Source organism: Albidovulum aestuarii (genome assembly GCF_029961185.1).
Taxonomy (GTDB): domain Bacteria; phylum Pseudomonadota; class Alphaproteobacteria; order Rhodobacterales; family Rhodobacteraceae; genus Albidovulum; species Albidovulum aestuarii.
In genome coordinates, this window is record NZ_JASBQQ010000001.1 from 1 (window position 1) to 57671 (window position 57671).

Below are 57671 nucleotides of genomic sequence, written 5' to 3' on the forward strand. Positions count from 1 at the left end.
TGCTGTCGCCCGTTGATTTCGAGATCAGGCAGCAGAAACTGACCAAGGCGGGTGTCTAGAAAACTAGGGGCACCTCATCAAGAGGTCGATACGTAAGTTCAACCTTGCGATAAGGGCTTGATCGATCGATACGCCGGATGCGGCGGGAGACGCGTATGCTGCGTCGATCCAAAGCCTCTCTAGCTCTGCCCTTTGGGCTTGTGTCGCAATCTCCTCCACAACAATTCCTCCTCGAATGCAATTCATTGTAAGCAGTTCACAAGAGTTTCGACCACACCGCAAGAGGTCTCGACGTCGATGCCACGCGTGCGAGTGCGTGGCTTGGGGCCGCCGGTTCCGGGTACTGTGCATCATCCACAACTTCAGTCGGGTGTGCTTGGGTGCCGTCGTCGACACATCGATCTCCGGCCATCTTGTTGTGCGAGTCACGGGAACTGGATCGGATCGCCGGACAGCGGGGTTACCCTTGTATGATGGTCTCCGAAAACGGGACGGAGCTTGCTGACCTCAGCGTGAGGAGGTTCCAGGGGAGCAGGTCAGCTGCCCCGAACGCAAACTACACACGCTTCTCACAGGGGCTCGGCAAACGTTGATGTGGCGTTGATGTGGATTGCGCATAAGCAAAAAGCCCCGCGGGATGCGGGGCGTAAGGCTTTGGTATTGCGTGGTTTTGTTGGTTGCGGGGGCCTGACACCACCGAGATCTGACTTCTGCCGTAGGATCGTTGGCAATCGTCAAAGTCGGCCCATAGCTGCCGTTGGCTGTAACAGTCCAATGCTGCGCTTGCAGCCCGCTTTCCGGCCATTCGCTGCGAGCGCAAAGCTTGGCCCTGATCGAATTAACGGTTCGCGGACAAATCGGTCGTCCGCTACAGTGCAATATTCTACGTACAGAACCCTTCCGGCTTCTCTCGCTTTCCAGCCATTCTCTGTTCCTCCAAGTGAAGGGACAAATCGATGCCAGTTGGTGGACCACTTCAATGGGAGCAGTTCAAGTCTGCCGCCGAGGGTTCCCCGTCACTGTGTCTCGCCGTGGCCCTGCAGTCGAGTGACTACTTCGATGGTAACCGGCTCGGTCAGCATCTGCCCTTTGAGATAGGGTATATCCACCGATCCATCCGCTGGCTTCCCGTGGATGGTCCGCACCACTTCCATGCCCTCAATCACGCGTCCGAAAGCGGCGAATCCGAGGCCATCATCATTTCGGCCCGAGCCGTAATCGAGCCCCGGCTGATCCCCAACGGCTATGAAAAACTCCGACGAGGCAGTTCCCGCCTCGGCGCGCGCCATCGAGAGTGTCCCGTCCGTGTGGCGTAGCCCCGTGTCGCGCGTTGATTCATGCGCGATCGGCGGAAACGGGGGCTCGCCGCCCGCCATGCCGCCCTGGATGACCTCGATCACTGGGGTGCCCGTATCGTTTTCCGAGTTAACGGTCCGGTAGAAGCTGCCACCGTCGAAATACCCGCCCTCCACGTATCGCAGGAAATTGGCCACGGTAACCGGTGCCTTTTCGGCATACAGTTCCACACGGATATCCCCCTCGGTCGTTCGGAACATCACCTCAACGGTAGATGCATCCTGAGCGTGGCTGTACTGACCGGGAAGCAGGACGAGCATCAGGAGCGCGTAAAGTATGCAGTGAAACGAGGTTCGCATGCGATTGGTCATGGGTGTCTTCATGGTCGGCTCCTTCACTATTTGCAGGGCTCTCGGCCGGCTTACTTGACAGTATTCTTGTAGATCACGCCGTCTTTCATGATCAGGTCGATGTTCCTTTCTGCGTCCATCAGGAGCTTGATATCCGTGGTCGGGTCGCCGTTGACCAGGATGATATCGGCATAGGCGCCGGATTGGATGACACCGAGCGGAGCGTCGGGATATGGGTTCTTCAGTCCGGACAGCGCCAAGACTTCGGCGTTGTTGCCGGTGACTTGCTTCATTTGCTCGATGGGTGACCAGAACTCGTCGCGAAAGGCGAATTCTTGGGTGAAGTTCTTGAAAATCTCGTCGCCGCCAAACACGTCGGTCCCCCAAAGGATCTTCAGATCGTATTTCCTTGCCAGATCAAACGCATTGCGCGTTCCTTCGGCGACCATCGCCAACTTCGCTTGCTGGATCGGAGCTTGGAATTGCGGGTTGCCAGACACGTCCTGAAGCGGAAGGAAGGCCTGCGGCGAATAGAAGACGCCCAGTTCCTTCATGCGCTTCACGGTATCTTCTTCCAGAACAAGCCCGTGCTCGATAACCCTGACACCTGAATCGAGGGCGCCGACAACACTGTTATTCAGTTGCGCGTGCACCGTTACGTAGGTTCCATAGCGGGTCGCCTCTTCCACGGCAGCTTTCAGCTCTTCTTGCGTGTACTGGGCGGCCTGCAGCGGGTCGGTGAAGCTGGTCACACCGCCGCCGGCATGGATTTTTATGTGCGACGCGCCGCGAAACAGCATTTCGCGAACACTGCGACGGACATCATCGGCGCCGTCAGCGATAAGCGTATGCTTGTATCGGTTGGCCGTGCCACCGAACTCGGGTCCGTCAAGAACCGGATGCCCATCGAACGGCATACGGAAATCGCCGTGACCCGAGGTCTGCCCGATGCCTGCGCCACCGCAATAAATCCGTGGACCGCTGAAGACACCCGCGTCGATTGCTTTCTTGACGCCAAAACAATTGCCACCCAAGTCGCGCACGGTCGTAAACCCGGACATCAGGTAATCGTTGGCCCGCTTGGCCGCGCGGACACCTTGTTCAAAAGCATCCTGGCTGATCAGCAGTTGAACTGGATCGGTGTGCAGCATGATATGGGCATGCCCCTCGATCATTCCGGGCATCAGCGTGCGACCACCGCCGTCGATCACCCTGCCGCCTGCAACAGCAAGCGGTTCGAGCGACACTTCGGTGATCTTGTTGCCCGTCACCACGACATTGGCATTTTCGATCAGGGCTTCGTTTACACCGTCAAAGACGGTGACGTTGGTGAACAGGATCGGCCCGGAGGCCTCCTGAGCAGCCGCAGGCAGAGCAACGCTGGCGGCGACGGCAAGTGCCGCAGTCAATGTCTTGGGGTTTAGTTTCCGCATTCGGTTGCTCCTTGTGTCGGATGGATTTCGGGAGTGCCCCGGTCGATTTTGAACACGCTTGACAGGCGGCGCCGCGAACTCGTGCGGTTCGAGGCGCTCATCGACTGGAAGTTCTCCGCCGAGAGAACCTGTGCGATTGTTCCAATCAATTCATCTCAGTAGGAAAGAACTTGGAGGGCTTCTCACCGAAGACATCGATGAGAAACCCTCTCAAGATTACTGCAAGCTTTTACAGGAACCCGAAAGGCTCAGCCTCTTCGAATTGGGAGGAGACTTCTCCTGAAAGCGGGCGGTCTTTTGAGACCTTGAGGGTCATCGTTTTTGCCCCGGGTTGCAGATCAACCTTATTCAAGTCGACCCAGAACACAGTGGGTGAAACCGCCGAGTCAAAGTAATAGGTCCTGGCACTGTGGTCAGTCACGGTGCGCCACAGCGTAATGGCGCTCATCGGATTCTCCGGGCTGTTCATCCCAATGGGTGGGCTGATATTCCGCATCACAGAAAACACGCTGGCCAGCGACATATTCTGGTCTTCAAACTTTTGCAGTCTATTCAGCATCCAGTCCAGTCTTACCAATCGGTCAGTCGGATTAAGCGTTCCTGGAAGGAACTTATCGCCATTCACTCCTTTCCAGTACTCAAGCAGCTTGAGTTGTGTCGAGAAGTCCGGGTCATTGGTCATGATCTTGTATTCTCGCCCGTGATGGATCACGAGTTCGCCGTCAATATACTCGAAAATGGCGGAGTCACCTGACGCGTCGGAGATCGCCATGTGAATTTCCGCAGCGACGCCATTTGCAACCGGCTTGGACACAATCGTGAACGGCGGATCCTGCATGGCTGCCACCGCCTCTTCAACCGTGGCGAAGTTGTCCAGGAAATACTGCAACCAGGCGCCAATGCTGATCGTCGGCTTCCCGGTTACAGCCGGATCACCATAATCGCTGTGGGAAAGATACTGCATGCCCCCGGCGAGGCCTTTTTCGTTCATGCCATCCGCCGATGCGGTGCCATAGAATGCCGTGATGACGGATCCGTATTTCGATGTCCAAGTCAGCTCGTTGTCGCTGCCCCCGCCTTTGCGTTCCACGCCTTGCGGGAAGATCCACAGATCGCTGGCAAGGTCGGGGTCGATCCAGTCCATGCTCCGTCCAGTAATGTACGACCCGTTCCCAGTTTCTACCAGAATTCGGGAACAAGCGATCGCCGGCTGCAGCGTTGTAGAAAGAACAAGGCCAGTAGCCAACGCAAGGCACAGGCCATTTCTTAGTTTCTTCATCATGTCTTCACTTCCTCCAAGGTTCGTGATGATCTTTTTCCAAGTGGGTTTCGCTTACGAGCATGGCGCTACCCCTCACACCTGCGGGCGACGTTCATTGCGGTAGAGGCGGTCAAAATCCGATCACCTTGTACCCGACCTGAAGGCTCCAGTCGGCAGGGCGGTTGGCGCCGGCAAGGATCTGCGGTTTGATGAAGATCTGGCTATCGCCGCCAAAGGCCTTGCCCGTCGGAAAGCCGAAGGTGGTCGTCAGGCTGGCGTACCCTTTGTCCTGTTCCCAGTCATAGATGAGGGCCGGATCAAAGGTGATGAAAATCTTATCCGTCGACAGTTTTGGTACGTAGTAGAAATCGAAAGTGGTGGTGTTGATCTTGCTGCGCCCCGGATCTTCGTCACCCAGACCGATGGTCTGAACCAGCGCGGGCGCGATGATGCTGCCGTCCCTGAGAAACTTGGCATAAAATCCGGACAGTTCCAGCACTGTCTGGCCGCTGCCAAGATCGGGGCGGTCAGCGGTATCGAACTTTAGTTTCGCCGTATAGGCGTACCCGCGGCTGGCATTCACGTCGAGGACATGAGTGAATGTCAAACTCACGTCGCCAAGCCCAAAACTGTCATCGATTAGCCCGGAGGCGTAGGGCACAGTGACACTCAGGGACTTATTTTTTCCTTGACCGAACGGCACCCCGAAACTGGCTTCAAAGAGGTCATTGGACAACCCCGATCCGAAATCCGTGTACTTGTACTGAATGCCGGCGCTGGTCGCCAGCAAGGTCGGGTTGGTGCCGTTGTTCACCTCGGGCTGGGATTGCGCCCAAACGGGTGTGGTCGCAGCCAATACTGTGGCGGTCATAAGCGCCGTAGACGTGCTTAGCACGGTAGGCATTTTGAAAAACAGCAAAATACAGCCCCTCCAAAGACTTACTCATCGCGGTCGACCGTACCTCTCCGGAGGCGACTTGAACCCGAAAGTGTGGGTCAAATTCTACCATGGTAGTAAGATTATGGTAGTAAGATGGGCCCAGAATCGAGGGTCAAATTCTACGCTGTCGGCGGATACGAGCTCACTTGGGAGTTGACGGCGTTGTGCTCTTGCGAGTCGGCTCTAAGTACTCCGCCATAGTCAGTCAGATACGGGAAGGTTTCATGAATATGGGGGAACCGAAGCAGTTTTCGCGCTTTCCTGCAAAGATCGACTTGACGCATCAGGAGTTTTGGCGCGGCTTGCCCACCCTTCAAGCCGAAACGGCGCAACTCGAGCCGGGACGCGTTGAGTACAAAATGCTGCAAGTCACTGGCCGGGATCTGCTTATCTTTCGTAGCAAGGTCGGGCCAAAAATGGCCAGTACCATCGTGCCCAGCCCGGACTGGATTGTTTTGATGGCACCGATCAGTTGGCTTGGCGACTATGTCTTCAACGGTCAAGTGGCAAGACCGTTCGATGTTTTTGTTTCGGGCGGTCCTGACGGATATTCCACCACCAACGAAAGAAGGCATAATCTCGCACTGGGTCTGCGAAAGTCCAGACTGAGGGATGCATGCGCCAATTTGAGTGGTCGCTATATCGACGATATCGCCCTCGACGATCAACGGATAGCCCTTGGTCCAGCCTTAGGAACAAGGTTTCAAAGGCTGCTTCTGGAGACGATAACAACTTCATTGGACAAGCCTCTGGGTCCCGGTAAGTTCGCACTCGATGCTGCCGTCGAGAACGATCTTTTTGCTGAGGTCGCCGGCCTCATCATTGCACAGACAATCGAAGAGAATGCTGTTTCAAGCCCCAAACTTGACCCGTTACAAGTTGTCAGGCGAGCAGAAAAACTATTTGAGGACCGCGCGACTAATCCACCAAGCGTTGCTGACCTTTGCAAGGCAGCCAACGTCGGAGCAACGAAACTGCACGTGTGCTTCAATGAAGTTTTCGGCGCGTCGCCAATTGCGTACCTGCAGGCAAAAAGACTTACCCAAGCCCGTAGTCTATTACTTGCAGAGGAAGGGCCCCCACTTTCCGTCAAAGACGTTGCCCTGTCGCTCGGCTTCACTCACAGCGGTCGCTTTGCGAAACTATATCAGAGCCTCTTCGGAGAGTTTCCATCAGAGACGCTCAAAAGTAAGTGATTTTTCGGAAGGCCCAGATCGGGCCATTACGTTGGCTTGACCTAATAACCATAGATGGAGAAATATGGTCGTTAAACGTCTGCTCTGGGCTGATTTTGTTGAGAAACTCGACGCTTCGAAAATCACGTACAAAATTTAGAACAAATTTCTTCCAGAGCACTCATCAGAAACCGAGATTTGAGAATTCCGGATTTCGTGTGAAAAAGTACTCTTAGTTTGGTCATTCTCAGCGGGATACCGACTTTTAACACAACAGACTCACAACCGCCTTTCGGCGTTGCAGCGATCCAACCGGATTTGAAGCAATCTGAATGGTGCTGGCAGACGAATGCGAACTCGTCTCTACAAGGACAGGATGGCTGTCCCTTATGCGGCGCAGAGAGAGCGCCACTCGGCAAGAGCGACGGCTCGTTTAGCCTTGAAGTCGGATCTGCTTGAGAGGCTGCGTTCCGTGTTGAAGAGGTTGTAGATCGAGGCGTGGACGGAGGCGAACTTCTGTAACGTTCGCATCCGCCGGAAGCGGAGCATCGCCCGCTCCCGCCTTCGAAATGGCTGGTGTGAGTTCTCCGCTCGGTTGTTCATCCAACGGCCGGTTTGCTGGCGGTCGCGAATGCCGAGTTCGCCGAGCGCGGCGCCATAAGTGCGCAGCCGGTCAGTCACGAATTCGCCCGCTCGTCCGTGCCGCTTCAGTGATTTCCTCAAGAATTTCAGGGCGGCTTTCTTGTCACGCTTCTTGGTCACGAAGCTCTCGAGCACCTCGCCTTCATGATCGACGGCTCGCCACAGGTAACGAAGTTCACCGTTGATCTTCACGAAAACCTCGTCGAGGTGCCAGCGCCATCGGCTCGAGCGCATGCCCTGGACGCGTCGCTTGCGGATCTCCGACGCAAACATCGGGCCAAACCTGTGCCACCAGAACCGCACCGTCTCGTGGCAGATATCGACGCCCCGCTCATGAAGCAGGTCCTCGACGTTCCGGAGCGAAAGAGGGAAGCGGATGTACATCATCACCGCCATGCGGATGATTTCGGGTGACGTCTTGAAGTACTTAAAGGGCGAGCGTTTGGGCATCCGGGAAGGCTACTCAGTCCCCTGCCCCGCCGCAAGCCAGGTTCATCTGACACCGCCCCTCGGCGGCGAGCTTCTTGAGCTTCGCCTCGATGGACGCGGGCTTCGATGTCTTGCCGCTGGGGTTGCCCGACTGCCCCTTCTTCCACTGGCTGTGTTGGGGAGGGTTCTTGTAGCCCGAACCTTTGCCGGAGGCAGGTGTGGATTTCTTGGCCATCAGAAGCCCTCCTGGTCATGGGAGCCAGCGTCGATCTCGTCGCCCGCAACGCTGTCGAAGCTTGCGCCACTTTCGGCATGGAAGGCCTGGCCACCAGTCATCGCCTGCCAGCGGCGGATCGCCAGATCGACATAAGCCGGCTCGACCTCGACACCGAAGCAGCGCCGCCGCGTGCGCACGGCGGCGAGGAGCGTGGTGCCGGAACCAAGGAAGGGATCGAGCACCAGGTCGCCCGGTCCGGTCACATCGAGGAGCGCATCCATGACGAGCCGGATCGGCTTGACGGTCGGATGGACCTGGAAGTCGTCGTCGGCATCCGCCCGCCCACCGGTCGCGCCCGGATAGGTCCAGACATTCGAGCGGTTGCGGCCGAACTTGCCGAGTTGCACGTTGTTCTGGTGTCCCGCACCGGAGCGCCGCGCCACGAAGCAAAATTCGTGCTGGCTCCGATACAGGCTGCCCATGCCCGGGTTCGTCTTCACCCAGACACAGATGTTGAGCATCTCCAGTCCCAAGGCGTTCAGCGCCTCCATCACCTCCCCGACATGGCGCCAGTCCATGCAGGCGAAGAGTATGCCTCCGGGTTTCAGCAGATCGGCGGCATTGCCTAAGGTTTTCACGAGGAAGGCCACGAAGTCGGGCCGGGACATCTCGCCCGAGGCTTCCGCGAACTCGGCAAAGCCACCACTCGCCGAGCGCACATGGCCATTGATCTTCACATTGTAGGGCGGATCGGTGAAGACCACGTCGGCAACCTGCCCGTCGAGCAGGGCTGCGATCCCCATTGTATCCCGTGCCGAACCGCAGAGGAGCCTGTGGTCGCCAAGGCACCAGACATCCCCCGCCCGGGACACGACAGGCGTGTCTGGCATCTCAAGTCCCGAGACATCATCCGCGGGGTCGGGCTCTTCGGCACCGCCCGCGCCGAACCGGATCGCCTCCAGCTCCGGCAGAACGAATCCCGGGATCTCGATCACTCCACCAATCTCGATAATCTCGTTGATCTCCAGACGGAGCACCTCCGTGTCCCATTCCGCCGTTTCCTGCAGCTTGTTGAGGGAGAGCCTCAGCCGGCGAAGTTCGACCTCGGGAAGATCGTCGACAAGGATGCAGGGCAGCTTTTCGGCGCCGAGACGCAGGGCAGCCGCGAGCCGGGTATGCCCGTCGACCACCTCGTAGCGCTCACCGCCCGGCTTGCTGCGCACGAGGATCGGGATCCGGAAGCCGAAGGTCTCGATCGACCGCATCACCGCTTCGGTCTGGCTCTTCACTGCGCGCCGAACCCGGCGCGGCGCCTGGTCGATCAGTTTGACCAAAAGCCAGACCAGTGTGACCTCCGCGAACAGGTCGTTCTTGCCATGCGCCGCGGAAATCTCCGGCTGCGCACTTATTGGTGCCGAGGATTGTTTTGCAGACGTTCTGTTCGGCTCCAGACCTTGGGAACCCGGGATCGCCGGGCTATTCTTGGGATGTTCATCCATAGTCGCCTCCTTCGGTTTGAAGGGGAGGCGGAAGTGAGGCTGGGAGCAATCGACACAGCGGAGACAACCAGCCGATACTCTCCACATCCCCAATGGGTTGCGTGATCGGTGGTCGCTAGCATCCTGCTGCGACGTGTCAGATACCTCTACACCCGTCGCATTCCATGCGCAACACAATTTTTAATAAACTATTGATTTTCATAAATAAAGTTGACAAACGCACTTCGGGGACATGACTTTTTCAACCGGAACAACGGACTGGACTTCGCCGCCGAACAGAGCGTCATTGGTCCCACGCCCGGCTCAGAGCCCGGGCGCGCCTCGGTAGGGCCCGGCAGTCTGCCTTGCCCGCAAACCCGAGGAGAAGACAATGTCTCAGACCACCAAGACCCCGACCCGCGAGACCAAGTCCGCCCTCGTCCGGAGGCTGCTCGCGCGCAAATCCGGCGCCGATCTCGCCGCCCTGCAGGACGCCACCGGCTGGCAGCCGCATTCGGTGCGGGCCGCCCTCAGCACGCTGCGCAAGGCCGGCTACATCATCGACCGCCTCCCGCCGAAGAAGGAGGGTGGTGCGGTCGCCTACCGCATTGCCGCCACGCCGGAGGCCGCATGAAGCTCTCCGTCGCCGAGATCGAGACCATGGAACGGGCGGCGCTCGTCGCCGCCTGGGACCATCTCTTCGGAGTGTCGGTGCCGAAGAGCCTGAGCCAGGCCTTCCTGCGCCGGTTCCTCGCCTTCGAGATCCAGGCGCGGCGCACTGGTGGGCTGCCCAAGGGGTTCGTCGCGGATCTGGAGCGCCGGGCGTCTGGCCGCGGACCAGCTTCCTCTCCGGCCCTCAAACCAGGTGGCCGCCTGCTTCGCGAATGGAACGGCGTGACCCACGAGGTCGAGGTCACCGAGACCGGCTATTTCTGGAACCGGGAGACCTACCCGTCGCTCTCCGCGGTGGCCCGCGCCATCACCGGCGCCCACTGGTCCGGGCCCCGGTTCTTCGGTCTGAAGGAGGGAAGCTGATGACAGTGCCGAGGATCCGCTGCGCAATCTATACCCGCAAGTCCTCCGAGGAAGGACTGGACCAGAGCTTCAACTCGCTCGACGCTCAGCACGAGGCCTGCGCGGCTTTTATCGCCAGCCAGAAGCATGAGGGCTGGATCCTCGCCCGTGACCGTTTCGACGATGGCGGGGTCTCGGGCGGGACGCTCGAGCGTCCGGCCCTTGCCCGCCTCCTTGCCGAGATCGATGCCCGCCGCATCGGCATGGTGGTGGTCTACAAGATCGATCGTCTCACCCGGTCGCTGACCGACTTCGCCAAGCTCGTCGAGCGCTTCGACGCCGCCGGCTGCTCCTTCGTCTCCGTCACCCAGGCCTTCAACACCGCGACCTCGATGGGCCGTCTCACCCTCAACGTGCTTCTCTCCTTTGCCCAGTTCGAGCGCGAGGTCACCGCCGAGCGGATCCGCGACAAGATCGCCGCCTCGAAGAAGCAAGGGATGTGGATGGGCGGTGTCCCGCCCCTCGGCTATGATCCCCACCCCGACCCGATGGTGCGGGAACTCGTCGTCAATGCGCCCGAGGCCGACACCGTTCGCGCCCTCTTCACCCTTTATGACCGGCACGGCAAGATCACCGAAGTCGAACACGCCGCCGCAGAGATGGGGCTGAGATCCAAGCTGCATCGGTTCCGCTCGGGCCGGGAACAGGGGGGTGGGCATCTCTCAACCGGGCAGATCCACAAGATCCTCACCAATCCGGTCTATCGCGGCCAGATCCGCCATAGGACCCTTGTCTGGCCCGGGCGTCATGCGGCGATCGTCGATCAAGCGCTCTGGGACAACGTGCAGGAGAAGTTGCAGGCGGCCGCACGGCGCAGGCGCGGCCGCAGGTCCGATACCGACACCGCGCCGCTCACCGGCAAGCTTCGCGACGAGACCGGCGACCGGCTGACGCCCACCCACAGCCGCAAGGACGGCAAGCGCCATCCCTACTATGTCTCGAACCGGCTGATTTCCGGCGGACCCGATCCCACCGGATGGCGCCTGCCCGGCCGGAAGCTCGAGGTCCTCGTCGCCAATGCCATCGCCGATCACATCGTGCAGGCGACGAGCGGGCATCGATTGCTCGCAAAGCCCGATCTCCGGGCGGACCCAGGCTATCTCGATGCAGCCCGCGACCTCGTCCAGGTACTCCGCGCACCAAACCCTGACCTGCTGCGTCGACTTCTCGTCGGCGGCACCATCGGGCCGCAGAAGATCGTGCTCACGCTCGATCCCGACACCCTGTCCGACGCACTCCATCTCCGGGCCGAGGATCTTTCGCCGGACCTCCTCGATCTCTCGGCACCGGTGCATCTCCGCCGCCGCGGCGTCGAGGCGAAACTGGTGGCGGGCAAAGCGGAGCCCGATCCCGACCCGGTGCTGCTCCGCACGCTCGCCGACGCGCATTGCTGGATCACCGCCTTGCGCAGCGGCACCCCGCTCGCCGTGATCGCGCGGAAGGCCGGACACCATGACGCCTTCATCCGGACCCGCGCGCCGTTCGCCTTCCTCTCGCCCAGGATCCAGCTGGCGATCCGGGACGGCACCGTGCCGCCGGAACTCACATCGCACCGGATCCTGCAACGCCCGATCCCTCTCGACTGGCAGGAGCAGGAGCGCCTCTACGGCGTCTGAGCAGCGGTCCGGGCGGCGGCCTTCTCCAGGCGCCTCGTCCCGGATCGCCCGGTGTCGGAAATTCCCTGCATATTCCCTGCTGCAGCCGGCAGGGAATTCCTCTGTAAACCACTGAATCCTATCACCGAATCTGGCTCGGCAGCGCGGCTCCGAGGCAAGATCCGGAAAATTCCCTGCAAATTCCCTGCTGGCAGGGAATTCTTCGCCAAAACCGAACCGGCTGATGGGCCCGTCAGAGACCCATCGCGGCGCTCACGGCGAAACGGTCTCTCAGCCAAGTCTCTGTATGGGAGATGGTGGCGCAAGGCACGGAAAAATCGGCCAAGAATTCAGTGAATTTACGAGTAATATCAATGACTTATGTCGGTGGCGGAGGGGCCAGTCTGGAGCTATCCCGTCTCTGCAAAATTCCCTGCAAACAGGGAAAATAACAGGGTATTTCTGCTGTTTTCTGGCAATCAACGCCGGGTTCGGCGAAAATCCCCACGATTATTCAATGCCTTATTCGGAATTTCCCTACTGATAGGAACAGGGAACTTTTTCGAGTTGAACAAGGTAATTTTTTCTTCGAGCAGGGAACGTGGATCTCGGCGGCACGATCCTGCCGATGCAGACCTTCGGTGTCATTTGAGCGACGTCGCGCGAGACGGAATCTGGTATCGTGGCGTTGACTCACGGTATGATGAACGACGCTACCCGGGCCTGTGCGGCGCCGGCGCTGGATGCATTGTTCCCGTGGCAGATGGCGGCCGAACCCGGTGGCGGCTTCCGAGTTCCCAGACAAAGCACGCAATGGCCCGTCCCAAGTTGGTGGGGCAGAAAACGTGCGCATGTCGACCGATCACCAGCGCTACTCGACTGAAAACCAGGCGGCGGCAATCCAGGCCTATGCCGCACGGCGTGGCATGGAGATCATACTGCGTCGCCAACTCGATGATGTCCGCGGTCGGGCGGTCTTCATCCGGACGGCCCTGTGGCACCTTGCGCTGTGTCGAGCGATGCTGGCCGAGCGTGCGGCAGGTGCGGCGCTCGGAAACGCCAAGCGTCTGCCGCACGCGGTCGATGCATCTGCGTCGGCGCGAAGGGCTCAGAAGTTTCCCCGTTCAACCTCCGTGAGGATCAGCTTGTCCAGCGTCAGCTCGGACACCGCTCGCCTCAGGCGTTGGTTCTCCTTCTCCAGTTCCTTCAACCGCTTCAACTGGTCCCGGCTCATGCCGCCGTATTGCCGACACCAACGGTAATATGTCTGACGCGTCACCCCAATCTGGCAACCGGCCTCCGCAACGCTCATGCCTTGACCCTGCAACACCTCAACTCGCTGCACCTTCATGACGATCTCCTCAGGCTTCTCTCGCTTCCCAGCCATCTCCTGGTCCTCCACTTCGTGGGGAATATCTACCCCGGTTGATGGATCACTTCAGCGGGGGCATTCCAGCGTCATCGCTTGATGGCTAAGCGCTGGCCTCTGATAGTATGCTAGCGACTTCGCTGGCGTGGTCTGAAATGCCTTTTGAATTGGTGAGCGTTTCAATCACTTCTTCGGCGTCTGCAATTGCATATGCAAAAAGTGGATCCTTTTCAAATGGCCCGCCGCGAAAGATATCGTCAGCTTCCTTAATCAACCTTCTATGCTTGTCCTTTGCTCGCGTCAGAGCTTCTAACCAACTAGCTTGATGTACGTCATCGCTGGATTGGCATTGCTCGTATTGTCGTTTGATCTCTTCCAGCACATTACTGGCCAACACAGCAGCTTGCTCCGCTTCGCGCCGGAACCCGCGAGCTTTGGCACGGCCAAAACATGGTCTCAAATACGTAGCATACGCTCTTATGGGATCGCCAAGTCCAGCAAGAACACGCCCGGCCTCGTTCAAGAAAGACAAGAATGTTCGCTCAGAACATCCGTAGCGTAGTAGATCGAAATGAACGGCGTCCAAGATTGCCTCCGCCGTATCGAAGCGCTCCATGCGCCTGAAACATCGCGCTAAGGCAATACGAAATCCCATTGCTTGATGATGAAGGCCTTCAGACTGGCCGCGCAGCATGGCCTCCATACAACGGTTTAGTGCTACCGAGAATTCGGAAGTTTCCCACTCCTTCTCGGCGCATTCCGCCCGCCGATGCAAAGCTGCTATCAGAAGATGCGTCTGCTCAGCTTCAAGTCGTTGAGAGAAGCCAGGGACAAGCACGTCCCTGCTGTACCTGTCACCGTCCTTGAATTGTTCCCATCTGCTTTCATTCTCAATTCTGTCAATTAGGTCGAGTGCTAGCTCGTGGTCACCTTCGAGGAAAACAAGGTGAGCTTCACGCGTCAGTACGCGGCGGTATAGGCTGCGAACGGTATAATACTGACGCGCATCACTCTCTTGCCTTTGGGTGTGAAGCGTCTGGAGCTTCTTCAGAGCCGTGTCTACCGCTTCGCGGGCTGCAGAGAGCTTGCCTCGTGTTGATTCTACCAATGCTAAATCCAAGTCGATATTGATCTCATCGACAGCTCGCTCATCGACAGCTCGCTCATCCCCATACAAGGAGCGTTGAGCATGCAAGAAGCAGTCTCGCGCCTTCTCCAACTCACCGACGTCGAGCAGTGCAAATCCACATTCACGCATGAACTCGATACGATTCTCAGGATTTAGCGCCCTGTGGGGTACGCCTATTTGATAGTTCTCACTCATGAGTTCCAGGAGCTCGACGGCAAGCTGATAGGCGCCATACCTTTTAGCCATCGCGCGTCCGCTGGAACCGTTCGCGTTGCTATTTAGTTCCTTCTGATACAATGTTTCATAACAGTAATTTATCACTTGGGCCGGATTGGTGCCGTTCTGATCCCTAGTCGGCGCCTTCGGGAATTTCAGCTTGGGGTCATATTCCTTGCTAGATGTATCGCCCGAAAATGTCTCCGTAGATCGCACCAAGTGCCGGATCGTTTCTGAAAGGAAAAATATTCGGCTTCGCCCCCAGTGAGGTTCGTAGGGAAACTCCCGATCAAGTAGCTCTTTATCGTTTTCGTTGCCCTTGAGGCGATCAGCTATCCGGTAGTGGGCAAGTGCTCTAGCGTACGGATCAGTATTGATCCAATCATCCTGGACGACGGCCTTTACGGCGATGCTCGCAAAGTAATTTGCCTTGCTTACGCCTGATATGCTCACGTTCTTAGCTGTGATGACCGGAGCAAGGCCCCCGATTCGTTTTTTCTCTGTCGCCAGATTGAGGTGGTTTTGGCGTTCGCCATCGATGGAATCGATCAACACGTCGAGAGCGTCTTCGGTGAGCCAGTGCTTGGCTGTGCTGACGTATTGGAGCAAGTAATAATATTTCCTTTTTCCGCGCGAGCCGCCTTTTGCCGTGCGGTCGAGGTATCGAACAAAGGCTATATAGTCGGAAACGTCCTCGAGAAAGTTTCTAATATCCTTAAATTCATCAAATCGCGCGCCCGCCAAACGGCGAAAGCCCTGTGTTGGATCAAAATAGGCCGCAGTGCATTCGTTGGATGCGAACAGGGCACGAAGCTTAACGCTTACTGGCCAGACATAGTCCGGGTTCTGGATTCGAAAATAAGTCGCAGCGCGACGCATTCGTGATCCAGATTCCTCCGATAACGACTGTTCGCGCAGGTCGGAGAAACGCTTCCACTGGGCTCTAAATTCGTCAAAGCTCGCCTCTCCGCGCAGACGTAGAATTCGTCGCATTTTGCGTGAATGAACTTCGGTGTTCTGAATGTTCACCTTCGATAACCATTCTGATTGACCTACGAACAGAATATTGCTCGGTCCACGCCACTGGCCGTGACGTGCTCGGAATTCCTTTGTGAGGCTCCTTAGGGAATTGTTGTCGGTAGCCACGTCAATAGCAAACGGCGAAAGGACCACCAGTAAAATACGCTCCGCAATAATCGAGTCCGCCAATTGACGTTTCGTTTCGACCGGTCGGCCGATCGCGTCTAACTCGTTGCAGAGTTTGCGCAGCTCAGCCTCAAACGGCAAAGTGAAGTCCGATGGCCTGATAACCACGATCTTTGAATACGGATACTTCTCCTCATACGTCGGCCGGAGGTTTTGAGCGACGGTTGAGGCTCCAGAATTGAATGGAACGTCGCAGTGGAATATTGGTTGGTCGTTGTTGCAGAGCTCCTCAGCCAAGTAGTTTATGGCGTCTTGCTCGGCTCCTGTTATCCCATAACCTTGGATTGGTGGCTCTTGGTAGTAGCTCAAGCGTGCCAGTTGTTCCGAGGAACCGTCCGCGCGGGCGATGAGATCCAACACTTCTGCACGATCTGTGCACAAAAAAAGTCCTTCAAGCCCAAGTGATTGCTCTACTTTTTTTCGAGCTTCAGTTTGTCGCTCGCCCGGCCCCGAGATGAGTCTCAAGATTTTGTTTTCGTCCGCGTGTGGGCGGTCTAGCAGCAAATTGCTGATCAAACTGTCGCTCAAATCTATTGGTAACCCCACGACGCCCAATGCTGAACGCAAATCGTAGAAGGTGTAGTCTGGCTTGCCGCCCCAATAAGGTTTGCGCTCAGACCTAACAAGTTTGAGTATCTCAAGTTCATTCATCTTGAACTACGTTCGACCGCCCCCCAGAAATCGCACTTCGCCCGCCCACGCAAGAAGGAGAGGATCAGGTCTCGCCAAAAAATGCCAGCATTTTTTTTGATCGGCAAAAATTTTGAAGTGATTTTTGGGTTGAGGCAGCTTGGTCAGTGTTGGCTGGTCTAGCGCCGATGATGTGACCAAAAAAACGACTGCATTTCTAGACCCCTACCAAGCGTGTCTCTCGCGCGCTGAGATCGTCAAAGTCGATCGGCCACAACGGCCGGGCGGCAGAAGCGGGGCAAACCCTGCCTCGCATTCTCGATCGGAAGGAGAAAGAAATGCCCCCCCATGAACACGACAAGGGCCGAGATGAGCGGCCTAATGACGAACATCTTCAGCAGACATGGTATGGTCCCGCCGGTGCGCGCCACTCCCACGGACCCGCCTCTGGTCCCGCGCGTGGCCATCACGGTGCTCATGTTCATCGGTATCATCCCGGACTGCCGCCGGACCGTGCTGGCGGCGGTCATTTCCCGCCGCGGTCAGGAATGGGCGGTTCGGGCGGCGACGGCTTCTCCGGGCGTGCGGCCGAGATCCTGGGAACCATCCTGCCGCCGGAGGTCACCAACTGGCTGCTGCGTTCAGTGTCGTTTGGGCCTCCGGAAATCGTCGCAATCTTCAAGGTGGATGTCGCAGCTATCGATGCCAATCTTGCGCGCCGCCAAGCTGCAGGAATTGAGGCGCCGTGGTTTAGCCCGGAAGACATTCAGGCCGGTGACAACACTCTGCACGCGATGTCAGCGACTATGACCGACAACGAGACCGCCGCGTGCCTCCACAATCTCTTCTGGGGGCCAGACGAGGTCCAGGCGATCGCGTTCGTCTCTCTCGTCCTCCTCAGACTGAATGCCGTCGATCCTGCCGCCCAGCTGGATGAGGCATGATATGGACGCTTACAGGGACACTCTCGACGTCACCGGCATCGGCGGCCTCTTGGCCGGAATCGATCGCTGCGCTGGCAATGACAGAAGCGTGGCGATCCGGGAAACATCCCGGGTCGTCCCCGATACCGTCTCGGAAATGTCCGCGCGGGCTTGGCGTGTCGCGGCGTTCAAATCCGCCATTACGATTTCGGCGGAACGGGGTCACGTCGATCTCGTATTGCCGGGCTGCGACCTGTCTCTGCTCGAGGCCCTCGCCGCCGTTGATCATCGCGGATCCATTCAGATCCTGACGCCGGGCCACATTTCCGACAAGCAGATTGACGAGGTCCGTAACAACGTGCCCGCCGGTCTCGTCGTGTCCGTGCTAGCGCCGGGTACTGTGCCCATTATCTCGCGCAACGTGGCTGTGCTTGTCACCGCCTTCGAGGCGGGCGGCGGCTACCTGCTTGTCGAAAGGGAAGCCGCCCGCGCCCTCGGGGCGATCCGTGGCCAGCAGTTTACCGGCGACATCATCGCTCTTTTGCCGCTTGGAGATCAGGCGGTCCATGGGCGTCCGGCGAACTGGCAAATGGTCCGCCGAGACCAGTTCAGCGGCCTCTGCCAGCCGGCTGGCTTGGAAACTGTCACCCCCAACATCTAGGAAGGAATCAGACCATGACAGAGATCGTGACCTATCCGGATGGACGCCCGGTCGTCCCCGTGGTGTCGGCGACACCCGAGATCGCCATCCCGCGTCCGCCCAGTGATCCAAACCAGCCGACGAATGCGTCCTGGTTCATCGTCGCCGCGCTCGCCCTCGCTGGCTTTGTCGGCTTGATCGCGAGTGGCTACGTCCCCTTTGGCGCGCTGGCTCGCAGCTTTCCCATGGACGTGCTGGCCATCCTGATCACGCTGGACTTGTTCAGCCTCTATGTGGTGCAGACCGGCGCCCTTGACGCGCTGGGCCTAAAGCTCGCCCTCGCAACCAAAGGACGGGCGGACATCGCCGCCATATTCATGGGCCTTTTGATGTTCGCGTCGTCGGCCTTGCTCAACAATCTTGCCGCCATCTTCATCATCGCGCCGGTCTTCCTGACGCTTCTCCGCGCCATGCGCGCCCGCGCCGAAGTGACCGCCGCGTTCCTGTCGCTGATGCTGGTGCTGTGCAACCTGGGTGGTATGGCAACGCCGATGGGCGATTTCCCAGCCATTCTCTTGATGTCGAGCGGGCTCGTCGGGTTCACGCCCTATCTAATCGGCGCGTTTCCCCTTGCGGCAAGTTTGGCGCTCATCGCGATCCTCGGCTATTCGGCGGCGATCCGCGGGCAGCAGGCGACCTTGAGCAACCCGGAGGACGCCAGCCACACTCGCATCTCCCTCGAGTTCATGCGTGTCCGCAACCGCCATGTTCGCCCCGACGTGACCCGAGCGATTCTGCTCGGCGTCGTTTTCGCCGGCATGGTGCTGGCTTGGGCGCTGGTACCTCCGTCGAACTGGCCCTTCTTCATGACCGCCTTGGTCGGAGCAGCGGCCGCAACGGTGATCGCGGGACCACGTTTGGGCGCGGCAGCGATCGGCAAGTACGACCTGCGCACCACCGTGTTCATGGCGATCATCTTGACCATTGCCGCGATCGTGTCCGTGACGGGTATCGTCGGGGCCGTCGCCAACGTGCTCGTCGCCGCGACGTCCGATGAGACCTTGCTCCTCGTCGCGCTTATGACCCTTGTGGCGATTGCGGCCGGCCTGTTCTCGGCCGGTCCGGCAACGGCTGCTGTGCTGCCCATCTTCATCACGTTGAGCCACGGCCCGCTGGTCTCCTATGGCGACCTGGTCGGCATCGCCTTTGCCGCCTCCATCTGCGCCGGCTCGAGCATGCTGATGCATTCCGCGACGGCCGGTCCGACCCTGCGGGGGGAGACCGTCAAGGCCGGCTTCGCCGACGAAAACGGCCATGCCATCTGGGGCGCCTGGGCCTATTTGAAATACGGCCTGCTCACCGCTCTTGCGCAGCTGTTGCTGTCGATCGCCTGGATCCTTCTGGCGGCCAACATGCAGGCTCCATGGCTCATCAACCTCGTTCCGCTGGGACTTTTGTTAGTCGTCGGCGGCACGGTCTTCGTGACTGCCGGCGGAACGAATTCCGCCGCCTCGAATGCCATCGGCAACGGGCTGCGGCTTTTCGGGTTCGGCATCGCCGTCGGCGCTATCGCTTACGGCGCCGCTACCGCCTTCAACTTCATCTGAAAAACGAGAAGGGAGCCAAATCCATGAAAACGCAATCGCCAACAAAATCGGGGGTCGTTGCCAGTCTGGCAACGCAGCTAGGTCATGCTGGCATCTTCTCCATGATCGTCGCAACCTTGGCTGTAATCGGCGCCGGGTCGCTTGCCAACGTCCCGTCGGTCCTGCTCGGCGACATCGTAGACAAGATCGTCATCGACCAAGCGCTGGGCGCGGTCTGGTCGGTCTTTGCCCTGATCGTCGCGTGCCTGGTCGGCCGCGTGGTTCTAGTTGTGATCCAGAAATATCTGATCGAGCGCACTGTCGTTGGCGTCCAGAAGCGTGTGTTTCTCGGAAACGTTACCAAGGTGCTGGGCGTTCGTGTCGATGCGCTTCAGCACATGCGTGTCGGAGAGGTGAACTCGAGGCTCGAAAAGCGGACCCTCGGCACGATCCGGTTCCTCAAGCTCGTCTTCCTAGAGGCGATTCCGCAACTCGCTGTCGCGATTCCGGCGCTCGTCCTTGCCTTCATGCAAAGCCGCATTGCCGGCGCGGTCATGCTGATCGTTCTGGCGCTCAGTATTGCTATAACCACCGGACAGATCCTAAGCCAGAAGGGTATTCGCATCGCGCTGATCAACAAGACGACAGGCCTTGCCGGGCAAGTCGCTGAGTTCTTGAGCCATCTCGACTACGTGCGCGCCTCCGGCATGGCCGGGCGTGTCGAGGCGCGATTCGAAAGTGAAGCCGAGGAAATGCGCGCCGTCGAGTTTCTCCATCACAAATGGATGATGGGTTTTGATGCCGTTAAGGGGCTGATCGAGGATGGCGGTCTGGCCATGATTGTCGGCCTCGGCATCTATCAGGTGACGACCGGTGACATGACGCCCGGCACCATTCTCGCGCTCGCCATGCTTTTCAAGTCGGCCGCGATTCCACTTCAGAACCTGCATCGCATTGTCGACCAACTCCACGAATCCATCCTGCAAATCGACGCCGCCCATAGCGTACTCGAGGCTGGCGACGATGCCTCGCTTGCCGGAAACACCATGCCGGCCTGGGAACCGGCAGCGCCTATCGTTGCCGCGAAGGGGCTGCGCCTTTCTCGGACTTCCCCTGACGGCGAGCGGAAGACGGTTCTAGATGGCGTCGATTTCGACATCCACGCTGGCGAAGTGATTGGCATCGCCGGCCCGTCCGGGGGCGGCAAGACCACACTGTTGCGCGCCATGCTCGGGCTCTTCCCCGACTATCAGGGTGAACTTCGCCTGTTCGGCGCCGAAGTCCGCGATTTGTCCAAGGATGACTTCGCCGACTGGATCAGCTACGGGCCGCAGAAGCCCTATGTCCGCCAGGGAAGTCTCAAAGCCAACATCGTGGAGGGCGTTGTCCGCCAGGGCGATGTTGCCAATGACGTCGTTGTCGATGCGCTCAAGCAGGCGCGGCTCCAGCTTGATCCGGCGAAGACCTTGACCGAACGGGGTGACAATATTTCTCCCGGCCAGACCCAACGCCTGTCCTTGGCCCGTGTGTTCGCCAAGAATGGGGCGAAACTCGTGATCCTGGATGAAGCAACCTCGATGCTTGACGGTAGCACTCAGGCCGAGATCATGCAGGAATTGCGCCGGCACGCAAAGGGTCGTGCCATGGTTATGGTCGCCCACCGTCTGGACACGCTGCGCTGGGCCGATCGGATCTTGGTTCTTGATCGAGGTAGGATCGCGCAGTTTGGCACCTATGACGAACTGGAAGCACAGCCGGGCGTTTTCGCGACTCTCCTCGGCGAGCGGACCTCGAACCATCTCGCGGCAGCCGAATAGTTTTCCGTCCTCGCTCGGCTATTCATGGCGCTCGCCCGCCCAGGGGCGGGTGCTGGGTGGCTGCCAAGTCGGCGGCTACGCCACCAGCACCGAGATGCTGTTCGTCTGGATCGAAGACCATCTGTGAACCCGTGTCGCTTCCGGACAAAACCGGCCTCTTGCGTGGGTCAAGAGACCGCCGAATTCCGGCGTCTGAGACCAGTGTCGTGCGGCGAGCGAGTGAGGCGCGTATCGGTCCAGACGAGAAGAAATGCATTCGATCAGGATTGCAGCGGCAGCAATTGATTGTTCGTCTTCAACTCTCGATTTCAATAATCCGTCTCGACATACACCCCTGAGCAGTCATATGCCACCGCGGCCGCCGTCGCCCCGTTGTTCATGAAGTTGCGCGGGCTCAGAAGTTGGGTCGCCGCCGGTAAGTCGGTGTCGCGCACGGTCTCTACCGCCGCCCCGCTCACTTCGTCGGCCACTCGGTCGCCGATCTCGCTGCCGTTCGGGGCGGCGAGGAGCGTGAGGGTCAGGACGTTGGTCGTGATCGCGACCGGGAAACTCGCCCCAAGATCGGTGAGCGTCGGTGCGCCCGCGTATCGTTCTGCACCAGCTGCCAGTTCGTGTGGGTGCCGCGCTGGAAGCCGATGCCGATGCAGTTGACCACGGCCGAAAGGGTCAGGGTGCTGGCCAGCGCCGAGGTCGAGCCGTAGAGGCCAAAGGAGCCCATACCGGTCGCCTGTGACTGCCGCCCGAAAGACAGCCCTAGTAGTGCCCGCGGTGGACAGCAGGTGCGGCGCTTGAGGATTGAAAGGCCACGAACGCGTCGCGGCCTCTCTCAGCCTAAGCCCCCTTCAGGCTGCCAAGACGCCGCGCCGACTCAGTCGTCCTCCAGCGGCCGGTTGCGCAGGGCCTCCGTCGGCAGGCCGAGACGCTCGAGCCGGGCGATCATCTCTTCCCGCTTCCGGCGCTTGTCATCGGCCTTGGCTTCGACGGCCGGCTGGACCTCCAGCATGATAGTGATGGCGCGGAGGAGCGCTGGCACATCGCCCTTCAGCCCCTTGCGGCAAAGCGCCAGATAGGCCGCCTCCAGCCCGGCGAGGGACACGGGGCGCCCGTCGGGGGTCCGGGCCGTTACCGGCTCCGACAGGATCGCTGCGGCATCCCTGAGATGGTCCGTGCGAGTCTTGGGCCGACCCTTCGGATTGCCCGACTGGCCCTTCTGCCAGCGGCTGGTTTCGGGCGGTTTGCCATAGCCGATATCATAGTCGTCAGGCATCGCCGCCTCCGTCTTTCTTCATCGCCGCGGCGATGCGGTTGAGAACGTCCACCACCTTCCGCTTTTCCTCTTCCGGATCGAAACGGTCGACATCAGCGGCACCGGCCTCGGCCAGGATCCGGCGCTGCAGCTCCAGCGCACGGCGGTCACCGGCCAGGGCCAGTTCCCGCAGGCGGCGGATCAGAGCCTCGCGGATCGGAATCTGATCGTCACTTCCCTGGAGCTTGACCTTGCGGCTCAGCACCCGGTTCATGTGGCACCAGAGGTCATCCTGCTTGCGCGGCCGACCGCAGGGATTACCGGACTTACCCTTCTTGAAGCGGTGCTGTGCCGGCGGGTTGGCATACCCCGCCGGCCGATTGCTCTGACCGCTCATTCTGCAGCCTCCGGTTCAGGCGCATGGGCGTCCATGGCACGCGCCGCGGCCGCCGCTGCGAAGGTTTCGCCGGTGGCCTCCAGCACCGGCTCGACGCCCGTGAGCGCTGCGTAGCGCCGGCAGATCACGTCACAGTAGATCGGGTCGAGCTCCACCAGCCGCGCGACACGGCCGGTGCGCTCGGCCGCGATCAGCGTGGTGCCCGAACCGCCGAAGCCGTCGAGCACGATCTCGCCGCGGCGGGTGACGTCCTTGATCGCATCGGCCACAAGCGCCACCGGCTTCACCGTCGGATGCAGCGCCAGATCCTTCTGGTTGCCGCCGAAGCTGTTCACCCCAGGATAGTCCCAGACATTGGTGCGGTAGCGCCCGTGTTCGCCGAGACCGAAGGTGTTGGTGTGCGGTGCGGTGCCGACCTTCCAGACATAGATCAGCTCATGCCGAGAGCGGTAGAAGGTGCCCATGCCGCCATTGGTCTTGGCCCAGACGACGAGGTTCTTCAGCTCACTATAGACCTTGTCACCAGCCGCCTGCAGTTCGGCCATGTGGCGCCAGTCCATGCAGGTGAAGTGGATCGCGCCATCGAGGCTGACCGCGGCCATGGCGCCGAGAGAGGCCTCGAGGAAGGCGGTAAAGGTAACCGCATCCATTTCGCCCGAGGCCATGGCGAATTCGCGGTGCTTGACGGCGCCGGAGCCGCAGACATGGCCGTCGATCTTCACATTGTAGGGCGGATCGGTGAATACCGCGCGGGCGCGATCGGCACCCATGAGCGCAGCATAGGTCGCCGGGTCGCGCGCGTCGCCGCAGATGAGCCTGTGCTTTCCCAGGACCCAGACGTCGCCCGGCTGGGTCAACGCCGGCCCGGGCTCGGGTTCGGGCATCTCATCAGCCGGGTCCGCGGCATCTTCGCCCGCGCTGTCGTCGAGCAGCAGATCGAGCTCGGCGGTCTCGAAGCCGGTGATCTCCAGGTCGAAGTCGAGATCCAGTTCGGCCAGCGCCTGGAATTCGATCTTCAGGATCTCGCGATCCCAGCCCGCGAGCTCGGCCAGGCGGTTGTCGGCGATGACATAGGCGCGCCGCTCGGCCGACGTGAGATGGCCCAGGACGATCGTCGGCACATCGGCGATGCCAAGCTGCTTTGCCGCCGCCACGCGGCCGTGGCCGGCGACGATGCCGCCCTCTTCGTCGATCAGCACCGGGTTGGTGAAGCCGAACTTGCGGATCGATGCCCCGATCTGCGCGATCTGTTTGTCGCTATGGGTGCGGGCATTGCCCGAGTAAGGAACAAGATCACCGGTCTTGCGATAGGTGATCTTCAGCCGGGTGCTTTCCGGCAGGGTCTGGGGCAGCGCCCCGGTCTTGATGTTCGCCATTCTGGGGCCTTTCGGGTTCGCGCTGCCGGCTCGCCGTGACAGGGACCAGAGCCCAAAAGGGCGAGCCGGTCAGCGCTGTTTCAGGGAGAGGCCGGACCGTCAGGTCCTTGCGAAGGGCCGGTCTCCCGGCACAAGATCGGCAGGCCCCCCACCGATCACTTCGCGTCGTTTGGTCTGGGCCGCGACTGTGGCGCAGCTCAGCTGTTCACTACGCCGCGACTGCCGATTTCGCAGCAAAGAGTTCGAGCGCGAGGCGACCACTCGCGGTGAAGGACAGAATATGCTGCGCCTCGACGCGGAAGACTTCCGGATCGAGGCCTGCAATCTTGTAGAAATGGTGCGTCATGTGGAAGTAGACGCGGCGTTCGAACTCATCGAGATCTTCCAGCCGCAGTGCCGGAATGTCCTCGAGGCCAATCCGTGCCGCGGCTTCGACAAGACCCTGTCCGGCGACAATGACATTTACTTCGTCAACCAAAACCGGGTTCAGGAAGCCCATCGTGCAGATGGCCTCGACAATTTCGCTGATATCTTCTGCATCAAGCTCACCCTTAGGCTGATAGTCACGGGTGAGCGCCTCAGGGTTCACGCGATACAGACGATCACGCAGGACCGGGTCAACCATGTAGGTCTCCAGATCCAATTTCTCTTTCGCCATTGGGAATCCTTTCCATCAACTGGCAGTCACGCAAGGCGCGACAAGACAAGCTGCGAAGCACAAGCCTCTCAGCGGTTCAATCGATGTATGGAAGGCCGAACCAACATTGGGTCCTGTTGCGAAGGGCCGGGCATCCGGCAACGAGAGGAAGACCTACGATCCGTCCCACTCCGCGTTTTCGTGTGGAGGATTATTTGGTAAATCAGTGGAGTCGCGCAAGAGGCAGTCTGGCACTTTCTTACTGTATTCAATGACTTAGTGCGTTTAAACGCTCTGCCTTTCGTCCGGCAGAAAAACATTTCGCATAGATTCAAGGCCTTACGCTGTGTTGCAGAAATACGTCTGTTCGGGGTAAGAACGCGGGCCTGCAAGACCGACGGAACATCATTCCAGCAGTTTGCCGACCGTCAAGCCCGGCGCCGCCGCGAGCTTGTTGACCACCGTGATCGTCAAATTTCGCGCGCCGCGCTCAAGATCGCTCACGTAGGTCCAGTGTAGTCCCGCCTCATGCGCGAACTCCTCTTGCGACCGGCATTTCGGCTGGCGCAGGCGGCAAATACCCGAACCCGACGCCAAGCCGGATTATCGAATTTCGCAACCAAGTTTCGATGACTGTCTTCCGACACCAACTGGAAGTTCCCGCTGGACTTCCTTGGCCCCGCAAGGGGTAGTCGGATGACGCCGAAACAGCGTTGTCGCTCGGCATCGCCGCCCGGAATTCCGGGCTCTGCCTGGTAGAAGGGCCGGAATGGATCCTGCCCGAACCAGGAGACCGACAATGGCGAAGAAGCCCAACACCAATCCCGAAACTACCAAGGCGACGAAGCTGCCGGCCAAGACCACACCTTCGGCCCGCGCCGAGAGTAAGAAGACCCGACTGATAGAAATGTTGCACAAGGACGACGGCAGCACGATCACCACGATCAGCGCGGCACTCGGCTGGCAGCCCCATACGACGCGCGCGGCCATCACCGGGTTGCGCAAGACGGGCCACAAGGTCGAAACGGCGAAGCCGGCTGACGGCAGCTCCGGGCTGATCTACCGGATCCCGCTCAAGCCCGATGCCCGAGCGAAAACCGGGAACGACGCGGAGGCGCGCCAATGAATTCGGCCGACCAGCGAGTTGCGCCAAGAGACCTGCCTGAGGCTCTTGCTGCAGTCGAAACCGCAGATCGCGCCGGCCTGCTCGATCTCTGGCGCGAGGTGATCGGGGCACCTCCCCCAAAGAACCTCTCGCTGCCCTTCCTGCGTCGGGCGCTCGCCTTCGAATTGCAATGTCAGATGCTTGGCGGTCCCAAGGCCCGAACGATCGAGGACCTAGGCCGCATCGCCACGGGTTCCGCATCTCGGGCGTCCGTTGGCACCAAGCTGCGCCCCGGCGCGAAGTTGGTCCGAGAATGGCAGGGCCGCACTTGGACCGTCGAGGTGATCGACGGCGGGTTCTTGATGGGCGGGAAGCGGTATGTGTCGCTCTCCGCCATTGCCAGGAAGATCACCGGGGCCCGCTGGTCGGGCCCCCGGTTTTTCGGGCTGACGGGCGACGCCGGACGGGATGCACCGCCCACCAAGCCGTCTCAGCGCGGAAAGGCAGCTTGAGATGGCGCGCCGGATCCGTTGTGCAATCTACACCCGGAAATCTTCCGAGGAAGGACTGGATCAGGACTTCAACTCGCTTGATGCCCAGCACGAGGCCTGTGCCGCCTATGTGACGAGCCAGAAGGCGGAAGGTTGGGTTCTAGTCCCGACCCGGTACGATGACGGCGGGCTGTCCGGGGGGACCATGGAGCGGCCTGCGCTGAAGCGCCTGCTCGCGGATATCGAGGCGGGGCTCGTTGATCAGATTGTCGTCTACAAGATAGACCGACTGACCCGGTCGCTCTCCGACTTCGCGAAGATCGTCGACCGGCTCGATGCCGCCAGCGCCTCCTTCGTCTCTGTCACGCAGTCCTTCAACACCGCCACAAGCATGGGACGGCTGACGCTGAATATGCTCCTCAGCTTCGCGCAGTTCGAGCGCGAGGTGACGGCGGAACGGATCCGCGACAAGATCGCCGCCTCGAAGAAGAAGGGGCTCTGGATGGGCGGCACAGTGCCCTTCGGCTACCGGCCCGCCGGCCGCAGCCTGGAGATCGACGAGACTGAATCAATAATTATCCGCCATATCCATGACCTCTATCGCGATCTCGGCTCGGTCCGCGCAGCTGCCGAACGTGCGGACGAACTTGGCTACAGAACGCGGTTGCGGTCGTTTGCTACAGGCGCCTCGAGCGGCGGAACCCCCTTCAGCCGTGGCCACATCTATCAGATCCTCACCAATCCGCTCTATGCCGGCCGCATTCGCCACCGCGACAAGGTCTATGACGGTCAGCATCCTGCGATCATCCATCCAGCCGCATGGGACGCTTTGCAGAAACGTCTTGCCGCCGAAGCCGCCCGCAGCCGCGGACGGCCGAACGCGGCGGAACGCTCGCCGCTGGTCGGCAAGCTCTTCGATGAGACCGGAGATCGGTTGACCCCGAGTCATTCTCGGAAAAACGGCAAGCGTCTGCGCTACTACATCTCGCGCAGGCTAGTCACCGACCGGCGCGAGAAACATGCTGATGCTTGGCGGTTGCCGGCACGGCATCTCGAGACCGGCATTGCGCGAGTCCTCGGCGATCACCTGCGCAAACCCACCGTGGTGACCGATCTGGTCAAGGACATCACGGCCTCCGAGGTTCCCGGTCTACAGGCGACTCTTCGACAGGTCGCAAATGATTGTGACCCCGACGGTGCCGCCGACGTCTGGGCACCGCTGCTGCGCCGCGCCGATCTCGCGCAGGGTAGCATCCTCTTGCGGCTCGACCGGAAAGTCATGGCGGACCGGCTCGGCATCGCGCCGGATCGGATCGACAGTGCGGCCCGTCGGATTCCCGCATCCTTCCAGATGCAGCGCCGAGGTGTCGAAGCCCGCATCATCCTAGGTGCCGCCGTGCCGCAGGTTGATCCGGTGCTGGCGAAGAACATCCTGACGGCGCAGAAATGGTATGCGGCCATCAAGGCCGGTGCCTCCTTCGGCGAACTTGCTACTCGAGAGAAAACCACCTCGAGCCGCATCCAGCAGATGATCGGTCTCGCCTTCCTCGCCCCAGATATTCTGGATCAGGTGGCAGCGGGTAGCCAGCCCGTTGCCTTCACATCGGAATGGTTCAAGCGAAGGCAGCTGCCCCTGGAATGGGATATGCAGCAGCGAGTTTTTGGCAGTCTCTGACTTTTCATTTGGCAAGCAGACTTCGATAGAGCGAGATTTGTGTGGGAACCAGTTCTTCTACCGATTGGTCTCTCCTGAATGTTGCGCATCCTGCTTCAGGGCCAATCACAACTGACACCGACGATGCAAAGGGCCGTAGCTGCCGTCTCGGGAACCTCCTAGTGGACTTCTCCACGCCTGCGCTTGATTTGCGCGAGTTGAGGGTGACTGAGGGCATCATCGGCCCGTTCTACACGCCTGCAGGTTAAGCCCGGCTCGAAGTTAGGTCAGTGTTTGAGACACTCCAGTTGCATTTTCCTATCGAACAAGCTCCGGTTGCGAAGCGCACACTCGCGACCCGTTTCCCCCTATCAAGCCATCCCAATGGTGGCTACAATAGCTCCAACTCAACAGGAGGCGGGCTATGCAGCGTATGGCGGCGCGGGACGCAAAGAACAGCTTCGGCAGATTGATCGACACCGCTCGAGCTGAACCGGTGGCAATCGACAAGTACGGCCGGACAGTCGTAGTTGTTATCGCAATCGAGGAATACAATCGCCTTACGGCTCTCCAGGCACACGCCAAACCCGACGGTATGATTGGAGATGGCGGAAAATGAAGAACGATTCCCCCAGTAATGGCATTGCGCAAGGCGATTTCGTTGAAGTTCGAGGCAAACAGTGGCTTGTCGAATCCTTGTTCGGCGAGGCGAGCGACCTTTCGACATTGGGTCTCTCATGCATCGCTGATGACGCACAAGGCGAACAGCTTGAGGTTATTTGGGATGCCGAGATCAATGCGAAGCTTCTTGACGATGATCGCTGGAGTGGCGTCGGGCATGGGCAGCCTGACAGTCCGGAAGTCTTGGCCGCACATATTCGGGCGATCCGCTGGAAGTCGGCGACTGCAGCAGACCGAGACCTTCTTCAGTCGCCTTTCCGGGCTGGGATCAGGCTTGATGCATACCAATTGCTACCACTCAGAAAGGCTCTTCGCCTGCCACGCGTCAATCTCCTCATTGCAGATGACGTTGGTCTCGGGAAAACGATCGAAGCCGGGCTGATTGCCAGAGAACTCTTGCTGCGTCGGCGGATAGATTTCATCGTTATCGCCGCGCCTCCTGCAATGACCATTCAATGGAAGGACGAACTGGAGGCAAAGTTCGGCTTGTCGTTCGAAATAATTGACCGTGAACGAGTCGGTGACCTCAGGCGCACCAGAGGGTTTTCGGTCAACCCATGGACAACAGGTTCCCGGTTCATCATTTCGCATCGATTGATGACCGATGAAACCTACGCAGCTGGTTTGCGGGACGTCCTTGGTGAGTTTCGTGCGCGGGCGCTTCTAATCCTGGATGAAGCACACCATGCGGCCCCATCCGCTGGAACCCGCTATGCTGTGTCGAGCCAGCTCACAAAGGCGGTCAGGGAACTCGGGGAACGCTTTGAGCACCGGCTGTTCCTAACGGCCACTCCGCACAACGGTCACTCCAACAGCTTTTCATCTTTGCTCGAAATGCTGGATCCTCAGCGCTTCACGCGGGGTGTTGAAGTTCGTCCTAAAGATCTGGAACCAGTAATGGTTCGCCGCTTGAAATCCGATCTGCGCCGTCTCGGTGAAGCCTTCCCTGAGAGGGTCGTCGAGCCGATCATTCTCGACGGCTTGCCGGAAAGCACACCTGAACTTGAACTGGCCCGTCAGCTTGGCGCTTATGGTGAGCTTCGAATGGCGCGGATTGCCAAATTGCCGAGTGGCAAGGCCGCGATCGCAAAACTGACATTCGTTGGGCTTCAGCAGCGCCTTCTATCTTCGGTGGCCGCGTTCCATCGCACTCTAAAAGCTCATCGGATGACCCTCCAAAAGATATCGGACGGCACTGAAGTTGCTCGGATTGAAAACTCAGCCGCCAGTTTTGTTCACTCCCCCTCTGCGGAAGAGAGCGCTGAACTGGGTCTCGAAGACCAGAGCGCTGAGCAGGCATTCGATGAAGATACGGAAGCAAGCGCGAGCGCGGCGTCGTCCGCAGGAGTGGTCGACGCGTCTCGTCAGGAGCTGATATCTGAGCTCGCCGCCGTGGATGAGATGCTGACACTAACAGAGAGGCATTTGTCGCGACCTGACGCTCGTGTGGAGTGGCTGGTACGTTGGATCCGCGCAAACATGTTGGACGGCGAGACTTGGAACCGGCGACGTCTGATTATCTTCACAGAGTGGGAGGATACCAGACGTTGGCTGGAGCGACGTTTGCGAGAAGCCCTTTCCGGCACCGACCTGGCCGATGAACGGATCGGTGTGTTCACAGGTGCGACGAGTTCTGATCGCCGGGAAGACGTAAAACGAGCTTTCAATGCAGATCCGGGCGCTGAGCCGTTGCGAATTCTCATTTGCACGGACGCAGCGCGAGAAGGCATCAATCTTCAATCCCATTGCTCTGATCTGCTGCATTTTGACTTGCCCTGGAATCCGTCCAGACTTGAGCAGAGAAACGGCCGGATTGACCGGAAATTGCAGCCAGCCAAAACAGTCCTTTGCCGTTACTTTCGATACGCTCAACGCGAGACCGACATAGTTCTTGATGCGCTGGTCTGGAAAACTGAGACCATACGCGAAGAACTGGGTTCGGTTGGAAAGGTGATCGAAGACAAAATTGCGAAGCGATTGGCAGAAGGCGGCATCGGGAAAGGTCAGGGAGCCGCGCTCGCGCATGCAATAACTGAGGAAAATGATGCTGAAAGGCTTCAACGGGCGCGTTCAGAAATGGATGACGAGGAGCGAGCTCGGCATGATCGCCTTCTGAAAGAACAAGACGATCTGAGGAAAGTGCTAGAGCGTTCCCGAGAGCGAGTCGGCGTCAATGCAGACGACCTCAAGCGGGTCGCCTCGGCCGCACTGTCGCGCGCAGGTCTGTCGCTTGACCAATCTCGCGGAGCGACTGTCGGCAAGACAGAGACATACCATCTCGACCCCAGCGATCCGGCGTTCTCGCGAGACGCCGGTTGGGACGATGCATTCGACGATCTACGCGTCAGACCTCGAAAACGGGGAGAGAGATTGGGAGATTGGCGACGGAACGCGCCTATACGCTCGATCGCTTTCGAGCCACCAATTCTAGCTGATGGCAGAGACGCCGATAATGTTGTCCAGGTCCATCTTGAACACCGACTTGTACGTCGACTTCTATCGAGGTTCCTCAGCCAGGGATTCCAGTCAAATTTGTCCCGGCTATCGGTTATCGAAGGTCCCGGGGCCCAGCCAAGAGTTGTCCTAATGGGGCGTTTGGCCGTGTACGGTTCCGGAGCGGCAAGACTCCATGAGGAGATCATTCCCGTTACAGCGATCTGGAGTGAGTCGGATCGAGAACGCCGACAACTGAGGGCTCTGGGAGAAAGCGGGGAAGAGAGGACGCTAAATCAACTTGAGGATGCGCTGCGCGATGCGCGCGCCGCACCCGCGTCCGCAGTCTCGAGGGTCAAAGAGCTCTACGCCAAAGACATTGCAGACTTGACGCCTGCATTCGAAAAAATCGCCGCTGAACGCCTGTCCGCGGTGAAGGCGCAGCTGGTCAAGCGCGGAGAAGACGAAGCCCGGTCACTCGAAAGCTTGCTAGATCAACAGCGTAAGAGGATCGCAAGAGCCGCAACAGATTTCAATCCGAACCAGCTCACTCTTGATCTTGTTCCGGACGAGCGACGCGAACGCGAAGCGGATCGACGGCACTGGGAAAGCCGTCTTTCGCGGCTCGAGCAAGAACTTCAGGATGAACCGCAACGCCTGCGGGAATCCTACGCGGTCCGAGCCCATCGCTTGGAGCCGGTCGGTCTCGTGTACCTTTGGCCAGTTTCGGGGTGATTTAGATGGTTTCCGAGATTAATCGCGACCCGGACCTCGAGTGGCTAGATCATATTCAGCCGGTTGGACTTGTCATTGCGCCCAGCGTTCTGAAAGAGTTGGGGTTAACTCCGCTGCATCAAAGCCCGATAGCCACAGGCGCTATCGCCGAGCTTTTGAACTCTGATAGCGACGGCCCGGCGATCCTCGACCCTTGGGCCTTCGCGGAACAAGTCCTGGGCTGGGAAGCTCGCCACACCGCCGGTACGGCAGATGGCCCGGAGATCCCGGATCAGCTGATCGTCAGGTTGCCGGAGCATTCGACCACGCTGTCTCCGCATTGGGCAGTGGCGGAACTAGGCGAAGCCGACCAACCTTGGCAGCTGCTCGTCCGCATCGAGGACGCCGGAATTGATCCTGACACGCGGTCTCAACTCGATGGGTGGGAGGCGACGCCTCACCAGCGCTTTGAGCGCCTTCTACGTGACACCGGCGTCTTTGCCGGTGTCATGATCACCGACAAGGTAATCCGGCTTGTCTATGCCCCTCGTGGCGAGACTTCTGGTCATCTTTCCTTCCCGATCCGCCCTCTCGCGACAGTGGCCGGGCGTCCAATGCTCGCGGGCCTGAAGCTCGTCCTTGACCGCTTCCGTCTGTTCTCCGATGCCGATGAACGGCGACTTCCCGCGCTCTTGAAGAAAAGCCGCGACGCTCAAGCCTCGGTTTCCACAGAACTCGCAGGCCAGGTTCTCGGCGCTTTGCATGACCTCCTGCGTGGTCTGCACGCGGCGGACCCGGATCTGACGCGGGAACTAGCCCGCTCCCGTCCCGAGCACCTTTATGAGGGGCTTCTGACAGTCCTCATGCGGCTGGTGTTCATCCTCTATGCCGAGGACCGTGACCTGCTACCCTCCCGCTCGGATGGCCGCGCCAGATCGATCTACGAAACCAGCTATTCGGTCCGCGGACTCTTTGCCCGCCTCGCCGAGGAAGCTGCACTGAATCCAGACACGATGGATGAACGACGCGGCGGCTGGGGTCAGCTGCTGGCGCTGTTCCGGCTGATCCACGGGGGGCATCCGACCCACTTCGTCCAGGCGCGCGGCGGCAAGCTGTTCGATCCGGATGAGTTTCCGTTCCTCGAAGGTCGTAGCGATGTGGACGAGGATTCTCGCGTCCTTCAGGTCTCGGACGGTTGCATCCTGCGCATCCTCGAGGGGCTTATGACCCTGAAACTACGCGGCCAAGAGCGTGAACGCCTCTCCTACCGCACGCTCGATGTCGAACAGATCGGCTCCGTCTACGAGACCGTCATGGGCTTCACCGTCGAGGAAGCGCCATGTCGGGTGCTGGCGATCAAGGCAGGCAAGAACAACAAGACGCCCGTCTTCGTTGGCCTCGACGATCTTCTGAGCAAAAAGGGCAAGGATCGGATCAAGGACCTGAAAGAGAATGTCGGCCGATCCCTGACCGCCGCGCAAGCAAAGCCGATTGAAGCTGCCATAACGGTCGAGGATCTCGCCGCCGCGCTCGACAACATCGTCGATGAACGCGGTTCGCCCCGTCACGTGGTCGCGGCGGCCGGAACGCCAATTCTCCAGCCGACAGACGAACGCCGTCGCACCGGCAGTCACTACACACCGCGCAGCCTGACAGCGCCGATCGTAGCCCATGCGTTGGAGCCAGCGTTCGAACGACTGGGGCCGGACGCGACGCCCGAACAGGTTCTCGACCTCAAGGTCTGCGATCCGGCGATGGGGTCCGGCGCGTTCCTCGTCGAAGCCTGCCGTGCCATCGCCTCGCGTCTGGTCGATGCCTGGGCGCGCTGGCCGGATGCGAGGCCAAAGATTCCGGCTGATGAAGATGAGGAACTCCATGCGCGCCGCCTTGTCGCGCAGCGGTGTCTCTATGGCGTGGACCGAAACGCACGCGCGGTCGACCTGGCGCGGTTGTCGCTCTGGCTGGCCACGCTGGCAAAGGATCAAGAATTCACCTTCCTCGACCATGCGCTGAAATGCGGCGACAGCCTTGTGGGTCTGACGCCCGAACAGATCGCGGCTGCGAATTGGGATGCTTCGAAGCCGGGCCTGCCCCTGCTGAGACCGCTCGTGGCTGAAAGGGTGGCAGAGGCGGATCGCGCTCGTGCCGAAATCCGGTCTGCTCCTGACGACACGATGCGCGCAATCCAGGAAAAGCGTCACAAGCACGTGGAGACGCGTCTGTCGCCCGTCCGGCTGCTGGGCGATGCGGTGATCGCGGCCTTCTTCTCGGCCGATAAGGCCAAGGCGCGGGAGAAGGCACGGGCAGATGCGGAAAGCTGGTTTTCGGGCCGCCCGGCAAGGTGGGACATGCTGGGGGATTCTGCGAATGCGCTGCGCAAAGGGGAGCGCGGTATTCCGCCGTTCCACTGGGCCATTGAGTTCCCTGAGGTGTTCAAGCGTGAGAATGGCGGGTTTGATGCGATTGTTGGCAACCCGCCGTTTATGGGCGGGCGCAATATCTCCGGAAGCCTTGGGAAAAACTATCTTGCTTGGCTCTTCGAAAACAACGCAGAAGCTGGAGGCCAGACAGACCTAGTCGCTTATTTCTTCAGAGCTGCCTTTAGGTTGCTTCGAGATGGTGGATCTCTTGGCCTAATTTCTACCAACACGATCTCTCAAGGCGACACTAGAAGGTCGGGTTTGACTTGGATCTGCAAGCATGGCGGGAACATATATAATGTGGTGAAAAGGTACACTTGGCCTGGAGAGGCAGCAGTTGTTGTAAGTATCGTTCATTTGGCAAAAAATAACGTGCCAAGAACCCGAAATTTAGACGGGCGTTCGGTAGAGAACATAACGTCTTACTTGGTCCACACAGGAACAAGTGATGAGCCTCAAAAGCTAGCCGAAAGCGTTGGAATTGCCTTCAAAGGTCAAGAACCATACGGGAAAGGTTTTCAGTTTGCGGATGGTGAGCCTGATGCTTCCTCAATTTCTGAGATGCACTCACTAATTGAGCGCGACCCAAAAAATGGAGAGAGGATTTTTCCATATATTGGTGGTGCTGAGGTCTTGGGAAGCCCAACTCATGCTTATTCGAGATATATCATTAGTTTCGACGAGATGACTGAGGTTGAAGCGAAGCGTTGGCCCGATCTATTCAAAATCTGCGAAGAAAAAGTTGCTTCCGAGCGTTCTAATAAGGCGAAGGAAGTTGCCGCTTGGCCATTTTGGACATTCTGGAGAACGCGCGCAGAAATGCGGTCGGCGAAGCGTGGAATGGAACGAGTTTTGTTTCATCCCTTTACATCGGCACACCTCGCCTTCTCCTTTCTGCCCAGCGACTACATTGTTGCGTCACCGCACATTGTAATTGCACTTGAAGGCTTCGGTTCGTTCGCGGTGCTCCAAGCGCGAATCCACGAAGTCTGGGCTAGATTTTTCTCGTCATCAATGAAGGATGACCTGCGTTACGCTCCTTCAGATTGTTTCCGTACATTTGCATTTCCGGAGGGCTTCAAGCTTTCAAGTACCCTCGAGAACTCAGGCCAAGCCTACTATGCCTTTCGAGCTGAACTGATGATAAAGCGCGATGAAGGCCTCACGAAAACCTACAACCGTTTCCATGATCGAGGACAGAACGCCCCTGACATTGCCCGCCTGCGTGACCTCCGCGCTGAGATGGATGCCGCCGTTCTGCGCGCCTACGGGTGGGACGATCTCGCTGACCGGGCACAGCCGGAGTTCATCGAACAAGACGCCGACGAGGGCAAGCAGGCCAAGACCCGCTTCGACTGGCCGTCCGAGTTCAAGGACGAAGTCCTAGCCCGCCTCCTCGCCCTCAACGCCGAACGCGCCGCAGCCGAACGCGCCGCAGGCCTGACCGCGTCCGACGAAGATGATGACGAAGACGACGAAGGAGAAGCGGCATGATGGATGGAGCACATGGGCGGTATCGCTGACGAGCACGTCGAATGGGCCATCGTAAACCGCTTGAAGGCGATGCTCGACGAACCGCCGCAGACGACGTTCAACGTAACCCAGACCTTTGCCCTGTTCAGCAGTGTTTTGCTCTGGACCAAGAACCGTGCATGGGTGGCTGGCAACCATGGGCAGCGAGGCGAATGGGAGGACCCTGCGGACCATCGCGCCCACAATGTGCGGGAAGCCATGCGGGACACCCTGATAACGGACGATCCGTGGCGGCTCTCCCTCGCCGCTCCTCAGATAGTGCTGGTCGACCGAGCGGATGGAGGTGAAATCGATGACCGCAGGATCAACGCCGACTTCGAGGCCATGACCGCCGAGAACTTCTTCAAGTGGCTGCGTGACGCGCTGGCGCATGGAGACGGACGGACGATCAGATCGATCCACAAGCAGTCTGCGCGAACCGGGAGAACGCTGCTTGCAGGATTCCGGGTGGAGTTCAACGCCGAGCGAGGCGCAGAACATAAGCTGACGCTGGACCTCTTCCATGACGACATGCGCCGGATCGGCAGCGTCCTAGCCGACCTCTTCTGTTCATCTCTCAGCGGCGGCGATTGCTACTTCGAGGCGGAAGCAGGCACTGCGCGGATCGAAGAGGCGGATCGGGTCGCCTGATGGTTTGATTGCAAGAAAATCTTGCATTTGTTGATTTGCAAGATTATGTAGCGTCACGGAGGCACACCCATGGCGACACAACTCATAGGCGCTCGGATCAAGGCCCTGCGCGAGGAGCGAAAGCTCTCGCAGGACGACCTGGCGCAACTATTCGGCTTCAAGGACCGGCAGACGGTGTCTGCCATCGAGACCGGTGAGCGCCGCGTCACGGCGGACGAGCTGATGCTGGCCGTCGAGAAGCTTGGAGCGACGCTCGAGTACTTCACCGACCCGTTCATGCTGGTTGGTGAAGGCCGGTTTTCGTGGCGGCAAACCAATGTCAGTGCGGGTGTGCTGAATGGCTACGAGCGAAACGCCGGTCGCTGGATTGCCGCGTTCCGCGCCATCGCCCCACAGGTTGGTCGTGCCGCCCCACTGCTTCGCAGGTCACTGGGCCTGACCAAGCGTTCCAGCTTCGAGGATGCCATGGAAGCTGGAGAGCGGTTTGTCGCAGAGTTCGAGCTGGGCGCCGTCCCAGCCGCGCCGCTGGCTGAAGTGATGGAGCGCGAGCTTGGCACTCTAGTGCTGATGGTCGACGCGTTTGACGGAATCTCCGGCGCGGCCTGTCGGCTGCCAGAGCTCGACGTCGTGCTGATAAACCGCAAGGAGGTCGTCGGCCGTAGGCACTTCGACCTCGCTCATGAGCTGTTTCACATCCTCACATGGGATGCGATGCCCCCGGAACATTCCGAGGAGGCAAAGGAAACCGGCGGGAACCGCGTCGAGCAATTGGCGAACAACTTTGCGTCTGCTGTTCTCATGCCGCAGGCCGTTCTCGACAGGTTTGGCGATTGGGCGAGCCTCGGGGACGGCGAACTGATCTCACAACTGAACGCCGCTGCAGAAGAGCTTCAGGTGACCGCATCTGCTCTTAAATGGCGCTTGGTGGCGCTCGGCGAACTCAAGCCTGCCCGTGCCAAAGCGCTGAATGATGCGGCGCTTCGAAACAATGGCCGCGATGTGGGCGATGCTGAGGTACCAGTTCTTTTTTCCAAGCCGTTTATGGAAGTGATCGGTCTTGCTGTTGACGAGGGGCGGGTTTCGACGCGCCGCGCTGCAGGGCTGCTCGATCAAACGGTTGAAGACCTCACCGATCTGTTTGTCGCTCACGGGGTCGAACCCCCTGCAGAGCTGTGAGGCTGCCATGGCGAAGCACCCGGGTCCTGTCCTTGTTGATACGAACGTCATTCTCGAGTCCTACCGGATCGGGGCGTGGCGTGCATTATCTGGCGGCTACTCGATTGAAACCGTCGAAGATTGTGTGACGGAAACTCAAACAGGCTTTCAGCGTCGGCGAACCGAAGAGCTGATCGATTCAGCAGCACTTCGGAATTCGTTGGCTGCCGTGCACGATGTGAGTGATCGCGAACGTGCGGAGGTTTTGCTCAGGGCATCTGGCATCAATCTGGACATCGGTGAGCACTCGCTTTGGGCGCATGCTCTCATAAGAACTGACGGATGGGTTCTTTGTGGGCCGGACAAGGCGAGTCTCCGCTTTGGCGTTCGGTCGGGGTTTCGAGACCAGCTTTGCGCTTTGGAGCAGCTTCTCGATGCCGTTGGCTATCGCCCGAAGCAACCCCTGAAGACAGCGCATACGAGCAAATGGTTGGCCAAGACCCTGAGCGAACTCGTTATTTCAGAAGGGATTTAGTGGTCATGACCGCCTCGGCAGATATCCGCTCAAGGATTGTTGAAATGTTTCGTCGCGACCTGATCGGTCCGGGGGACCAAGACACTGATCTGGCGTTGGAACGGCTAAACGAAAGCCCCTCGCGCTGGTATCTGACTGGCTTTCTGGCGCCCGCTGAGGATCCGCTTGGGCTGGATGGCGAAGGCGGCGACAATGATCCATCCGCGCAGGAAGAGATGGAAATCGACGTCGAAGAAACTGACTCCGAGGGTGCCGGTGGCGCGGCCGGTGACAACGAGGAGCCTGAGGCCCCCAACGCTCGACGACGCTTCTTGCCGTCTTCGATTGGCCTGACAGTTTTGTTGCCGCCGGATGTAAAGGAAATCGAGGCAAAGATTTCGTGGGGCGACTACAGGACTGAACCAGCTCTTCCTGAAAATGTACTTCTCCCGGAACCCCTTCCTGAGGAGTTTGATGAGGATGGTAAGCCCAAGCGCAACTCCAGGCCGATGGTGGACTGGGTTCGTACTCCAAAGGACCGGGTCGTTCAAATAACCGTGCGTGACGGTAGAGGCGAACCGATCTTGATCCCGGAAAGCGCTGCCGAGCAACGCAGAGGCGGTGGTTTGACGCTGGAGACCCACTCTAGAACCTTCAAGTACGATACCCCGGATGGAGGGCAGGAAGAGGTTCGGGCACTCACAGTCTTCCTCGTAAACCGACGAGCGACTGTCCACCGCTTCTATTCGGATGTGAGTTTCGTTTTTCAGGCGCGCCTCGAGCTCGCCCTCGACATGGGATTTCATCCCCGCCGAGACTTGTCTGGCACTCGTGCGGACGACTGGGATCTCAGGGTCGCCGACTTGCACTACCGAGATGTGAGTGAATGGGCAGTAGGGCGAAACGCTGCAGCAGGCTGGGACCAGGACGAAGATGCTCTTGGCACTGTGAAGCGCGTATGGACGAATCCGCTACCCACAGCGGAAGTTGAGCGCGTCGCCCCGAACGAAGATGACGAGATCAAGTCGCTCGTTTCGTTCGAAATGGAAGCTTTGGCCGAAGCGGCAAGTAAGGATGGAGACACCCTAAATGCCCTGATCGCCAAACTTCCTGAATTATATGGTGTTTGGATTGACGCAGAGCGTCAGAAACTAACGCCGCTCCCGAGTCAGCGAACGGAGACTGGCGAGCGTTTGGTATCGGAAATGGAGCAGGCGCGAGACCGGATTGCTGCTGGAATCGATCTGCTTCTGACGGATCCGACAGCTCGTTCCGCCTTTCGTTTCATGAACCTTGCTGTCGCCTCAGCTGCGCGACGCCGGAATGCCGGGCCCAGCGGCGATCCAAGTATGATGCAACCCCCGACATGGAGACCCTTCCAGCTTGCCTTTATCCTGCTCAATATCTCGGGCTTGGTACAGAAGACGCACCCAGACCGTGAGACAGCTGATCTCCTGTTCTTCCCGACGGGCGGTGGCAAAACCGAAGCGTACCTTGGTCTCGCCGCTCTCATTATTGCTCATCGACGCCTGACCGCTTCTGGCGTATTGGGTGCCGGCGTTTCAGTAATCATGCGCTATACTCTACGGCTGTTGACCTTGGACCAGTTGGCTCGAGCGGCGGGCGTCGTGTGCGCGCTTGAGCTGATGCGAAATGATCCCAAAAACGTAGACGAACGCGGACGACGTCTGCTTGGCGATTGGCCCATCGAGATTGGACTGTGGGTGGGTTCTGATGCGTCGCCAAACAAACTTGGCGGCAAGGGAAAATCCGACGAAAAGACAGCAGTTGGACGAGTGAGGCGATACCGAAATGGTCGTGACAAACGAGCTCCCGCGCCGCTGAAAGCCTGCCCTTGGTGTGGTACCGAATTCTCACCATCTTCATTTGCTTGTACGCCGAATGAGCATGCCCCGACCAATCTTGAAATAAGATGCGCCAACACCAATTGCGAATTCAGCCGGGGGAGACCGCTTCCTGTTCTGACTGTCGACGAACCAATTTACCGACGTCTCCCAGCGTTTTTGATTGCGACCGTCGACAAGTTCGCAGCGTTGCCTTGGGTCGGTGAGACTGGTGCTTTCTTCGGTCATGTTGACCGTTTTCGCGATGATCTTGGCTTCTTTGGTGCAGCTGAGCCTGGCGAGGGAAGCCCGCTGGGAAACGGATGGTCGCTAGCGCCACCGGATCTGATTATTCAGGACGAGTTGCACCTCATCTCAGGCCCATTGGGAACGGTGGCCGGATTGTACGAAGCAGCTATTGATCAACTCGCTAGCCGCAAGGTTGGCGACCATGTCATCCGGCCAAAGATTGTGGCGTCTACCGCAACGGTCCGCCGGGCCTCTGACCAAATCGAAGCACTCTTCGACAGAAGCACAACGAGCATCTTCCCGCCGCCAGGTCTTGATCGAACAGACAGTTTTTTCGCAAGGACGGTGCCCACAACCAAAGATCCGGCTCGTCTTTACATGGGCATAGCAGCCCAGGGAAGAGGACCGAAGCTGGTCTTCCTTCGTTCCTTGACGACCCTTCTGGCGGCGGCACAAGCGTTTCATGATGCAGAGGCTGGTTCTGGCGGCACTTTGAATCCCGCCGATCCCTATATGACAGCCCTTTGCTACTTTAATGCTCTTCGCGAACTGGGCGGTGCACGCCGTATCGTTGAAGACGAGGTCCGGGATAGAGCTGGCCGCTATGGCACCCAGAGGTGTCGGATCGATCCTCCAGACTTGCCGTTCGCGGATCGCCAGATCAGGGAACCGATGGAACTGACGTCCCGCGAGTCAACTGACAAAGTAGCTTTGGCAAAGCAAAGGCTCGAAGCCATCTTTGGGCCGGGAACCGAAAGTGTAGATGTCGCTCTAGCCACGAACATGATCTCAGTCGGACTCGACATCACTCGTCTTGGGTTGATGATGGTCCAAGGTCAACCCAAAACGGCAGCCGAGTATATCCAGGCCACCAGTCGTGTTGGCCGCGATCCTGCCCGTCCCGGCTTGGTCGTTGCCGTCTTAAACCTCCACAAACCCAGAGACCGAATGCATTTCGAGCAATTCGGCCACTTCCATCGTACGTTCTATCGCTCCGTGGAGGCGACCAGCGTCACGCCATGGGCCGCACGCGCCTTGGATCGGGCGTTGGCAGCAGTTGTGGTTGCAGCGGCACGCCACGTCGATCCCCTGCTGACTCCAGAAAATGCGGTTACTGAACTGAAGAACTCGCCCCAGGTTCGCCAAGATGTGCGCGAAGCAATTGTAGCTAGGGCTCCAGCTCAAATGATCGCAGGTGGTCACGCCGCTCTCAGGGCCGCAATTGATGACATAATCGATGCGTGGATTTTAACTGGGGACGACCAAGCTGCTGGAGGCAATCAGTTCGCCTACGCCAAGAAGAAGAGCCCCCATCGACTTCTACATATGCCCTTGGAGCCGGATTGGGCCAATCTCGATGAACCCCATCGCAAGTTCGTCGCTGGCCGGTCGATGAGAGACGTCGAGTCGAGTGTCGCTCTAAAGGTCAGAGATCCGCACGGAAATACAATCGCAAACGCGGACGACCTGACATGACAAAGAATTCTCAGAGGCTTAGCCAACTCATCTCGACCTTTGGCCCCGGCTCGATGATCGATCTTCCAACACGCTCGGTGATCGTTGCAGGTCTCGAATGGTGGGATATGCGGGGCAATTCGTTTACGACAATTCCTGAGCCACGGCTTGCGATGCGCCTCGAGCAATTGTTAAAGGATCAGGGTCGGCTTGATCCGGAAGTCCAACTTTCGCTGCGGACGCCGCCTGTGTCGAACGAGCTCGGACACGGAGCTCCTCAAGGTGTGGCGGCACCAGTGTTTCCGACATGGTTTGTTTGTGAGCAGGGAGAGACGGGCAGTGGCCCGAACTCGAGCCTACGAAGACGCCGCCTGGTTCGCTGGCAGGACCTCGACACCAAGGGTCGTCGAAAGTTCGTGTTCGATGATGGGCGCAAATCAGAGGTTACTCCTATTCGCTTCGTCTGTGCCTGCGAGAAAGGACACATGCAGGATATCGATTGGCGGTGGGTCGTACACGGCGCAGTACAGTGCCATGAGCCGATGTGGATCGAAGAGAAAGGAACAAGTGCTGATCCCGCTGACACCAGTGTGGTGTGCGGATGCGAGCGTAGACTATCTTTGCAAGATGCTTTCCAACCAGGAAGGCTCGGAAAATGTCGTGGTGAGCGACCTTGGCTGATGGATCGAGACCCTGAGGGCTGCGGGGACAATCTTAAGCTTCTTACCCGTACTGCAACCAACACATACTTTCCGCAAGTCTACACGGTGATTTCTCTTCCTGCAGAAGAAGACGAACTTTCAAGACTGGTTGATGAGCTTTCAGGAGACCTTGCCGGAGTTCAGACTATCGACGATGTGGCGCAGGCAAAGAAGTTCAACCCGAGGGTGTCAGCTTCCTTGGGAGCCTATTCTAACTCGGATATTTTTGATCGCCTCAAGCGACTGCGCGATCGCGCGAGAGTTGATGCTTCGAAATCGCCAAAGCTTTCTGAGTTTGATGTTTTTGCAAGTGGAACAGCAGAAATCGGGTCCAACAGTGCTTCGGCAAAGCTTTACGCCCAGACTTTGCCGCGTTCTGAATGGGAGGATACTTCGGTAGGAATAGACCTATCATCCATCAAGGGCTTGGTCGCGGTGCACCGCCTCCGTGAAGTATCGTGCCTATACGGATTCACCCGATTTGAAGCAGCGCCTACGAGCGCGGACGGTGATATCGAAGATATCCAGCTCGCGGTGCGTGGCGCACCAATATCTCGTCACGCCGATTGGCTTCCTGCAATTGAGCAGTTTGGCGAGGGGCTGTTTATTCACTTCGACGAGAAAGCAGTGGCAGCGTGGTTGCAGGAACCAAAAGTGGCAGCGCGGCAGGAAGATCTCATCCACGGCTACGAACACTGGCAGAGGCGATTCTCCGGTGGAGCGCCAAGCTACCCGGGAACGGCCTACACCCTCCTTCACAGCCTCTCACATGCACTGATGGCAGAAATCGCCTTGGACTGCGGATACCCCGCAAGTTCATTGAAAGAGAGGATTTACGCGCTTTCCGACTCGCGCACCGGCAATATCCCTGAAAGGTGCGGAGTGCTGATCTATACAGCGACCCCGGGCGCACAGGGGACTTTGGGTGGACTTGTTGGCGCCGGGTCGAGGTTCGCGCGTATTGTGGCGGGTGCGCTCGATCGACTAAAAGTCTGCTCGAATGACCCTGTTTGCGCTGACCACGAGCCTGATGGACATAGCGGCGACCGCGCCACCCACGGCGCGGCGTGTCATGGTTGCCTCCTTATCGCGGAAACCAGTTGCGAAATGCGGAATCTCTTTCTGGACCGCAGTCTCCTGGTCCCAACAATGGGTGCACATGGATCGAGTTTCTTTGACTGAAGTGATTGCCAAAATTCGAAAAAGACGAGATCTTTCTGATTGTCCCGTCTCGTCATGACTGGCATTCGCTCGCCTGATCTCGCATGACAATGCACTCGCCATCATTTCGATGATGGCAGATCCGTCCTGCGGCAGTGCCAACCCTCTGGCTGGCCGACTGTATCCCGCCGGGCCGAGGTGCGCGTCAGCTTCAAAATCGACAGATGTCAAGTCCAGCGCCGGAACACGCGGCCGAAAACCGTATCGCGCCAAATGCCAAACAGAGACTCGCGCCATTTCTGGCGGCTATTTCGCCTGCAATTTCAAGTCTCTAGGGGGCATCGCGCCTCGTATGTCGCGGAAACCACGCCACAATAGGTTGGGCGAAAAATAGTTTAATATCAATGTATTATGCGGTGGCGGAGAGAGAGGGATTCGAACCCTCGAGACGGTTCCCCGCCTACACACTTTCCAGGCGTGCGCCTTCGACCACTCGGCCACCTCTCCGTGCGGGGCTGTTTATACGGGCACTGCCCCATTGCGCAAGGGGGCATCGGGCGAATTTCACACAGCCATTCTGGCACCAAGCTCCACCACACGGTCGCGTGGCAGGTGATAGAAGTCGGACGGGTCAGCCGCGACGCGGCTGAGCGCCACATAGATCCGGTCAAGCATCAGGGACAGCCCGGCCCGGGCACCGGGCACGAGGCGGCGGCGGCCAAGGAAGAAGGTCGTCGTCATCACGTCGAATTTCAGCCCCTCTCGCCGCGCAAGTGACAGCGCCTTCGACACGTTCGGTGTTTCCATAAAGCCGAAGCGCAGGCTGAGACGCGCGAAGCTGTCGTTGATCGGCTCATAGACCGCCCGTTCCTCTCCTGCCACATGCGGGACGCGCAGGGTTTCGACCGTCACGATGACATTACGTTCGTGCAGCACACGGTTGTGTTTCAGATTGTGCAGTAGCGCTGGCGGCACGGCGGCGGGTGTCGAGGTCAGAAACATCGCGACCCCCGGCACACGGTGGGCCGAACTGCGCTGCATCCTTTCGGCGAAGTCATTCAGCCCGACCACGTCCCGGCCACTCCTCGCCATGGAAAGTTGTGTGCCGCGCCACCAACTTGCCATCAAAAGCGCGATCCCGGCGGCGATGGCGACGGGTACGTAGCCACCATCGGGCAGCTTGATCAGGTTCGAACTGAAAAAGGCGGTCTCGAGCCCCAGGAATGGCAGCGCGGCGAGGAGCGCAAGCCAGAGCGGCAACCTCCATCCGCGGTAAGCGAACGTGACGGCAAGTGCGGTGTCGACAAGCATCGCCCCCGTAACCGCAATGCCATAGGCCGAGGCCAACCCCTCGGAAGAACCGAAGGAGAGAACCAGCCAAAGCACGGCGATCATCAGGATCCAGTTGACCGCCGGCAGGTAGATCTGGCCGCTTTGGCGTTCCGATGTGTGGCGGATCGCAAGGCGTGGCAGAAGCCCCAGCAGAATTGCCGCCCGCGCCATCGAAAACGCCCCTGTGATCACGGCCTGCGCTGCGATCACCGTGGCCATGGTGGCCAGCGCCACAAGCGCTGGAAGGAAGGCGGCGGGCACCATGTGAAAGAAGGGGTTGGAGAGCGTCTCGGGGTTGCGCATGACCAGCGCGCCCTGCCCGAGATAGTTCAGCACAAGGGCCGGGAAAACCAGCGCGAACCATGCCAGCATGATCGGCTTTCGTCCGAAATGGCCAAGATCGGCGTAAAGCGCCTCTGCCCCGGTGACGGCCAGAAAGACCGCGCCAAGAACGACAAAGGCCAGAAGCCGGTGTTCGATCAAAAAACCCACCGCAAGGCGCGGATCGAAGGCCACCAGAACACCGGGATCGGTGGCCAGTTGCATCGCCCCAGTGACGCCCATCGTCAGGAACCAGATCACCGTGATCGGCCCGAAGGCGGCGGCGATCGCGCCGGTCCCGTAACCCTGAACGAGGAAGAGCGCGAACAGTATGCCCACCGTCACCGGCAGGACGAAAGCCTCGAAATGCGGTGCGACCAGACTGATCCCCTCGACCGCCGACAGGACCGATATCGCCGGGGTGATCGCCGCATCGCCAAAGAAGAGCGCGGCCCCGGCAATGCCGAGCGCCAGAACCGGCAGTGTCCGCCGTCCAATCGCCAGCCGCACCAGCGTGTAAAGGGCGAGGATGCCGCCTTCGCCCCGGTTGTCGGCCCGCAGAAGGATCAGTACGTATTTCACGGTGACGATGAGGAAGAGCGCCCAGATGAGAAGCGAGATGACCCCGATTACTTCGGATCGCACCAGCCCGTCGCGCGCCACCGGTCTCAGCGCCTCTCGCAGAGCATAGAGCGGCGAGGTGCCTATATCGCCGTAGACGACGCCAATTGCGCCGAGCGTCAATGTGGCGAGACCATTGCGGGAATGGCCCGTGTCATGATCCGGGCTACCAGTGTCATCAGACATGGTCGCGGCAGCGAACACCCCGTCGAACGGGGCAGGAACGGCATGGGTCATCTTGATGTTGCTCCGCCCGCGTCCACCTTATCTGGTGGTTCGGGCAGCTTGGTCGCAGGTCAGGTGCTGGCGCACCGTCACACTCCGAATGAACGCGTCCGGCAGGAGACGCCCTGTGGCGCTATCGTCCATCGTCGGGCAGATCGACTCAGAGGCTTGCACCGGTCGCGGATTATGCCGCGCCGCAGCGCGGCGTCAAGCGGGTATGAATGGCCGCTTCACGCTGACAATAGAAGGCTGACCCGGCGGTTTTGACGACCCTTTTTCTCGATCTTTCCAAGGCTTACCGAGCCGATTTCACCGGTCCGGGCGACATGGGTGCCGCCACAGGGTTGCAGGTCGATCTGGTCGGCGCCCTCCCCGATCCGCACCAGCCGCACCCTGCCCTGTCCCATCGGTGGTTTGACCGACATGGTCTTCACCAGACCCGGATTGGCCTCCAGCGCGGCATCGGTGATCCAGTCATCGGTGACCGGCAGGTCACGGGCGATGAGGGCGTTGAGCCTCGCTTCCAGCGCAGCGATGTCCTCAGGCGGTTCGGGCATGTCGAAATCGAGCCTGCCCTTTTCGGTGCCGATCTGACCGCCAGTGACGGGTAGCGGGATCACCACTGACAGCAGATGCAATGCGGTGTGGACCCGCATGTGCCGGTAGCGACGATCCCAGTCGAGATGCTGTGTCACATCCGCCCCGACCGGCGGCAGCACCTGCTCCGCCTCAGGCACCAGCACCACCGCACCGCCTTCGCCTTTCACCGCCGTTGCGATGGCCAGCCGCCCGCCGGACCAGTCGAGGAACCCGCCATCGCCGGGTTGGCCGCCGCCTGTCGGATAGAAAAGGCTCGCATCCACGATCAATCCACCCTGATCGGTATGGCCAATCACCCGCGCCGGGGCCTCGCGCAGATAAGCGTCGCGGAAGAGAGGATCGGTCATGCATCGTCCCCTTCGGCATCGGGATCGTTGTGGACCCCGCTCAGGTCGCTGCCATCATGGTCACGCGACGGTTCCGGTGCAGCGGGTGGCTTGGGTCGCGCTCTTTTGCGGCCGGTCAGATCCTCAGGGTTCCGGATCCACAGGTCGCGCTGCGCGAAGGGTATTTCAATCCCTTCTGCGATGAAGCGTTCGTTGATCTGGTGCAGAATTTCCGTCTGCACATCGAGCTTGAAGTTCACATCCGACAGGATGGCTCTGATCTCGAAGTTCAGACTGTCGGCGCCAAATGCCACGAACTGGACCGACGGCGCCGGATCGACCATCACCAGCGGCTGCGCCTCGGCAATCTCCATCAGGATCGCCTGTACCTTGCGGGTGTCCGTGCCGTAAGCCACGCCGACAGGAATGATCAGCCGTCCGGTCAGGTTGGTCCGCGTAAGGTTCGTCACCACGCCCGAGACGAGATCGGCATTGGGCACGATCACATCGGTGCGGTCGAACGTCTCAATCCAGGTGGATCGGACGGAGATGCCACGCACGGTGCCGAACTGGCCGTTGACCTCGATCATGTCGCCTTCCGAGATCGGCCGTTCAATCAGGAGGATGATGCCCGAGACGAAATTTGACACGATGTTCTGAAGACCGAAACCGATACCGACCGACAGCGCGCCTGCCACGATGGCCAGCGACGACATGTCGATCCCGGCGCCTGTGATCGCGACAATTGCGGCCAGAAAGATCCCGACATACCCAACGCCCGAGACAATCGCGTTCTGTACACCCTTCTCCAGATCGGTGCGGGGCAGGATGGTGGATCGCAGCGCACTTTGGGCCAGCCGCGTGACCGCATAGCCAAGGATGAAGATCACGATCAATGCGAGGATCGCGGCAGGCGAAATGCGCGTTTCGCCGATAGACACGCCCTCGCTGAACCGGGTCCATGTTTCAGAAAGGTCGGCGGTCCGCGCGCCCCAGATTAAAGCGAACAGCGGAACCGCCAGCAGCGTCAGCAGGAACCCAATCAGAACCGGTGCCAGCGCTTCTCGCCCGTCCTCTCCCTTCCGGAACGCCAGGGCGTAGATATCGGTCGAGAACCGTTGCAGCAGCAGGATCAACCCGATCAGGCCAAGTGACCCCACTGTCGGCCAGATCAGTGCATTGGCCGCCGCCACGTAACCGACGACGGCGAGAAGCGGCGCGACAACGGACACAACAACTGTGGCGGTGCCGATCAAACGCATGATCGTATTGCGGAATTCCTTCGCGCCGCCCGCACCCTCCGATGGGCGAGGGCGTAGCAACATTCCAAGTCGGAACAGAAGGACTGCAACGATACAGACCAAGGGCGCCGCCCAGACCGCCTGCGCAGCCATCGACAATGGCGGGCGCACTTCGGTGATGAAAGCGGTGCGGAAAATCTCCGCCGCCATCACCAGACCGATCAGGTTGGAATGAAACCGCGCCTCTGACGCGCGTTCAGTCAGCGGCGCATAGCTGCCTTCAATCCGGAAAAGCCAGCTGGCTATCCAGCGGGCGAAGAAAAAGACGAATGCGGCACCGGGCAGTGCGTTCACAAGCGCGCCCGAGCGGATGCCAGTCATGCCGCTCGCCTTGATGGCGAGAACGAGGAAAACCGTGCCAAGGACCGGAACGACAAACTGGCCCAGCGAAACAAGTGCGGCGGCGATGTTGCGTGCCCGCATCGACACGCCGGTCAGCAGCCGCGTCGTCATCCGCTCCATGAAGCCGGGACCACGCAGGACGAGAACGGCAGCTACCAGCAAGTAAAAAACGATGGCAGGTAAGTTGTTTTTTAGTTCTGACCGCCGCGTAGGGTTCGACCATGCCTCGGTCGTCTCGGCGCTGAGGGTCTTCATCCCCTGTTGCAGCACCGCCCAGCCAGCGGGCCAGTTCGCCGGATTGGCTGGCGACGGTGACAAACGTAGAAGCTCGGTCGCCTGTCGGGCGCGGATGCGCGCATCGATCTGCCGGATCAGACCCTCGGCCCGACTATGTGCTTCGACCGCCGTCAGACCCGGGGCCTGAAGCTTCGCCAATTGATCGTTCAACTCCGCGCGCCTTTTGGCGATTTCCGGCGCGTCGGGGGATTCCTCGGTCGGCGCGGGCCCAAGCGCCGCGATCTGATTTTTCAGCGTCTCGATCTGAGCGGCATTAATGCTTTGAGCCGCAGTAAGCATCGTTCGCCATTCGACAATGTCGGCCCGAAGCTGCTCAAGCGCGGTATTCGACGCACGGTCGTCGGCCAGCGTTTGCTCGGCCGTCTTCGCTTGCTTCTCCCACTCGTTGTAGTCGGGGGCCTGCACTTCCTGTGCGGCGGCCGGTGTCACGTAGTGGGTCACCAATGCCGGGGTGGCAACAAAAAGGCCAATCGCCAGGAGAAGGAGTCGAAGCACCTGCATCAGTCTTCAAACACGCTGGGCAGTGCCCGCGGGCCGCGGTCGAGCCACGCCGGTACCGGCAGGGATTTGGCACGCAGGAAGTCGGGATTGAAGAGCTTTGACTGATAGCGGTTGCCGTAGTCGCAGAGCATGGTGACGATCGTGTGGCCCGGACCCATCTCTTTCGCCATGCGGATCGCACCGGCAATGTTGATCCCGGTGGAGCCGCCCATGCAAAGCCCCTCCTCAGCCAGCAGATCGAAGATCACCGGCAGCGCCTCGGCATCCGGAATACGGAACGACATGTCTGGGGACAGGCCTTCAAGGTTGGCCGTGATCCGCCCCTGCCCGATCCCCTCGGTAATAGAGGACCCTTCGGCTTTCAGCTCACCCTCGGCGTAGTGACCATAGAGCGCCGAGCCTTCCGGATCGGCAAGCGCCACCTTCACGCCTTTTGGCTGCAGCGCCATGGCTACACCGGCCAGCGTACCGCCCGAGCCTACGGCACAGACAAAACCATTCACCTTGCCGTCGGTTTGTTCCCAGATTTCAGGGCCCGTCGTCTCCACATGCGCCTGCCGGTTAGCCGTATTGTCGAACTGGTTGGCCCAGATCGCGCCATTCGGTTCAGTCTTGGCAAGTTCGGCCGCCAAACGACCAGAATACTTCACATAATTGTTCGGGTTCTTGTAAGGCGCGGCGGGCACCTGCACCAGTTCCGCACCCGCGAGCCGGATCATGTCCTTCTTTTCCTGGCTCTGGGTTTCCGGGATGACGATCACCGTCCGGAACCCCATCGACGCGCCCACCAGCGCCAGACCGATGCCGGTATTCCCGGCCGTGCCTTCCACGATCGTTCCACCCGGTTTCAACAGGCCCTTGGCCACCGCGTCTCGGATGATGAACAAGGCGGCCCGGTCCTTGACGGACTGGCCGGGATTGAGGAATTCGGCCTTGCCGAGAATCTCGCAGCCCGTCAGCTCGCTGGCCTTTCTGAGGCGGATCAGAGGAGTTTGACCGACGGCATCGGCGAGGTCGCTGGATATACGCATGGTCGGTCCCTCCTGTCACTGGCCCATACCTAGGCCGGGCCGGGGCGGACCTCAAGCCCCGGCGGCGGCGCGAATGCGGTCGCGGTTGCGGTCCAGCCAATAGGCCAGTAGCGCGAGAGGCGCGGTATTGGCCTCGCCGCTCTCAACCAGTTCCATCAGCTTGGCGAAGGGAACGACATGCGCACGGATATCCTCGGCCTCGCCTTCCAGCCCGCCAATCCCGGCGACACCGTCCGGCAGGTCGGCGATACCAATAAAGGTGTAGAGGTATTCCGACATCGCAGCAGGCGACGGGTAGTAGTTCAATGCCGGGATCAGTTCGCGGATATCGAGCCCCGCCTCCTCCCGCGCCTCGCGCAACGCAGCCTCTTCCGGGCTTTCGCCACCATCGACCCGGCCCGCGACTGTCTCGATTAGCCAGGATTGCGGATCGCCGCGCCCGTGGGGACCCATGCGGAACTGTTCAACAAGAAGGACACGGTCGCGGATCGGGTCATAGGGCAGAACGACCGTCGCATCGCCCGAGATGAAGACGGCGCGATTAACCTGCGCGCTCATCGTGCCGTCGAACCGGCGAAACCGAAGGTCGCTTTCTTCAACTGCGAAATAGTTGGCATAGACCTGCCGTTTGCGAGTGACGGCTATGTCACCGGCGTCGGCCTTCCGGCGCAGCCCCGGTTGGCTCGCCTCCGCTTCCGCCCTGACACGTGACCCGCCCCGCATCAGCATCTGCGGATAGCGGGCGTGGATTGTCGCCGGATCGCCATGTCCGTAAAGCGCCATCGCATCGCGGGCGGTTGTCACGACTGTCTCACCCCAACGCTCGGCCCAATCCGCCAGCCGCCAGGGCGCGCCGGGTGTCCATTTCCCGGGATCTGGAAAATAGACGTGCGCTGAAACCGCTCCTGCCCCCTCCGCCTCGACCAGCACATCCCGGGTCTGATAGGCAAACCCGCCTTCGTAGAAATTCAGCCGGGCAACGTCCTCGGCGCTCATGTCAGCAACCACTACGCCCTCGGCGCCCTTGCCACCGGTTTCAATCATCGGAAAAGCGCGACCCGCGACCCAGAAGACCGAATGACCGGGCAGTCTGGCAGGTAGTGCCTGCACGTCACGCCCAAGAACGACACGCAAAAGCGGGCCATGGCACAAAGTGCCGTAGAAAAAGAATGTCGTCACGAAGTTATCTCCAGCGCCGCGCCGCCCATTCCGACAACGATCCGGCCAATGCGCCGCCGACGAAAAGCACGATCAGCACGTCCCAGGCGAGGAAGGTCACGAAATACTCGACCGCAAAGTCGAAAATCGCGATCACTGCCTCCATCGGCCCGGAATAGGACGGGCGGAATGCCTCGCGCAGCATTTCGTAGGTCGAGAACACAAAGAGTGCGGCGAGCGCCATGAAAAGCGCAGTCTTCATCCCCGAGCTTACGGCCATCCAGTTGCCGCGTCCGGCCTCCGGGCCCATCACCTTCCAGCCGGAAAGGGCCCCGATCAGCGCCGAAACGAGCGAGAAATATCCGAACTGCGTGCCCTCCGGCATATGCGGTTTGAACACTTCAGCGGTGAAAAACGCCACGATCGCGAAGGCGAGCGCGGCAAATAGTTTGGCTGCGGTGGGCATCTATACTGCTGGCCTCGTAACCGTGATCTGCGTTACGTCACAGTTTCCGCCGCGAAACGCGCCCGCGCAAGAGGTCAGGTAGAAATTCCACATACGTTGAAAGCGCTGATCGAATCCCATCGGCGCGATTTCGTCCCAGCGATCGTTGAAAACTTCGTACCAGCGGCGCAGTGTCTGGCTGTAACTTTCGCCAAATTCGATGGATCCGACCAGACCCAACCCGGCGCGTCTGATCTCCTCCTGTAGGGCGCTGCGCGATGGAAGCATCCCGCCCGGAAATATATATTTCTGAATAAAATCAACACCTTTACGGTATATCTCAAAGCGCTTTTCCTGCAGGGTAATGATCTGCAGTGTCGCGTTGGCGCCGGGTTTCAGTCTCTCGTGCAGAGTGTGAAAATAGACCGGCCAATACTTTTCGCCGACGGCCTCGAACATTTCGATGGAGGCGATCCCGTCATAGATCCCGGTCTCGTCCCTGTAATCCTGAAGCCTCAGGTCAACCCTGTCGTTCAACCCGGCTTTGGCAATCCGGGCCCGGGCGAAATCAAGCTGCGCCTGCGAAATTGTCAGTCCGGTGACCCGCAGACCCCGCTCCTTTGCCGCATATTCGGCAAATCCGCCCCAGCCGCAGCCGATCTCCAGCACATGGTCGCCGGGCTTCGCGCCCATCTGGTCAATGAGCGAGGCGTATTTGGCCTGCTGCGCGGCTTCAAGGCTTTCCTGACCCGTGCGGAACAGTGCCGAGGAATAGGTCATCGTCCCGTCCAGCCATTTGGCGTAGAAGTCATTCCCCAGATCGTAGTGATAGGCGATGTTCTTCTTGGCCTGACGCCGCGAATTGGCCCGCAAAAGATGCCGCATCCGTTCATACGCGCGGACCAACCCCATGCCGGGGAAGCCGTCATAAATCTCGTTATTGTCGTTGTGGACGAGGTCCATGAAAGCCTGCAGGTCGGGAGAGGACCATCCGCCCTCCAGATAGGCATCGCAAAAGCCCAGATCACCTTCGCGGATCAGTCGGGCAAAGATATCGTCGTCGTGAACCTGGATTTCTCCGACGGGTCCCCTCCCCTTGCCCTCCGCGCGGAAGCGGCGACCGTCGGCCAGAACGAAATCCAGCCGGCCGTTTTTGAGTTCACAGGCAATACGAAAGACTTGCGCGAAATAGCGCGGCAGGCCGGATTGGCCGTCGGTGGTTGTCAATACCTCCATCGGGTCCTCCCGCGCCAACTATATCCCCGTCACGACACGCGACAAGACGGTCATCTTGCAGATGCAGAATTCTACCGGCGGTAGGCGGCAAGCGCCCGTTCACGCGCTGCTTTCAGATCGACAATCGGGCCCGGATACGGGGCATCCGCCAACAGCTGCCATGACCTCGGCACTGCGTCGAAATAGGCTCGTGCTGTAGCAGGCGGGTTCGACTGCCCTTCGGCGATGTATGCAGCACGATACGCGCCATCAGCATCGAATTTCGAAGCCTGTGTCGCGGGGTTGAAAATGCGGAAGAACGGCGCCGCATCGGGCCCTGATCCCGCCACCCATTGCCAGCCCATTGCATTCGACGCCGGATCCCAGTCAATCAGGCAGTCGGCAAACCATTTCAGGCCCACACGCCAATCCGTCAAAAGATGCTTGGTCAGATATGAGGCCGCGATCATCCGCGCGCGGTTGCGCATCCGTCCGGTGACATACATCTCGCGCATCGCGGCATCGACGAAGGGTTCGCCTGTCCGACCGCGCCGCCAGCGTTCGGCATCCGCATTGTCGTCGCGCCACGGGAACCCGTCCCAATCTGAGCGCCAGTTGGCTCGATCCATATCGGGAAAATGGTACATCAGGTGCCACGCGAAATCGCGCCAGGCGAGTTCGGAGAGGAACTTCTCGGCACCCGGCACGCCATTTTCATGCGCGGCGAAACCGGCCTGCCAGACGGACCGCGCCGAAATCTCGCCCCAGGCGAGGTTCTCCGATAGGCCAGAGGTCGCATCCAAGGCGGGATAGTCGCGGTCCTCAGCGTATCTGCAAAGCCGCTCCGCAATGAACCGGTCGAGCCGTCGTCGTGCCGCCGCCTCGCCGATCACCGCATGCGGCGCGACAATCGTCGCCCCCCGGTTCATGGCGGCCCCCATGGCCCAGTCGTCCAACCTTTCGCTGCGCGGCCATTCGGCAGGCACGACAAGCCGTGCCGGGACAGAAACTGGCGGAGCCACCTCCCTACCCCTGATCGCGCGCCAGAACGGCGTGAAAACCTTGTAGGGTCCGCCCGTCGCCGTCGCCACGTCCCAGGGTTCGAAAAGAACCGCGCCGGAAAAGCTTCGAACCTCCAGCCCTGCATCCTTCAGTACCGCCTTGACCTCCCGGTCGCGGGCGATGCCGTCACGGTCATAGACCCGCTGCCAGTAGACCGCTGTCGCTTTCGTCTCACCGACAAGGTCCTTCAGCACATCCAGCGCCTTCCCCCGCCGCAGGATCAGGCGTGACCCGGCATCCTTCAATGCCCCTGCAAAAACACTAAGCCCTTCGCCCAGACGCCATCTGGGCGCTGCGCCCATCGCTTCGACGGTCTCGTCATGGATGAAGAGCGGAATGACGGGGCCCCGCGCGGAGGCGGCGCTCAGCGCCACGTGATCGGCCAATCGAAGATCACGGCGAAACCAGACGATTACGGGCGCTTTCGTCATATTACCCTTCTTCTGTTCCCAAATACTTCGGGGGTCCGGAGGCAGCGCCCCGGCTTCTGCCTCAAAGCACCTTGTCCAGCGCCGCAATCAGCCGGGTGACATCCTCCGCGCTCGTATAGTGCACCATCGACAGCCGCAGGACCCCGCGGTCCAGATCAATCCCCATCGCTGTCAACGGGCGCACGGCATAGAAGTCACCGGCCCAGCAGTTGATACCGTGATCGGCAAGTGCTGCCGAAACCGGTTCGGCCTCGCGGTCCAGTGCAACCGCGACCGTTGGCGCCCGTCGCGCGGCATCACGCGGCCCGATCAGGCAGAGATCATTGCGGGCGCCGAGATAGTCCAGAAGCGGCTGGCAGACCGCCACCTCCTGCGCGCGCATCACATCATGCACCTGTGCTGCGCGCTTTGCGGCATCCGGTTCCGGTGCAAAGTGATGGGCGTGCAGCGCGTCGAAATAATCCGCAATCCCGGCCGAAGCTGCGACCTGCGCGTGATCGGGACCTGCCGGAGTGAAACGCTTGTACAGCGTGTCGCCGTTGAAATAGTGCCCCTGATTGGGCAGGCGCATGCCCAGATCCTCGCGGATCACCATGATCCCCTGATGCGGCCCGTAAACCTTGTAAGCCGAGAAGAGATAAATGTCCGTCCCGAGCTCGGCCACGTTGGGCAGGCCGTGGGGCGCATAGCTGACACCGTCCACGCAGGTCACCGCGCCGGCCGCATGCACCATTGCGACGACATCCGCGACCGGGTTGATCTCGGCCACGACGTTCGAGCAATGCGGGAAGCACACGAGCCGCACCCTGCCGTCGGCCAGAAGGGGCGCGAGTCGTGCCGGGTCAAGATGACCGGTGACCGGGTCGATTTTCCATTCGCGGATGTCGACGCCCTCATCCCCCAGACGCCGCCAGGGACCGGAATTGGCTTCGTGATCCTGATCCGTGACGACAATCGCCTCGCCCGGCTTCAGATAGCGTCGGAAGGCCTGGGCCAGAACATAGGTGTTCTGCGTTGTCGAGGGGCCGAAGCTGACCTCATCCGTCTTAACCCCCATCATTGCTGCCAGCCGCGCCCGTGCCTCGTCCATCTCAGCCCCGCCCGCCGATGAGGCGGCGTATGGCCCATAGGGTTGCACCTTGCGCTCTCGGTAGAACCGCGTCAGGCGGTCGATCACCGGCTGGCAGGCGTAGGACCCACCAGCATTTTCAAAAAACGCACGGTCGGCCAGATCGGGCACCGAAAAGGCCGGAAAACGGGCGCGTACAAAACCAAGATCAAGCTGCATCAGTCTCCTCCGGAAGGCATGACCGGACCCTGACGGCAGGTCACGATTTTCGCAATGCCAATCCTCGACGCCAGAGTCAGAATGTCGACACATCTTGTGGTTGCCGGCGCGCTCGACGTCGGTACAATCGTCGTTTTCGTCGCTTTGGCCAACGCCGAGTGTCGTTTTTCGCCCATCCCGGACCGCCGTTTTGGTCCAACTGGACCTGTCAGGGGGGAAAGGACAGCCGCGACCGGATTACAGCCGGGGTGGCCGACCTGAACGTTCCTGTCGGGAAAACGACATGAACAGGACACAGCATGCATATCAAACCACCGTTTACCGAGATCGAGATCAAGAGGGCGACTTCCGGCTTTTATGAAGGCCACAGCATGGAAATCGCGCTGGTCTCGAAGATCTCGATGGCGCTCCTCGTCATCTGGGCACTGGTCTGGCCGGCGAACGCAAATGGCGTTCTGGGCAGCCTGAACTGGCGTCTTCTTGAAGACTTCAACGCCTTCTACATCGTCATTGTAGGCTTCTTCGCCTTCTTCCTCTTTGTCGTCGCGGCACTGCCGCAGACCGGCAGAAGGATCATGGGCACACCCGGTGAAGCGCCTGAGTTTTCCAATTTTTCATGGTTTTCCATGATGTTCGGCGCCGGTCTTGGTGTTGGCCTCATGGTCTTCGCCACGGCTGAACCGCTCGGCCTCTGGGGCTCAAACCCGGAGATCCTGAAGGGCGGCATCGCGGGCAACAGCGCTGACTCGCTGCAGTCTGGCTATCGCTATACCTTCCTACACTACGGGTTCCACGCCTGGGCAATCTACGTCGTCACGGGCCTCAGCCTTGCCTATTATGCCTACACACGGAACATGCCGCTTACGATCCGGTCGGCTCTGACGCCGCTCTTTGGTAAATATGTCAACGGCGTTTTCGGTCATGTGGTCGACATTCTCGGCGTTGTCGCCACCATCCTCGGCGTTTCGGTCACAATCGGCTTCGGCGTCAGCCAGTTCATCGATGGTCTTTACGCTATCACCGGTGCGGAATGGATGATGGACATGACCGGCGAAGCGCCTGCTCCGGGCACGGTCGGCCTGATCGCGGGTCTGGTCGCAATCATGGGCATGTCAATCATCTCGGCGGTCTCGGGTGTCGGACGTGGGGTCAAATACCTCTCGAACCTCAACCTCGTCCTGTCGATCATCCTGCTCATGGTCTTCGTGATCTTCGGGTCGTTCCTCTTTGCGATGACGACCTATGGGACGGCGCTGGTTGACTACATCCTGCACTTCACCCAACTCAGCTTCGGCCCGCATCTGCCGATGTCAGAGGCCGAGTTTGCGGCCGCGCTTCCGGCGGAGGCGGCCCCGCTGGCCGACAGCCTCTAT

General features: G+C 59.8%; 42 protein-coding genes, 1 tRNA gene and 3 pseudogenes (1 of these 46 running past the window's edge). 21 read left to right on the plus strand and 25 right to left on the minus strand.

Features of this window, described 5'->3' with window-relative positions; all coding sequences use genetic code 11:
• Window positions 1–325: 325 nt before the first annotated feature.
• Window positions 326–536, plus strand: a pseudogene (locus QKW60_RS00005) (IS3 family transposase); the annotation flags it as partial.
• Window positions 537–1016: 480 nt separating this feature from the next.
• Here QKW60_RS00005 and QKW60_RS00010 read toward each other — a convergent pair.
• From QKW60_RS00010 to QKW60_RS00025, 4 genes are all read right to left on the minus strand, one after another.
• Window positions 1017–1679, minus strand: a complete 663-nt coding sequence (locus tag QKW60_RS00010) for a peptidylprolyl isomerase (protein ID WP_282365512.1) — start codon at window positions 1677–1679, stop codon at window positions 1017–1019.
• Window positions 1680–1717: 38 nt separating this feature from the next.
• The gene (locus QKW60_RS00015) at window positions 1718–3079 is read right to left on the minus strand and encodes a metal-dependent hydrolase family protein (protein WP_282365513.1); all 1362 of its coding nucleotides are present in this window, start codon (window positions 3077–3079) and stop codon (window positions 1718–1720) included.
• 229 nt (window positions 3080–3308) lie between these two features.
• On the minus strand, window positions 3309–4361 hold the full coding sequence (locus tag QKW60_RS00020; RefSeq protein WP_336619141.1) for a linear amide C-N hydrolase: 1053 nt from the start codon (window positions 4359–4361) through the stop codon (window positions 3309–3311).
• A gap of 109 nt (window positions 4362–4470) precedes the next feature.
• Window positions 4471–5211 (minus strand): hypothetical protein, encoded by a 741-nt coding sequence (locus QKW60_RS00025; RefSeq protein WP_282365514.1) that lies wholly within the window; start codon window positions 5209–5211, stop codon window positions 4471–4473.
• A gap of 293 nt (window positions 5212–5504) precedes the next feature.
• Here QKW60_RS00025 and QKW60_RS00030 point away from each other — a divergent pair, with 293 nt between their 5' ends.
• The gene (locus tag QKW60_RS00030; RefSeq protein WP_282365515.1) at window positions 5505–6476 is read left to right on the plus strand and encodes a helix-turn-helix domain-containing protein; all 972 of its coding nucleotides are present in this window, start codon (window positions 5505–5507) and stop codon (window positions 6474–6476) included.
• A gap of 366 nt (window positions 6477–6842) precedes the next feature.
• Here QKW60_RS00030 and QKW60_RS00035 read toward each other — a convergent pair whose 3' ends face one another.
• The 3 genes from QKW60_RS00035 to QKW60_RS00045 are packed head-to-tail and all read right to left on the minus strand — an operon-like array spanning window position 6843 to window position 9242.
• On the minus strand, window positions 6843–7547 hold the full coding sequence (locus QKW60_RS00035) for an IS6 family transposase (protein ID WP_282365516.1): 705 nt from the start codon (window positions 7545–7547) through the stop codon (window positions 6843–6845).
• A gap of 13 nt (window positions 7548–7560) precedes the next feature.
• Complete coding sequence (locus QKW60_RS00040) at window positions 7561–7761, minus strand: DUF5681 domain-containing protein (RefSeq protein ID WP_282365517.1); 201 nt, start codon at window positions 7759–7761, stop codon at window positions 7561–7563.
• Window positions 7761–9242 carry a DNA modification methylase gene (locus tag QKW60_RS00045; RefSeq protein ID WP_282365518.1) on the minus strand — a complete coding sequence of 494 codons (1482 nt, stop codon included), beginning with the start codon at window positions 9240–9242 and terminating at the stop codon, window positions 7761–7763. Before QKW60_RS00045 ends, QKW60_RS00040 begins: the two co-directional genes overlap by 1 nt.
• 370 nt (window positions 9243–9612) lie before the next feature.
• Between QKW60_RS00045 and QKW60_RS00050 the strand changes: the two genes are divergently transcribed.
• From QKW60_RS00050 to QKW60_RS00060, 3 genes are read left to right on the plus strand one after another with little or no spacing between them, the layout of a single operon-like run.
• A complete protein-coding gene (locus QKW60_RS00050) occupies window positions 9613–9855 on the plus strand; it encodes a DUF3489 domain-containing protein (protein ID WP_282365519.1) in 243 nt (80 codons plus the stop codon).
• On the plus strand, window positions 9852–10256 hold the full coding sequence (locus QKW60_RS00055; RefSeq protein ID WP_282365520.1) for a DUF2924 domain-containing protein: 405 nt from the start codon (window positions 9852–9854) through the stop codon (window positions 10254–10256). The genes QKW60_RS00050 and QKW60_RS00055 overlap by 4 nt, the downstream gene beginning before the upstream one ends.
• Window positions 10256–11911, plus strand: coding sequence for a recombinase family protein (locus tag QKW60_RS00060; protein ID WP_282365521.1), 1656 nt, complete (start codon window positions 10256–10258; stop codon window positions 11909–11911). The genes QKW60_RS00055 and QKW60_RS00060 overlap by 1 nt, the downstream gene beginning before the upstream one ends.
• Before the next feature lie 914 nt (window positions 11912–12825).
• Here QKW60_RS00060 and QKW60_RS00070 read toward each other — a convergent pair.
• Together QKW60_RS00070 and QKW60_RS00075 are read right to left on the minus strand one after the other, a co-directional pair.
• Window positions 12826–13277: pseudogene (locus QKW60_RS00070) on the minus strand (transposase); the annotation flags it as partial.
• Between the two features lie 85 nt (window positions 13278–13362).
• The gene (locus QKW60_RS00075; RefSeq protein ID WP_282365522.1) at window positions 13363–16461 is read right to left on the minus strand and encodes a hypothetical protein; all 3099 of its coding nucleotides are present in this window, start codon (window positions 16459–16461) and stop codon (window positions 13363–13365) included.
• A 527-nt stretch (window positions 16462–16988) separates the two neighbouring features.
• Between QKW60_RS00075 and QKW60_RS00080 the strand changes: the two genes are divergently transcribed.
• The 4 genes from QKW60_RS00080 to QKW60_RS00095 are packed head-to-tail and all read left to right on the plus strand — an operon-like array spanning window position 16989 to window position 21406.
• The gene (locus QKW60_RS00080) at window positions 16989–17384 is read left to right on the plus strand and encodes a hypothetical protein (protein WP_282365523.1); all 396 of its coding nucleotides are present in this window, start codon (window positions 16989–16991) and stop codon (window positions 17382–17384) included.
• Between the two features lies 1 nt (window position 17385).
• Window positions 17386–18024 carry a hypothetical protein gene (locus QKW60_RS00085; protein ID WP_282365524.1) on the plus strand — a complete coding sequence of 213 codons (639 nt, stop codon included), beginning with the start codon at window positions 17386–17388 and terminating at the stop codon, window positions 18022–18024.
• A gap of 14 nt (window positions 18025–18038) precedes the next feature.
• On the plus strand, window positions 18039–19610 hold the full coding sequence (locus tag QKW60_RS00090; RefSeq protein ID WP_282365525.1) for an ArsB/NhaD family transporter: 1572 nt from the start codon (window positions 18039–18041) through the stop codon (window positions 19608–19610).
• Window positions 19611–19633: 23 nt separating this feature from the next.
• On the plus strand, window positions 19634–21406 hold the full coding sequence (locus tag QKW60_RS00095) for an ABC transporter ATP-binding protein (protein WP_282365526.1): 1773 nt from the start codon (window positions 19634–19636) through the stop codon (window positions 21404–21406).
• A gap of 308 nt (window positions 21407–21714) precedes the next feature.
• On the opposite strand, the pseudogene QKW60_RS00100 reads toward QKW60_RS00095, so the two are convergent.
• From QKW60_RS00100 to QKW60_RS00125, 6 genes and pseudogenes are all read right to left on the minus strand, one after another.
• Window positions 21715–22136, minus strand: a pseudogene (locus QKW60_RS00100) (DUF2793 domain-containing protein); the annotation flags it as partial.
• 138 nt (window positions 22137–22274) lie between these two features.
• A complete protein-coding gene (locus QKW60_RS00105) occupies window positions 22275–22673 on the minus strand; it encodes a DUF5681 domain-containing protein (protein ID WP_282365527.1) in 399 nt (132 codons plus the stop codon).
• The gene (locus QKW60_RS00110) at window positions 22666–23049 is read right to left on the minus strand and encodes a DUF5681 domain-containing protein (protein ID WP_282365528.1); all 384 of its coding nucleotides are present in this window, start codon (window positions 23047–23049) and stop codon (window positions 22666–22668) included. The genes QKW60_RS00105 and QKW60_RS00110 overlap by 8 nt, the downstream gene beginning before the upstream one ends.
• Window positions 23046–24425 carry a site-specific DNA-methyltransferase gene (locus tag QKW60_RS00115; protein WP_282365530.1) on the minus strand — a complete coding sequence of 460 codons (1380 nt, stop codon included), beginning with the start codon at window positions 24423–24425 and terminating at the stop codon, window positions 23046–23048. The genes QKW60_RS00110 and QKW60_RS00115 overlap by 4 nt, the downstream gene beginning before the upstream one ends.
• A 208-nt stretch (window positions 24426–24633) precedes the next feature.
• Window positions 24634–25083: a ParB N-terminal domain-containing protein gene (locus QKW60_RS00120; RefSeq protein ID WP_282365531.1), complete on the minus strand. Its 450-nt coding sequence runs from the start codon at window positions 25081–25083 to the stop codon at window positions 24634–24636.
• 384 nt (window positions 25084–25467) lie between these two features.
• The gene (locus tag QKW60_RS00125) at window positions 25468–25659 is read right to left on the minus strand and encodes a helix-turn-helix domain-containing protein (RefSeq protein WP_282365532.1); all 192 of its coding nucleotides are present in this window, start codon (window positions 25657–25659) and stop codon (window positions 25468–25470) included.
• Window positions 25660–25861: 202 nt separating this feature from the next.
• Here QKW60_RS00125 and QKW60_RS00130 point away from each other — a divergent pair, with 202 nt between their 5' ends.
• The 11 genes from QKW60_RS00130 to drmB all read left to right on the plus strand — a co-directional run bounded on the left by QKW60_RS00130 (window position 25862) and on the right by drmB (window position 43823).
• Window positions 25862–26188, plus strand: a complete 327-nt coding sequence (locus QKW60_RS00130; protein ID WP_282365534.1) for a DUF3489 domain-containing protein — start codon at window positions 25862–25864, stop codon at window positions 26186–26188.
• Window positions 26185–26679: a DUF2924 domain-containing protein gene (locus QKW60_RS00135; RefSeq protein ID WP_282365536.1), complete on the plus strand. Its 495-nt coding sequence runs from the start codon at window positions 26185–26187 to the stop codon at window positions 26677–26679. Before QKW60_RS00130 ends, QKW60_RS00135 begins: the two co-directional genes overlap by 4 nt.
• A 1-nt stretch (window position 26680) precedes the next feature.
• The gene (locus QKW60_RS00140) at window positions 26681–28333 is read left to right on the plus strand and encodes a recombinase family protein (protein WP_282365538.1); all 1653 of its coding nucleotides are present in this window, start codon (window positions 26681–26683) and stop codon (window positions 28331–28333) included.
• A gap of 403 nt (window positions 28334–28736) precedes the next feature.
• Window positions 28737–28931, plus strand: coding sequence for a type II toxin-antitoxin system Phd/YefM family antitoxin (locus QKW60_RS00145; RefSeq protein WP_282365540.1), 195 nt, complete (start codon window positions 28737–28739; stop codon window positions 28929–28931).
• Window positions 28928–32161, plus strand: coding sequence for a DISARM system SNF2-like helicase DrmD (gene drmD / locus QKW60_RS00150; RefSeq protein WP_282365542.1), 3234 nt, complete (start codon window positions 28928–28930; stop codon window positions 32159–32161). The genes QKW60_RS00145 and drmD overlap by 4 nt, the downstream gene beginning before the upstream one ends.
• 5 nt (window positions 32162–32166) lie before the next feature.
• Window positions 32167–36054, plus strand: coding sequence for an Eco57I restriction-modification methylase domain-containing protein (locus QKW60_RS00155; protein ID WP_282365544.1), 3888 nt, complete (start codon window positions 32167–32169; stop codon window positions 36052–36054).
• Window positions 36055–36066: 12 nt separating this feature from the next.
• Window positions 36067–36723 carry a hypothetical protein gene (locus QKW60_RS00160; protein WP_282365545.1) on the plus strand — a complete coding sequence of 219 codons (657 nt, stop codon included), beginning with the start codon at window positions 36067–36069 and terminating at the stop codon, window positions 36721–36723.
• 69 nt (window positions 36724–36792) lie between these two features.
• A complete protein-coding gene (locus QKW60_RS00165) occupies window positions 36793–37899 on the plus strand; it encodes a helix-turn-helix domain-containing protein (protein WP_282365546.1) in 1107 nt (368 codons plus the stop codon).
• Between the two features lie 7 nt (window positions 37900–37906).
• Window positions 37907–38413, plus strand: coding sequence for a hypothetical protein (locus QKW60_RS00170; protein WP_282365547.1), 507 nt, complete (start codon window positions 37907–37909; stop codon window positions 38411–38413).
• Window positions 38414–38418: 5 nt separating this feature from the next.
• A complete protein-coding gene (gene drmA / locus QKW60_RS00175) occupies window positions 38419–41961 on the plus strand; it encodes a DISARM system helicase DrmA (protein ID WP_282365548.1) in 3543 nt (1180 codons plus the stop codon).
• Window positions 41958–43823: a DUF1998 domain-containing protein gene (drmB, locus tag QKW60_RS00180; RefSeq protein WP_282365549.1), complete on the plus strand. Its 1866-nt coding sequence runs from the start codon at window positions 41958–41960 to the stop codon at window positions 43821–43823. Before drmA ends, drmB begins: the two co-directional genes overlap by 4 nt.
• A 396-nt stretch (window positions 43824–44219) precedes the next feature.
• Here the strand turns inward: drmB and QKW60_RS00185 are convergent.
• The 10 genes from QKW60_RS00185 to QKW60_RS00230 form a co-directional block, all read right to left on the minus strand.
• Window positions 44220–44309 (minus strand) — tRNA-Ser (locus tag QKW60_RS00185).
• Window positions 44310–44366: 57 nt separating this feature from the next.
• Window positions 44367–46313 (minus strand): potassium transporter Kup, encoded by a 1947-nt coding sequence (locus QKW60_RS00190; RefSeq protein ID WP_282365550.1) that lies wholly within the window; start codon window positions 46311–46313, stop codon window positions 44367–44369.
• Window positions 46314–46531: 218 nt separating this feature from the next.
• Window positions 46532–47248 (minus strand): alanyl-tRNA editing protein, encoded by a 717-nt coding sequence (locus tag QKW60_RS00195; RefSeq protein WP_282365551.1) that lies wholly within the window; start codon window positions 47246–47248, stop codon window positions 46532–46534.
• Complete coding sequence (locus QKW60_RS00200) at window positions 47245–49668, minus strand: DUF3772 domain-containing protein (RefSeq protein ID WP_282365553.1); 2424 nt, start codon at window positions 49666–49668, stop codon at window positions 47245–47247. Before QKW60_RS00200 ends, QKW60_RS00195 begins: the two co-directional genes overlap by 4 nt.
• The gene (locus tag QKW60_RS00205) at window positions 49668–50699 is read right to left on the minus strand and encodes a cysteine synthase A (protein ID WP_282365555.1); all 1032 of its coding nucleotides are present in this window, start codon (window positions 50697–50699) and stop codon (window positions 49668–49670) included. The genes QKW60_RS00200 and QKW60_RS00205 overlap by 1 nt, the downstream gene beginning before the upstream one ends.
• Before the next feature lie 51 nt (window positions 50700–50750).
• Window positions 50751–51878, minus strand: coding sequence for an NUDIX domain-containing protein (locus QKW60_RS00210; RefSeq protein ID WP_282365556.1), 1128 nt, complete (start codon window positions 51876–51878; stop codon window positions 50751–50753).
• Window positions 51879–51882: 4 nt separating this feature from the next.
• Window positions 51883–52323 carry a TrgA family protein gene (locus tag QKW60_RS00215; protein ID WP_282365558.1) on the minus strand — a complete coding sequence of 147 codons (441 nt, stop codon included), beginning with the start codon at window positions 52321–52323 and terminating at the stop codon, window positions 51883–51885.
• Complete coding sequence (locus tag QKW60_RS00220; RefSeq protein WP_282365560.1) at window positions 52324–53538, minus strand: SAM-dependent methyltransferase; 1215 nt, start codon at window positions 53536–53538, stop codon at window positions 52324–52326.
• Between the two features lie 71 nt (window positions 53539–53609).
• A complete protein-coding gene (locus QKW60_RS00225) occupies window positions 53610–55010 on the minus strand; it encodes a cryptochrome/photolyase family protein (RefSeq protein WP_282365562.1) in 1401 nt (466 codons plus the stop codon).
• A gap of 61 nt (window positions 55011–55071) precedes the next feature.
• Window positions 55072–56298 carry an aminotransferase class V-fold PLP-dependent enzyme gene (locus QKW60_RS00230; RefSeq protein WP_282365564.1) on the minus strand — a complete coding sequence of 409 codons (1227 nt, stop codon included), beginning with the start codon at window positions 56296–56298 and terminating at the stop codon, window positions 55072–55074.
• Window positions 56299–56597: 299 nt separating this feature from the next.
• On the opposite strand from QKW60_RS00230, the gene QKW60_RS00235 reads away from it, so the two are divergent.
• On the plus strand, window positions 56598–57671 hold the 5' portion of the coding sequence (locus QKW60_RS00235) for a BCCT family transporter (protein ID WP_282365565.1). 759 nt of this gene lie beyond the right edge of the window; the window shows 1074 of its 1833 coding nt (coding positions 1–1074); it begins with the start codon at window positions 56598–56600; the stop codon falls past the right edge of the window.

Bases quoted from the DNA above. Each gene is read 5' to 3' on its own strand.
- QKW60_RS00010 (WP_282365512.1), bottom strand. From the start codon at position 1,679: ATGAAGACACCCATGACCAATCGCATGCGAACCTCGTTTCACTGCATA.
- QKW60_RS00015 (WP_282365513.1), bottom strand. From the start codon at position 3,079: ATGCGGAAACTAAACCCCAAGACATTGACTGCGGCACTTGCCGTCGCC.
- QKW60_RS00020 (WP_336619141.1), bottom strand. From the start codon at position 4,361: ATGATGAAGAAACTAAGAAATGGCCTGTGCCTTGCGTTGGCTACTGGC.
- QKW60_RS00025 (WP_282365514.1), bottom strand. From the start codon at position 5,211: ATGACCGCCACAGTATTGGCTGCGACCACACCCGTTTGGGCGCAATCC.
- QKW60_RS00030 (WP_282365515.1), top strand. From the start codon at position 5,505: ATGAATATGGGGGAACCGAAGCAGTTTTCGCGCTTTCCTGCAAAGATC.
- QKW60_RS00035 (WP_282365516.1), bottom strand. From the start codon at position 7,547: ATGCCCAAACGCTCGCCCTTTAAGTACTTCAAGACGTCACCCGAAATC.
- QKW60_RS00040 (WP_282365517.1), bottom strand. From the start codon at position 7,761: ATGGCCAAGAAATCCACACCTGCCTCCGGCAAAGGTTCGGGCTACAAG.
- QKW60_RS00045 (WP_282365518.1), bottom strand. From the start codon at position 9,242: ATGGATGAACATCCCAAGAATAGCCCGGCGATCCCGGGTTCCCAAGGT.
- QKW60_RS00050 (WP_282365519.1), top strand. From the start codon at position 9,613: ATGTCTCAGACCACCAAGACCCCGACCCGCGAGACCAAGTCCGCCCTC.
- QKW60_RS00055 (WP_282365520.1), top strand. From the start codon at position 9,852: ATGAAGCTCTCCGTCGCCGAGATCGAGACCATGGAACGGGCGGCGCTC.
- QKW60_RS00060 (WP_282365521.1), top strand. From the start codon at position 10,256: ATGACAGTGCCGAGGATCCGCTGCGCAATCTATACCCGCAAGTCCTCC.
- QKW60_RS00075 (WP_282365522.1), bottom strand. From the start codon at position 16,461: ATGAATGAACTTGAGATACTCAAACTTGTTAGGTCTGAGCGCAAACCT.
- QKW60_RS00080 (WP_282365523.1), top strand. From the start codon at position 16,989: ATGGGCGGTTCGGGCGGCGACGGCTTCTCCGGGCGTGCGGCCGAGATC.
- QKW60_RS00085 (WP_282365524.1), top strand. From the start codon at position 17,386: ATGGACGCTTACAGGGACACTCTCGACGTCACCGGCATCGGCGGCCTC.
- QKW60_RS00090 (WP_282365525.1), top strand. From the start codon at position 18,039: ATGACAGAGATCGTGACCTATCCGGATGGACGCCCGGTCGTCCCCGTG.
- QKW60_RS00095 (WP_282365526.1), top strand. From the start codon at position 19,634: ATGAAAACGCAATCGCCAACAAAATCGGGGGTCGTTGCCAGTCTGGCA.
- QKW60_RS00105 (WP_282365527.1), bottom strand. From the start codon at position 22,673: ATGCCTGACGACTATGATATCGGCTATGGCAAACCGCCCGAAACCAGC.
- QKW60_RS00110 (WP_282365528.1), bottom strand. From the start codon at position 23,049: ATGAGCGGTCAGAGCAATCGGCCGGCGGGGTATGCCAACCCGCCGGCA.
- QKW60_RS00115 (WP_282365530.1), bottom strand. From the start codon at position 24,425: ATGGCGAACATCAAGACCGGGGCGCTGCCCCAGACCCTGCCGGAAAGC.
- QKW60_RS00120 (WP_282365531.1), bottom strand. From the start codon at position 25,083: ATGGCGAAAGAGAAATTGGATCTGGAGACCTACATGGTTGACCCGGTC.
- QKW60_RS00130 (WP_282365534.1), top strand. From the start codon at position 25,862: ATGGCGAAGAAGCCCAACACCAATCCCGAAACTACCAAGGCGACGAAG.
- QKW60_RS00135 (WP_282365536.1), top strand. From the start codon at position 26,185: ATGAATTCGGCCGACCAGCGAGTTGCGCCAAGAGACCTGCCTGAGGCT.
- QKW60_RS00140 (WP_282365538.1), top strand. From the start codon at position 26,681: ATGGCGCGCCGGATCCGTTGTGCAATCTACACCCGGAAATCTTCCGAG.
- QKW60_RS00145 (WP_282365540.1), top strand. From the start codon at position 28,737: ATGCAGCGTATGGCGGCGCGGGACGCAAAGAACAGCTTCGGCAGATTG.
- drmD (WP_282365542.1), top strand. From the start codon at position 28,928: ATGAAGAACGATTCCCCCAGTAATGGCATTGCGCAAGGCGATTTCGTT.
- QKW60_RS00155 (WP_282365544.1), top strand. From the start codon at position 32,167: ATGGTTTCCGAGATTAATCGCGACCCGGACCTCGAGTGGCTAGATCAT.
- QKW60_RS00160 (WP_282365545.1), top strand. From the start codon at position 36,067: ATGGGCGGTATCGCTGACGAGCACGTCGAATGGGCCATCGTAAACCGC.
- QKW60_RS00165 (WP_282365546.1), top strand. From the start codon at position 36,793: ATGGCGACACAACTCATAGGCGCTCGGATCAAGGCCCTGCGCGAGGAG.
- QKW60_RS00170 (WP_282365547.1), top strand. From the start codon at position 37,907: ATGGCGAAGCACCCGGGTCCTGTCCTTGTTGATACGAACGTCATTCTC.
- drmA (WP_282365548.1), top strand. From the start codon at position 38,419: ATGACCGCCTCGGCAGATATCCGCTCAAGGATTGTTGAAATGTTTCGT.
- drmB (WP_282365549.1), top strand. From the start codon at position 41,958: ATGACAAAGAATTCTCAGAGGCTTAGCCAACTCATCTCGACCTTTGGC.
- QKW60_RS00190 (WP_282365550.1), bottom strand. From the start codon at position 46,313: ATGACCCATGCCGTTCCTGCCCCGTTCGACGGGGTGTTCGCTGCCGCG.
- QKW60_RS00195 (WP_282365551.1), bottom strand. From the start codon at position 47,248: ATGACCGATCCTCTCTTCCGCGACGCTTATCTGCGCGAGGCCCCGGCG.
- QKW60_RS00200 (WP_282365553.1), bottom strand. From the start codon at position 49,668: ATGCAGGTGCTTCGACTCCTTCTCCTGGCGATTGGCCTTTTTGTTGCC.
- QKW60_RS00205 (WP_282365555.1), bottom strand. From the start codon at position 50,699: ATGCGTATATCCAGCGACCTCGCCGATGCCGTCGGTCAAACTCCTCTG.
- QKW60_RS00215 (WP_282365558.1), bottom strand. From the start codon at position 52,323: ATGCCCACCGCAGCCAAACTATTTGCCGCGCTCGCCTTCGCGATCGTG.
- QKW60_RS00220 (WP_282365560.1), bottom strand. From the start codon at position 53,538: ATGGAGGTATTGACAACCACCGACGGCCAATCCGGCCTGCCGCGCTAT.
- QKW60_RS00225 (WP_282365562.1), bottom strand. From the start codon at position 55,010: ATGACGAAAGCGCCCGTAATCGTCTGGTTTCGCCGTGATCTTCGATTG.
- QKW60_RS00230 (WP_282365564.1), bottom strand. From the start codon at position 56,298: ATGCAGCTTGATCTTGGTTTTGTACGCGCCCGTTTTCCGGCCTTTTCG.